General features: G+C 70.8%; 57 protein-coding genes and 1 pseudogene (1 of these 58 running past the window's edge). 23 read left to right on the top strand and 35 right to left on the bottom strand.

Translation table 11 applies throughout. From position 1 onward, the window contains the following. The 3 genes from EYQ95_RS16735 to EYQ95_RS16745 form a co-directional block, all read right to left on the bottom strand. The coding region (locus tag EYQ95_RS16735; RefSeq protein WP_132328392.1) for a GAF domain-containing protein at positions 1-1,481 on the bottom strand (1,481 nt) is incomplete at its 3' end. 84 nt (positions 1,482-1,565) lie between these two features. Then, complete coding sequence (locus EYQ95_RS16740; RefSeq protein WP_243699960.1) at positions 1,566-2,195, bottom strand: DNA-3-methyladenine glycosylase; 630 nt, start codon at positions 2,193-2,195, stop codon at positions 1,566-1,568. A 150-nt stretch (positions 2,196-2,345) separates the two neighbouring features. Next, positions 2,346-2,846 (bottom strand): hypothetical protein, encoded by a 501-nt coding sequence (locus tag EYQ95_RS16745; protein WP_132328394.1) that lies wholly within the window; start codon positions 2,844-2,846, stop codon positions 2,346-2,348. 106 nt (positions 2,847-2,952) lie between these two features. Here EYQ95_RS16745 and EYQ95_RS16750 point away from each other — a divergent pair, with 106 nt between their 5' ends. From EYQ95_RS16750 to EYQ95_RS16760, 3 genes are all read left to right on the top strand, one after another. Next, complete coding sequence (locus EYQ95_RS16750; RefSeq protein WP_132328396.1) at positions 2,953-3,690, top strand: HAD family hydrolase; 738 nt, start codon at positions 2,953-2,955, stop codon at positions 3,688-3,690. Between the two features lie 118 nt (positions 3,691-3,808). Beyond that, positions 3,809-4,225, top strand: a complete 417-nt coding sequence (locus EYQ95_RS16755; protein ID WP_132328398.1) for a hypothetical protein — start codon at positions 3,809-3,811, stop codon at positions 4,223-4,225. A gap of 181 nt (positions 4,226-4,406) precedes the next feature. Next, positions 4,407-5,111 carry a hypothetical protein gene (locus EYQ95_RS16760; RefSeq protein WP_132328400.1) on the top strand — a complete coding sequence of 235 codons (705 nt, stop codon included), beginning with the start codon at positions 4,407-4,409 and terminating at the stop codon, positions 5,109-5,111. Between the two features lie 270 nt (positions 5,112-5,381). Here EYQ95_RS16760 and rpsU read toward each other — a convergent pair whose 3' ends face one another. After that, positions 5,382-5,597 (bottom strand): 30S ribosomal protein S21, encoded by a 216-nt coding sequence (gene rpsU / locus EYQ95_RS16765; RefSeq protein WP_132328402.1) that lies wholly within the window; start codon positions 5,595-5,597, stop codon positions 5,382-5,384. A 148-nt stretch (positions 5,598-5,745) separates the two neighbouring features. On the opposite strand from rpsU, the gene tsaD reads away from it, so the two are divergent. From tsaD to folK, 3 genes are all read left to right on the top strand, one after another. Beyond that, the gene (gene tsaD / locus EYQ95_RS16770; protein ID WP_132328404.1) at positions 5,746-6,789 is read left to right on the top strand and encodes a tRNA (adenosine(37)-N6)-threonylcarbamoyltransferase complex transferase subunit TsaD; all 1,044 of its coding nucleotides are present in this window, start codon (positions 5,746-5,748) and stop codon (positions 6,787-6,789) included. A 161-nt stretch (positions 6,790-6,950) separates the two neighbouring features. After that, entirely contained in the window at positions 6,951-7,328 is a 378-nt protein-coding gene (folB, locus tag EYQ95_RS16775) for a dihydroneopterin aldolase (RefSeq protein ID WP_132328530.1), read from the top strand. After that, positions 7,325-7,816 carry a 2-amino-4-hydroxy-6-hydroxymethyldihydropteridine diphosphokinase gene (gene folK / locus EYQ95_RS16780; RefSeq protein ID WP_132328406.1) on the top strand — a complete coding sequence of 164 codons (492 nt, stop codon included), beginning with the start codon at positions 7,325-7,327 and terminating at the stop codon, positions 7,814-7,816. The genes folB and folK overlap by 4 nt, the downstream gene beginning before the upstream one ends. 7 nt (positions 7,817-7,823) lie before the next feature. Here folK and EYQ95_RS16785 read toward each other — a convergent pair whose 3' ends face one another. Beyond that, positions 7,824-8,219 (bottom strand): hypothetical protein, encoded by a 396-nt coding sequence (locus EYQ95_RS16785; protein ID WP_132328408.1) that lies wholly within the window; start codon positions 8,217-8,219, stop codon positions 7,824-7,826. 63 nt (positions 8,220-8,282) lie between these two features. Then, positions 8,283-9,035, bottom strand: coding sequence for a pteridine reductase (locus EYQ95_RS16790; RefSeq protein WP_132328410.1), 753 nt, complete (start codon positions 9,033-9,035; stop codon positions 8,283-8,285). A 60-nt stretch (positions 9,036-9,095) separates the two neighbouring features. Here EYQ95_RS16790 and EYQ95_RS16795 point away from each other — a divergent pair, with 60 nt between their 5' ends. The 14 genes and pseudogenes from EYQ95_RS16795 (at position 9,096) to rarD (ending at position 23,748) form a co-directional block, all read left to right on the top strand. Next, entirely contained in the window at positions 9,096-10,301 is a 1,206-nt protein-coding gene (locus EYQ95_RS16795; RefSeq protein WP_132328412.1) for a class I SAM-dependent methyltransferase, read from the top strand. A gap of 10 nt (positions 10,302-10,311) precedes the next feature. Beyond that, on the top strand, positions 10,312-10,713 hold the full coding sequence (locus tag EYQ95_RS16800) for a hypothetical protein (RefSeq protein ID WP_207916491.1): 402 nt from the start codon (positions 10,312-10,314) through the stop codon (positions 10,711-10,713). Between the two features lie 69 nt (positions 10,714-10,782). Then, on the top strand, positions 10,783-11,913 hold the full coding sequence (gene mltB, locus EYQ95_RS16805) for a lytic murein transglycosylase B (protein WP_370451279.1): 1,131 nt from the start codon (positions 10,783-10,785) through the stop codon (positions 11,911-11,913). After that, positions 11,910-13,112 carry a septal ring lytic transglycosylase RlpA family protein gene (locus EYQ95_RS16810; RefSeq protein ID WP_132328416.1) on the top strand — a complete coding sequence of 401 codons (1,203 nt, stop codon included), beginning with the start codon at positions 11,910-11,912 and terminating at the stop codon, positions 13,110-13,112. Before mltB ends, EYQ95_RS16810 begins: the two co-directional genes overlap by 4 nt. Positions 13,113-13,170: 58 nt before the next feature. Beyond that, entirely contained in the window at positions 13,171-14,379 is a 1,209-nt protein-coding gene (locus tag EYQ95_RS16815; protein WP_132328532.1) for a D-alanyl-D-alanine carboxypeptidase family protein, read from the top strand. A 183-nt stretch (positions 14,380-14,562) separates the two neighbouring features. Continuing rightward, entirely contained in the window at positions 14,563-15,516 is a 954-nt protein-coding gene (locus EYQ95_RS16820; RefSeq protein ID WP_132328418.1) for a CsgG/HfaB family protein, read from the top strand. A gap of 114 nt (positions 15,517-15,630) precedes the next feature. Then, the gene (locus EYQ95_RS16825; RefSeq protein WP_132328420.1) at positions 15,631-15,897 is read left to right on the top strand and encodes a hypothetical protein; all 267 of its coding nucleotides are present in this window, start codon (positions 15,631-15,633) and stop codon (positions 15,895-15,897) included. Between the two features lie 151 nt (positions 15,898-16,048). Further along, on the top strand, positions 16,049-16,327 hold the full coding sequence (locus EYQ95_RS16830; RefSeq protein ID WP_132328422.1) for a DUF493 family protein: 279 nt from the start codon (positions 16,049-16,051) through the stop codon (positions 16,325-16,327). Further along, entirely contained in the window at positions 16,315-17,022 is a 708-nt protein-coding gene (lipB, locus tag EYQ95_RS16835; protein ID WP_132328424.1) for a lipoyl(octanoyl) transferase LipB, read from the top strand. The genes EYQ95_RS16830 and lipB overlap by 13 nt, the downstream gene beginning before the upstream one ends. A gap of 297 nt (positions 17,023-17,319) precedes the next feature. Further along, positions 17,320-18,330, top strand: coding sequence for a lipoyl synthase (lipA, locus tag EYQ95_RS16840; protein ID WP_132328426.1), 1,011 nt, complete (start codon positions 17,320-17,322; stop codon positions 18,328-18,330). A gap of 231 nt (positions 18,331-18,561) precedes the next feature. Beyond that, a complete protein-coding gene (locus tag EYQ95_RS16845; protein ID WP_132328428.1) occupies positions 18,562-20,736 on the top strand; it encodes a carboxy terminal-processing peptidase in 2,175 nt (724 codons plus the stop codon). A gap of 168 nt (positions 20,737-20,904) precedes the next feature. Beyond that, entirely contained in the window at positions 20,905-21,744 is an 840-nt protein-coding gene (locus EYQ95_RS16850; protein WP_132328430.1) for a methylated-DNA--[protein]-cysteine S-methyltransferase, read from the top strand. A gap of 151 nt (positions 21,745-21,895) precedes the next feature. Further along, positions 21,896-22,780: pseudogene (gene yedA, locus EYQ95_RS16855) on the top strand (drug/metabolite exporter YedA); the annotation flags it as partial. A 62-nt stretch (positions 22,781-22,842) separates the two neighbouring features. Then, positions 22,843-23,748, top strand: a complete 906-nt coding sequence (gene rarD / locus EYQ95_RS16860) for an EamA family transporter RarD (RefSeq protein WP_132328434.1) — start codon at positions 22,843-22,845, stop codon at positions 23,746-23,748. Between the two features lie 6 nt (positions 23,749-23,754). Here the strand turns inward: rarD and EYQ95_RS16865 are convergent, their stop codons facing one another. From EYQ95_RS16865 to EYQ95_RS16990, 27 genes are all read right to left on the bottom strand, one after another. Beyond that, entirely contained in the window at positions 23,755-24,942 is a 1,188-nt protein-coding gene (locus EYQ95_RS16865) for an ABC transporter permease (protein WP_207916493.1), read from the bottom strand. Beyond that, the gene (locus EYQ95_RS26395; RefSeq protein WP_165924765.1) at positions 24,939-25,124 is read right to left on the bottom strand and encodes a hypothetical protein; all 186 of its coding nucleotides are present in this window, start codon (positions 25,122-25,124) and stop codon (positions 24,939-24,941) included. The genes EYQ95_RS16865 and EYQ95_RS26395 overlap by 4 nt, the downstream gene beginning before the upstream one ends. Beyond that, on the bottom strand, positions 25,121-25,306 hold the full coding sequence (locus EYQ95_RS16870; RefSeq protein WP_132328438.1) for a hypothetical protein: 186 nt from the start codon (positions 25,304-25,306) through the stop codon (positions 25,121-25,123). Before EYQ95_RS16870 ends, EYQ95_RS26395 begins: the two co-directional genes overlap by 4 nt. 4 nt (positions 25,307-25,310) lie before the next feature. Continuing rightward, positions 25,311-26,471: an ABC transporter permease gene (locus EYQ95_RS16875; RefSeq protein ID WP_132328440.1), complete on the bottom strand. Its 1,161-nt coding sequence runs from the start codon at positions 26,469-26,471 to the stop codon at positions 25,311-25,313. A 96-nt stretch (positions 26,472-26,567) separates the two neighbouring features. Next, positions 26,568-27,281 carry an ABC transporter ATP-binding protein gene (locus tag EYQ95_RS16880; protein ID WP_132328442.1) on the bottom strand — a complete coding sequence of 238 codons (714 nt, stop codon included), beginning with the start codon at positions 27,279-27,281 and terminating at the stop codon, positions 26,568-26,570. Position 27,282: 1 nt separating this feature from the next. Then, complete coding sequence (locus EYQ95_RS16885; RefSeq protein ID WP_132328444.1) at positions 27,283-28,533, bottom strand: efflux RND transporter periplasmic adaptor subunit; 1,251 nt, start codon at positions 28,531-28,533, stop codon at positions 27,283-27,285. Positions 28,534-28,648: 115 nt separating this feature from the next. Further along, positions 28,649-30,025, bottom strand: coding sequence for a M17 family metallopeptidase (locus EYQ95_RS16890; protein ID WP_132328446.1), 1,377 nt, complete (start codon positions 30,023-30,025; stop codon positions 28,649-28,651). Next, the gene (locus tag EYQ95_RS16895; RefSeq protein WP_132328448.1) at positions 30,022-30,738 is read right to left on the bottom strand and encodes an HAD family hydrolase; all 717 of its coding nucleotides are present in this window, start codon (positions 30,736-30,738) and stop codon (positions 30,022-30,024) included. Before EYQ95_RS16895 ends, EYQ95_RS16890 begins: the two co-directional genes overlap by 4 nt. A 34-nt stretch (positions 30,739-30,772) precedes the next feature. Beyond that, entirely contained in the window at positions 30,773-32,176 is a 1,404-nt protein-coding gene (locus EYQ95_RS16900) for an ATP-binding protein (RefSeq protein ID WP_132328534.1), read from the bottom strand. 156 nt (positions 32,177-32,332) lie between these two features. Further along, the gene (locus EYQ95_RS16905) at positions 32,333-33,016 is read right to left on the bottom strand and encodes a response regulator transcription factor (protein ID WP_132328450.1); all 684 of its coding nucleotides are present in this window, start codon (positions 33,014-33,016) and stop codon (positions 32,333-32,335) included. Between the two features lie 129 nt (positions 33,017-33,145). Then, positions 33,146-33,469, bottom strand: a complete 324-nt coding sequence (locus tag EYQ95_RS16910; RefSeq protein ID WP_132328452.1) for a hypothetical protein — start codon at positions 33,467-33,469, stop codon at positions 33,146-33,148. Between the two features lie 101 nt (positions 33,470-33,570). Beyond that, positions 33,571-34,494, bottom strand: a complete 924-nt coding sequence (locus EYQ95_RS16915; RefSeq protein ID WP_132328454.1) for an arginine deiminase-related protein — start codon at positions 34,492-34,494, stop codon at positions 33,571-33,573. Further along, on the bottom strand, positions 34,491-35,501 hold the full coding sequence (dusA, locus tag EYQ95_RS16920) for a tRNA dihydrouridine(20/20a) synthase DusA (RefSeq protein WP_132328456.1): 1,011 nt from the start codon (positions 35,499-35,501) through the stop codon (positions 34,491-34,493). The genes EYQ95_RS16915 and dusA overlap by 4 nt, the downstream gene beginning before the upstream one ends. Before the next feature lie 98 nt (positions 35,502-35,599). Next, positions 35,600-36,124, bottom strand: a complete 525-nt coding sequence (locus tag EYQ95_RS16925) for a DUF4189 domain-containing protein (RefSeq protein ID WP_132328458.1) — start codon at positions 36,122-36,124, stop codon at positions 35,600-35,602. Continuing rightward, positions 36,121-37,221 carry a type IV secretion system protein gene (locus tag EYQ95_RS16930; protein WP_132328460.1) on the bottom strand — a complete coding sequence of 367 codons (1,101 nt, stop codon included), beginning with the start codon at positions 37,219-37,221 and terminating at the stop codon, positions 36,121-36,123. The genes EYQ95_RS16925 and EYQ95_RS16930 overlap by 4 nt, the downstream gene beginning before the upstream one ends. Before the next feature lie 36 nt (positions 37,222-37,257). Next, positions 37,258-38,031: a hypothetical protein gene (locus EYQ95_RS16935; RefSeq protein ID WP_132328462.1), complete on the bottom strand. Its 774-nt coding sequence runs from the start codon at positions 38,029-38,031 to the stop codon at positions 37,258-37,260. Positions 38,032-38,066: 35 nt separating this feature from the next. Next, positions 38,067-40,529, bottom strand: coding sequence for a VirB4 family type IV secretion/conjugal transfer ATPase (locus tag EYQ95_RS16940; protein WP_132328464.1), 2,463 nt, complete (start codon positions 40,527-40,529; stop codon positions 38,067-38,069). A 51-nt stretch (positions 40,530-40,580) separates the two neighbouring features. Then, a complete protein-coding gene (locus EYQ95_RS16945) occupies positions 40,581-40,889 on the bottom strand; it encodes a type IV secretion system protein VirB3 (protein WP_132328466.1) in 309 nt (102 codons plus the stop codon). Then, the gene (locus EYQ95_RS16950; RefSeq protein WP_132328468.1) at positions 40,882-41,250 is read right to left on the bottom strand and encodes a TrbC/VirB2 family protein; all 369 of its coding nucleotides are present in this window, start codon (positions 41,248-41,250) and stop codon (positions 40,882-40,884) included. Before EYQ95_RS16950 ends, EYQ95_RS16945 begins: the two co-directional genes overlap by 8 nt. Before the next feature lie 46 nt (positions 41,251-41,296). Next, positions 41,297-42,094, bottom strand: coding sequence for a lytic transglycosylase domain-containing protein (locus tag EYQ95_RS27230; protein ID WP_207916496.1), 798 nt, complete (start codon positions 42,092-42,094; stop codon positions 41,297-41,299). A gap of 178 nt (positions 42,095-42,272) precedes the next feature. After that, the gene (gene virB11, locus EYQ95_RS16960) at positions 42,273-43,310 is read right to left on the bottom strand and encodes a P-type DNA transfer ATPase VirB11 (protein WP_132328472.1); all 1,038 of its coding nucleotides are present in this window, start codon (positions 43,308-43,310) and stop codon (positions 42,273-42,275) included. Positions 43,311-43,313: 3 nt separating this feature from the next. Beyond that, positions 43,314-44,552 carry a TrbI/VirB10 family protein gene (locus EYQ95_RS16965; RefSeq protein WP_132328474.1) on the bottom strand — a complete coding sequence of 413 codons (1,239 nt, stop codon included), beginning with the start codon at positions 44,550-44,552 and terminating at the stop codon, positions 43,314-43,316. Beyond that, positions 44,549-45,295 carry a TrbG/VirB9 family P-type conjugative transfer protein gene (locus tag EYQ95_RS16970; RefSeq protein ID WP_132328476.1) on the bottom strand — a complete coding sequence of 249 codons (747 nt, stop codon included), beginning with the start codon at positions 45,293-45,295 and terminating at the stop codon, positions 44,549-44,551. Before EYQ95_RS16970 ends, EYQ95_RS16965 begins: the two co-directional genes overlap by 4 nt. Continuing rightward, entirely contained in the window at positions 45,292-46,257 is a 966-nt protein-coding gene (locus tag EYQ95_RS16975; protein ID WP_132328478.1) for a virB8 family protein, read from the bottom strand. Before EYQ95_RS16975 ends, EYQ95_RS16970 begins: the two co-directional genes overlap by 4 nt. After that, positions 46,254-46,679 (bottom strand): toxin co-regulated pilus biosynthesis Q family protein, encoded by a 426-nt coding sequence (locus tag EYQ95_RS16980; protein WP_243699962.1) that lies wholly within the window; start codon positions 46,677-46,679, stop codon positions 46,254-46,256. The genes EYQ95_RS16975 and EYQ95_RS16980 overlap by 4 nt, the downstream gene beginning before the upstream one ends. A 303-nt stretch (positions 46,680-46,982) precedes the next feature. Further along, positions 46,983-48,650, bottom strand: a complete 1,668-nt coding sequence (locus EYQ95_RS16985; protein ID WP_132328480.1) for a type IV secretory system conjugative DNA transfer family protein — start codon at positions 48,648-48,650, stop codon at positions 46,983-46,985. After that, positions 48,650-48,862 carry a hypothetical protein gene (locus EYQ95_RS16990; RefSeq protein ID WP_132328482.1) on the bottom strand — a complete coding sequence of 71 codons (213 nt, stop codon included), beginning with the start codon at positions 48,860-48,862 and terminating at the stop codon, positions 48,650-48,652. Before EYQ95_RS16990 ends, EYQ95_RS16985 begins: the two co-directional genes overlap by 1 nt. A gap of 137 nt (positions 48,863-48,999) precedes the next feature. Between EYQ95_RS16990 and EYQ95_RS16995 the strand changes: the two genes are divergently transcribed. From EYQ95_RS16995 to dnaG, 3 genes are all read left to right on the top strand, one after another. Then, positions 49,000-49,443, top strand: coding sequence for a GatB/YqeY domain-containing protein (locus EYQ95_RS16995; protein WP_132328484.1), 444 nt, complete (start codon positions 49,000-49,002; stop codon positions 49,441-49,443). A gap of 54 nt (positions 49,444-49,497) precedes the next feature. Next, positions 49,498-50,484 carry a YihY/virulence factor BrkB family protein gene (locus EYQ95_RS17000; protein ID WP_132328486.1) on the top strand — a complete coding sequence of 329 codons (987 nt, stop codon included), beginning with the start codon at positions 49,498-49,500 and terminating at the stop codon, positions 50,482-50,484. 209 nt (positions 50,485-50,693) lie between these two features. Further along, the gene (gene dnaG / locus EYQ95_RS17005; RefSeq protein ID WP_132328488.1) at positions 50,694-52,439 is read left to right on the top strand and encodes a DNA primase; all 1,746 of its coding nucleotides are present in this window, start codon (positions 50,694-50,696) and stop codon (positions 52,437-52,439) included. Between the two features lie 257 nt (positions 52,440-52,696). Here dnaG and EYQ95_RS17010 read toward each other — a convergent pair whose 3' ends face one another. Continuing rightward, entirely contained in the window at positions 52,697-53,824 is a 1,128-nt protein-coding gene (locus tag EYQ95_RS17010) for a diguanylate cyclase (protein WP_132328490.1), read from the bottom strand. A 64-nt stretch (positions 53,825-53,888) separates the two neighbouring features. Continuing rightward, on the bottom strand, positions 53,889-54,617 hold the 3' portion of the coding sequence (locus EYQ95_RS17015) for an amidohydrolase family protein (RefSeq protein WP_132328493.1). Its footprint extends 558 nt past the window's final position; 729 of the gene's 1,287 nt are visible here — the last part of the coding sequence; its start codon lies beyond the right edge, outside the window; its stop codon occupies positions 53,889-53,891.

The following is a 54,617-nucleotide window of genomic DNA, read 5'->3' on the forward strand; positions in this document are numbered from 1 at the left end:
CCCGGCGTGTAGCTCTGCACCGCCAGAAGGCCCATCACCTTCTCGCCCAGCACCAGCGGCACGCCCAGCCAGGCCTGCGCCATCTTCCCGATCACCGCCAGCTCGCCGCGCGCGTGCAGCTCCTGCACGTGCGCGACGGTGACCGGGTCGGTCATGTCCAGCAGCAGCGGCTTGCCGTAGCGCATGGCGTATTCGGACACGCCGCGGCCGAGCGGCCGGCTTTCGGCGCGGTTCCCGTACTGGTCGCGGAAGTAGGGAAAGTGCAGCGTGGCGCCATCGTCCGAGACCAGCGCGATGTAGAAGTTCCGCGCGTCGAGGAATTCGCCGACGATGCGGTGCACCGCCGCATAGAACTCGTCGAGGTGGGTGGCGGTGTGCGAGAGCTCGGCGACGCGGTAGAGCGCCTCCTGCACGCGCACGCTGCGCTGGCGTTCCTGCATCTCGAGCATGAGCGCATGCGTGCGCTCTTCCACGCGCCGTTCGAGCTCCTCCTGCGCGAACTTGCGGTCCAGCGCGGTCAGGATGTGGCTGCCCACGTAGGTGAGCAGCGCCTGGTCGGCGGGCGTGTAGCGCGGGCGCTCGACGTAGCTCTGCACCACCAGCACGGCGCGCACGCGATCGCCGGAGATCACCGGCACGCCGAGCCAGTCGTAGCAGTCCGCGCCGATGTCGCGCATCGGCCCCGACACCTGCGCGCGCAGGTCCTCGACCGAGCCCATCAGCGGCTTGCGGTCGCGGATCACGTACCAGGTCAGCCCGCGCTCGAGCTCGGACATGGGCAGGAACGCATCGGGATCGCGGGTCAGCGCGTCCTCGGTATCGACCAGATAGACGAAGCGGATGGCATCGACGGCCTCGTCGTACAGCGCGATGTAGAAGTTCTCCGCGTACATGAAGCGGCCGACGATGGCGTGCAGCTCGCGCAGCATGTCACCGAGGTCCATGTCCGAGCTGGCCATGTCGGCGATCTGGAACAGTGCCGACTGCAGCTGCTCGGAGCGTTCGAGCTGGTGCATCGAGCGCGTGAGCCGCGTCTTCTCGAGCACGGCGCCGGCGATGGGCGCGAGCACACGGCAATGCGGGAGCAGCCGGGGCACGAGGTCGCCGTCGCCGTCGACCAGCACGCCCACGCCTTCCTCCTCCGCCACGAGGATGCAGGCCGCGACCCGGCCGCGCGCCCGGTCGACGGCCCAGCCCCGACCGTGCCGCGATCGAAGGGCGAGCGCCTCGTCCTCCCGTGCCGGCCCGGCCGGGTCCAGCGAGGCGACCGCCGCGTCCGTCCCCACGCGCCAGACCAGCGTCACGCCCCGGAAGCCCTCCTCGACGAGGTAGGCGGTGGCACGTTCGGCGAACGCCGGCAGGTCGGGCACGTCGAGAAGCACGCCCAGATGCCGGCCGAGGTGGCCGCCCGGCAGCTGCTCCCGGGCAGGCCCGTCGGCAGCGAGGGGGGCGATGTCGATTCCCGAGTCCACGGCGTGCATTACTCCCGGCCGGATGCCGAACGCTCCACAGCATGGATAACGTACCGGGACGGCGCTTTCTTCAGTTCGTCCCGATGAAGCGGTTCAGGGACGGGAAACGTAGGGGCTGCCGGGAACGTACCAGCGCCAGGGCTCATCGGCGGCGCGGGTGATGCCGATGCGCGGCCGCACCACCGGCTCGGCCGGGGCCGGCACGCCGTCGTCGACGATGCGCAGCCCCCCGTCGCCCGTGACCAGGTCGGCGCCATCGTCCGAACCGGTGATCCCGAAGGCCTGGCACAGGCGTGCGGGGCCGTTGCAGAGGTCGCGGTGGCGGCGCGCGGCCGGGCGCGCGGCGCGCATGAGGTCCACGCCGGCCAGCGGTTCCAGCGCGCGGATCAGCACCGCCACGCCTTCTCCCTCCGCACCGCAGACCGGGTTGCAACACCAGTGCATGCCGTAGGTGAAGTAGACGTACAGCCTTCCCGCGGGGCCGAACATGGTCGCGGTACGCGCGGTGGGCCCGCGGTAGCTGTGGGCGGCCGGGTCGATCGCGCCGCAGTAGGCCTCGGTTTCGACGATGCGCCCGCGCCGGCCATCCGCGGCCACCAGCACCTTGTTGAGCAGCTCGGGCGCGACGATGCGTGGATCGCGCGCGTAGAAGCTGCGCGGCAGGGGGCGGCCGCGGCGACTGCGGACCGGCTGGTCGAACAGGTTGGCCGACGGCGGATTCACGGCGCCGGGCCTGGGGTCACGGGCCGTTCCCACCGGTCCTGCCCATGCCCGTCCGCATCAAGACCTCCGGCTGCCTCGTCAGCATCGTGGCCTCCATCGTGCTGACCGTGCTGCTGAACCTGATGCTGCGCAGCTGCAGCTGAGGCCGCATCACCGCGCGACGACCGCGGCCTCCTCGAAAGGCAGCCGGGTGGCGCCGGTGGCCTGGATGGCCGGGTCGGCCACCGCATGCGTCTCGGCATTGGCGTCGACGATGAGCAGGATGCGCCCGGCGGCGATCTCCTGCTCGAACTTGTGCCGGACCGGGTCGGGCAGCGCCGAGCCGAAGATCGACGAGGCCATGCCGCCGGCCGCCGCGCCCGCGAGCGCGGCGATGCCGGCGCCGGCCAGCGTGATGCCGATGGGCGCGAAGACCATCGCCGCCAGCCCGAGCAGGAAACCGGTGGCGCCGCCGGCCGCGACTCCCTTCATGGCGCCGTGCATGAAGTCGCCGGTGGCGGACTTCTCGTCGTTGGGGATCGCGTCCAGCTCGATGTCCGAGCGCGCGACCAGGGTGAGGCACTCCTCGCCCACGCCGGCCTCGCGCGCAGCGCGCAGCGCGGCATGCGCCTGGTCGAGATCGGTGGTGCTGTAGACGTGGCGGATCTTCATGGATCGGTCCTCGATGGCGGGGCGCGCACGGGGCGCGCCGGTTGCCGCCAGCGTCGCGCCGCGGCGGTGCACGAGGCGTGAGAAGCGGCCGCGCGATACTGCACGCATGACCGACACCGCCCTCCGCATGGTCGCCTTCGACGGCGACGACACGCTCTGGCGCAGCCAGGACTTCTTCGACGAGGCACAGGCCGCGTTCGAGGCCATCCTCGCGCCCTACCTCGACCTCGCCGACGCGCGCCTGCACGAGCGCCTGTACGAGGTCGAGAGGCGCAACATCGGCATCTTCGGCTACGGCGTGAAGGGCATGGCACTGTCGATGATCGAAGCGGCGGTCGAGATGACCGACGGGCGCATCGGCGGCCGCGACGTGCATCGCATCGTGCAGCTCGCGCATTCGCTGCTGCGCCACCCGGTGGAACTGCTGCCCGGCATCCGCGAGGCGGTGGAGGCCATCGCCGCCACGCATCCCATCGTGCTCATCACCAAGGGCGACCTGTTCCACCAGGAAGCCAAGGTGCGCGACTCGGGCATGTCGCACCTGTTCCGCCGGATCGAGATCGTGAGCGAGAAGGACGTGCCCACCTACGCGCGCCTGCTCGACGAATTCGCGGTGGAACCGGCGCGCTTTGCGATGGTGGGCAATTCGCTGCGCTCGGACATCGCGCCCGTGCTCGCACTCGGTGGCTGGGGCGTGCATGTGCCCTACCACACGACCTGGCTGCACGAGCGCGAGGCCGAGCTGCCCGATCGCACGCGCCTGCGCGAGGTGCGTGATGCCGGCAGCCTGGCGGCCGCGATCGCCGGCATCGAGCGGGAATTGACGTCGGACAACGGCCGCTGAGCCGAACCTGAGCCGTTCCCCCTGCGCGAGGGCCTGGTTAAAAACCGATTCACCGCGCTGCCCGCAAGGTCGTGCCATGTCCCCGCACGGTGCGGGGCGTGACACGAGGAGAACGTCCATGGCTATCGCCCGCTGGCTCGCACCCGCCGCCCTCGCCACCGCGCTCGGCGCCGCCGCGCTGGCCCCGGTGCCCGCGAAGGCCCAGTCCGCCGACCTGGTCCGCACGATCGTCGACATCGCCGACGTGGTCTTCCGCGGTGGCCAGCCCTACTACCGTCACGGCGACTACGGCTACGACGATCGCCTGGTGGCCGGCCGCGACCGCTATGGCCGCACCGTCTACTACCGCGTGGCCGACCCGCGCTACGGCGCTCCGCCCTACGGCCGCGCGCATGGCTACTACGGGAAGGCGCCGGGCCAGCGCAAGAAGTGCAACCGCAGCGGCAAGTGCAAGGTCGAGTACTACGACGCGCGCTACGACCAGCGCCGCTACGACGACCGCTACTACGGCTACGGCCGCTGGCGCGACGACTGACCCGCGGCGTCGGCACACGCGACCCTCGAAGCCACGGCCCAGGCCGTGGCTTCTTTCATCGGGACGCCGTCGCACGCCCGGGGCGCCCGTCGAAGTTGCCGGCAGGCGCCTGCGCGCGGAATCATGCCTGCTTCACCGGTGCCGCCCGAGCATCGCCGTCCGCCCTTCCGAGGCCGCCCTCATGTACGCCCGCTTCCGTTCCGCCCTGCTCGTGCTGGCACTCGCCACGGCCCCGGCAGCCGCCCAGGACGCCACGATCGGCTTCAACCCGCGCACCGGCGATGTCTGGGTCGACACCTGGCTCGGCGACGTCAACCGCTACGGCCGCACCTACCGCGAGCCCTTCATCGACGAGCTCGTTCGCTACCACGGCGCCCCGCGTGATCTGGTGGTCGAGCTGCTGCGCCGCCCCGGCTGGACGCCGGGCGACGTCTACTTCGCCTGCAGCCTGGCCGCCGCGGTCGGCCGTCCCTGCCGCTACGTGGCCGACGAGTACGAGCGTGATCGCGGCGCGGGCTGGGGTGCGCTGGCGCAGCGCCTGGGCGTCCAGCCCGGCTCGGCCGAATTCCACCGGCTCAAGCGCGGCTTCGTGCCGACCTACGACCGCTGGGGCCGCCCGATCCGGCTCGACGCCGACCTCGAACGCGACTTCCCCGGCCGTGGTCGCGGCCGGCCGACGACCGGGCGCGAGGACGGGCCCGGCAAGGGCCCGGCGAAGGCCGCGCCCCGGCGCGACGCCGGCCCGGGGCCCGAGTCCAGGGGCGACGACGCCCGGCCGGACAAGCCCGACAAGGGCGCGCGCGGCCAGGGCGGCCACGGGAAGGACGGTGGCAAGGGGGACAAGGGCGGCGGCCCGAAGAACGGCAAGGGCGGCGGCAAGGGCTGAACCTCCCGCCGCAGGTGCACTCGCAGGCGATCACCCGGACGCAGCCCGACGGCGCCACCTGCCGCGCCGGCGCCCCGGCCCCGCGCGGCCGGCACGCCCCGTTCCGCGGCCGCCACGTGATGGCCATGCCCGGACGGGGCAGCGGGATCACGGGATGCCGGACGCCACCGCCCGGAAAGTCCGCGGACGCAGAAAAGCCGACCGCGCTGGGCGCGGCCGGCTTTCCGGGACTGCAACGAGCGCGTCGGCCGGGAAACCCGGCGCCGCGGCTCAGTACATGCGCTGGCGCTTGGTGACGTCGCGCGAGGTACGGCGCGCCTGGCGCTTCACCGCCGCGGCGGCCTTGCGCTTGCGCTCCTGCGTCGGCTTCTCGTAGAACTCGCGCTTGCGGGTCTCGGCGAGGACGCCGGCCTTCTCGCAGGTGCGCTTGAAACGGCGCAGGGCAAACTCGAAGGGCTCGTTTTCGCGGACTTTGACGCTCGGCATACGGGATCTCGGTGGATGGGGTCGCCGGCCACGGGCCAGGCGAGCCGCCTATGATATCGGTCCTGCCCGGCGCGCCGCAAGCCGCCGCTCCCACTTTCCCTGCACGCCGCCCCGCGTACCCGCCCGGCGGCCCGTCCGGACCCCTCCCGTGAACGTCCTCGGCATCGAAACCAGCTGCGACGAAACCGGCGTCGCCCTCTACGACAGCGCCGCCGGCCTGCGCGCGCACGCCGTCTACAGCCAGATCGCGCTGCACGCCGAATATGGCGGCGTCGTCCCCGAGCTCGCCAGCCGCGACCACGTGCGCAAGCTGCTGCCGCTGATCCGCCAGACCCTCGGCGAGGCCGGGCTGTCCACCCGCGACGTCGACGGCATCGCCTACACCGCCGGCCCGGGCCTGGTGGGCGCGCTGCTGGTCGGCGCGGGCGTGGCGCGGTCGCTGGCCTGGGCGCTGGACGTGCCCGCGATCGCCGTGCACCACATGGAGGGCCACCTGCTCGCCCCGCTGATGGACGATGCCGAGCAGCGCGCCGCGCTCCACGCCGGCCGGCAGCCCGAGCCCTTCGTCGCCCTGCTGGTTTCGGGCGGGCATACGCAGCTGGTCGCGGTCGACGGCATCGGCCGTTACCGCCTGCTCGGCGAGACGCTGGACGACGCCGCGGGCGAGGCCTTCGACAAGACCGCCAAGCTCATGGGGCTGCCCTATCCCGGCGGCCCGCAGCTGGCGGCGCAGGCCGAGCACGGCCGCCCCGGCGCCTTCCGCTTCTCGCGGCCGATGACCGACCGCCCGGGCCTGGAGTTCAGCTTCAGCGGCCTGAAGACGCAGGTGCTGCTGGCCTGGCGCGAGTCGGACCAGTCCGACGCCACGCGCGCGGACATCGCCCGCGGCTTCGAGGACGCGGTGGTCGACACGCTCGCGATCAAGTGCGCCCGTGCGCTCGAGGCCACCGGTTTCCGCCGGCTCGTCGTGTCCGGCGGCGTGGGCGCCAACCGCCGCCTGCGCGCACGGCTGCAGCAACTGGCTGCCGAGCGCGGCGCGGTGGTCGGCTTCCCGCCGCCGGTGCTGTGCACCGACAACGGCGCGATGATCGCCTTCGCCGGCGCGCTGCGCCTGGCGGCGGGCCAGCGCGAAGACCTCGGCGTGCACGTCACGCCGCGCTGGGACATGGCCTCGCTGCCGGCGGTGGGGTGAGGTCGGGGGATTCGGGATTCGGGATTCGGGATTCGGGATTCGGGATTCGGGATTCGGGATTCGGAGTCGAGGATCCGCCCGGGTCGCCATCATGCAAAGCTTCCGGTCCGCGCAGTTGCCGAACCCGCCGAGAAGCCGCCTTGACGAATCCCGAATCCCGAATCCCGGCCTCCGCCGGCCCCACCGACCACGTCTTCATCGAAGGCCTCGAGATCGACGCGCTCATCGGCATCTACGACTGGGAGCGCCGGGTGCGGCAGACGCTGGTCTTCGACCTGGAAATGACCTTCGACAACCGCGTGCCGGCGGCCAGCGACGACATCGCGCACACGCTCGACTACAAGGCCGTCAGCAACCGCATCCGCGACTACGTGGGCGCATCGGGCTTCGGCCTCGTGGAGACGCTGGCCGAGCGCGTGGCCGAGCTGGTGCTCGCCGAGTTCCCCGTTCAGCGCCTGCGCCTGAAACTGAGCAAGCCGGGGGCGGTGCGCGGGGCGCGCGCGGTCGGCGTGGCCATCGAACGCAGCCGCACGGCATGAGCGGGCGCGCGTACCTGAGCCTGGGCAGCAACGTCGAGCCCGAAAAGCACCTGCGCGCCGCCGTCGCCGCGCTGCGCGAGCGCTTCGGACGCGTCCTCGTCTCGCCCGTCTACCGCACGCCGGCGGTGGGCTTCGACGGACCCGACTTCCTCAACGCCGCCGCCGTCATCGCAAGCGATCTCGAACCCCAGGCGCTCAACGACTGGCTGCATGCGCTGGAGGACGCGCACGGCCGCGACCGCGGGGGCTCGCGCTTTTCCGACCGCACGCTGGACATCGACATCGTGCTGTTCGACGACCGCGTGCTCGCAGGCGCGGGAAACCTGCGCATTCCGCGCCCGGAACTGCGCCACGCCTTCGTGCTGCGCCCGCTCGCCGACATCGCGCCCGACGCGGTGGTGCCCGGAGACGGGCGCACGCTGGCCGCGCTGTGGGCCGCGCACCCGGACCATGGAACGCCGGCGGAGACGGTCGCGCTCGAGGGTTGACCCGGCCTCAGCCGCGCCGCTGCGGGCGCGAGGCCTCGAGTTCGCCGGTGAGCCAGGCCAGGGCTTCGTCGACATCACCGAAGACGTCGAACCTGAAACCCAGGCGGCTGCCGAGGATGGGACCGATCCGGCCCGGGTCCACCATCTCCGGCGGCATCACCAGCGCCAGGGCGAAGCCGGGCACGGACGCGGCCGCGGCGGCCCATTCCTTCGTGCTGTCGATCCGCATCGCCAGCGACGGCGACTGCCCGCCGCGCCAGTCGTGGAAATCGGCCAGCAGCCCGCGCGCGCCGCTGGCGCAGGCCTGGCGCACGGCCGCGGTCACCCGCTCGCGCGCCACGTGCAGCGGCAGTTCGTTCCCCGGCGCAATGCGCACCAGGCCGTCCGGGACGGCTTCGGACATGCGTTGGTTCCTCGACCCGTTGGGCCCGACTCTAGGCCGCGGACGCCGGCGCGGTCGAGCCCCTCACCCGGCGACCAGCCGCCCGCCGTCCACCGCGATCACCTGCCCCGTGCAGTAGGTGGCGTCGAACAGCAGCCAGCGCACGGCCTCGGCGACCTCGGCCGGCGTGCCCGTGCGCGACAGCGGCGTGCGCGCCAGCATGGCCTCGCGCGCGGCCTCGTTGCTCTCGTCCTCCGGCCACAGGATCGCGCCGGGCGCGACCGCGTTCACCCGCACGTGCGGCCCCAGCTCGAGTGCGAGTGCCTTCGTGCCCATCAGCAGTGCGGCCTTGGCCATGCTGTACACCGGGTGCCGCGGCAGCGGGCGCGTGGCGTAGATGTCGACCAGGTTGACGATGGCGCCGCCCGCGGCGGCCAGATGCGGCGCGGCGGCCTGCGCGAGGAAGAAGGGCGCGCGTGCATTGGAGGCGAACAGGCCGTCCCACTGCGCCGGGGTCACCGTGCCCAGCGGCGTGGGGTGGAAGGACGAGGCGTTGTTGACCAGCCCGTCCAGGCGGCCGAAGTGCCCGACGGTCCTCGCCACCATCTCCGGCAGGCGGTCGAACTCGGCCAGGTCCGCCTGCAGCGGCAGAACGCTGCCCGCGCGTGCAGCCTCGAGCCCGGCCTGCAACGCGCCGAAGTCCTCGCGCGAGCCGCGGTAGTGCAGGGCCAGGTCGCAACCGGCCGCATGAAGCCTGCGCGCGATCTGCGCACCGATGCGCCGGGCCGCTCCCGTGACCAGGACGACCGGCCGAGTCCCGTCTGCTTGCGCCTGCATGCGCGGCTCCCTTCAGTCGCCCTGCCGTATCCTGCGAAGTCTCCCACGCGCGACGCCACGATGCCGATCCACCCCGCCCAGCGCGCCGCCGCGGCGCTTCCCACGCCCGACGCGGATGCGCAGGCCCACAGCGCGCGCCTGGCGCAGGCGATCCGGAGCGAGATCGACGCCGCCGGCGGGGCGATTCCGTTCGCGCGCTTCATGGAGCTCGCCCTGTATGCACCCGGGCTTGGCTACTACAGCGCGGGCGCGACCAAGATCGGCGAGGCCGGCGATTTCGTCACCGCCCCCGAGCTCGGCCCGGTGTTCGCCGCCTGCGTGGCCGACGCCGTGGCGCCCGTGCTGCGCCAGCTCGGCCCGGAGGCGTTGATGCTCGAGCTCGGCGGCGGCACCGGTGCCTTCGCGCAGGTCGCGCTGATGCGGCTGATGGAACTGGACGCGCTGCCGTCGCGCTACCTCATCCTCGAGCCCAGCGCCGAGCTGCGCCAGCGCCAGCGCGCGCGCCTGTTCGAGCGCCTGCATCCCATGCTGTTCGAGCTGGTGGAGTGGGTGGACGGCCCGGTGCCGCACGACTGGAACGGCGTGCTGTTCGCCAACGAGGTGATCGACGCCCTGCCGACCACGCGCTTTTCCATCCGCGGCCACGAGGTGATGGAGCAGTACGTCGTGCTCGAGGACGGCCGCTTCGTCCCGCAGTGGCGCCCGGCCGACTCGATGCTCCTGCAGGCCGTGCGCTTCATCGAACGCCGCCTGGGCCGCGAGCTGCCCGACGGCTATGCCTCGGAAGTGCTGCCGCAGCTTCCGTACTGGGTCCAGGCCGTGGCCGGCGGCATGCAGCGCGGCGCGATGCTGTTCGTCGACTACGGCTATGCGCGCGGCGAGTTCTACGCCGACGACCGCAGCGACGGCACCCTGCGTGCGTACTACCGCCACCGCATGCACGACGACGTGCTCGCCTGGCCGGGCCTGCAGGACATCACCGCCTCGGTGGACTTCACCGCGCTGGGCGAGGCGGGCCTGTCGGCCGGCTTCGACCTGGCCGGTTACTGCTCGCAGGCCAGCTTCCTGCTGGGCAACGGCCTGGCCGCCGTGCTCTCGCGCATCGAGCAGATCGACGACGACACCGAGCGCCTGCGCCGCACGCAGGAGGTCAAGCGGCTCACGCTGCCCGGCGAGATGGGCGAGCGCTTCCAGGCCATGGGCTTTTCGCGCGACGTGGACTTCGGCGCGGCCTTCCTCGCCGGGGACCTGAGCTACCGGCTGTGAGCACGTCGCGTTGAACCGGCTGTTCCGCCCGTGCCGGCGGCCCGCCGCCTGGCTCGCGCTGTGGTTCGCCGGGCTGGTGCTGGTGGCGGCGGCCTCGCTGCTTCCGGCCGGCGACCTGCCGCCCGCGCCGTTTCCCGGCGTCGACAAGCTCGAGCATCTGGTCGGCCACGGCGCCCTCTCGGCCTACGCGGCGATGCTGTTCGCGCCGGCCCGCGCGCGGCTTGCGGCCGCGGGCGGGCTGCTCGCCTTCGGCATCGGCATCGAGGCCGCGCAGGAAGCGCTCACCGCCACGCGCCAGGCCGATGCCGCCGACGTGCTCGCCAATGCCGCCGGCATCGCCCTGGGCCAGCTCGTGGCCTTCACCCGGCTGTCAGGGCTGCTGGCGGCGATCGATGCACGGCTGCATGCGTGAACGCCGGCCACGGCAGCTGCGGGAAGCCGGAAATCGCGTGCTAACCTCGATTCGATGATGCCGACCCGCCTGCTCGCCCGCGTTTGCGCCTGCTCGCTCGCCCTCACGCTCGCCGCTTGCGCGGTGCCGCCTCCGGCGTCCATGCCGGGCGGCAACGCCCCCGCGCCCGGCGCCGCGCCCGGCACCGATCCGCTGCCGCCGCCGCTGCCGAAGATGCCCTTCGAGCAGGCCCGCGCGCAGTTCGTCCAGGACACCGCCCGGCGCACCGGCCTGGATCCGGCCTACATCGAGGCCACGCTGGCGAAGGCGCAGAAGCGCGAGAGCATCATCAACGCGATGGCGCGCCCGGCCGAGGCCAAGCCCTGGCGTGATTACCGCCCGATCTTCCTCACCGAAGCGCGCATCGCGGGCGGCCGCGCCTTCATGGAGAAGCACCGCGACGCGCTGGCCTCCGCCGAGGCGCGCTACGGCGTGCCGGCCGAGATCATCACCGCGATCATCGGCGTGGAAACCTCGTACGGCGCCAACAAGGGCAGCTACGCCGTGCTCGACGCGCTGTACACGCTGGCCTTCTGGTATCCACGCAGCGGCGACCCGGCGCGCGCCGATCGCGAGGACCGGCGCGAGGCCTTCTTCCGCAACGAGCTCTACAACCTGTTCGCGCTCGGCAAGGAAACCGGCTTCGACGTCACCCAGCTCCGTGGCAGCTACGCCGGCGCGATGGGTTGGGGCCAGTTCATGCCATCGAGCTATCGCGAGTTCGCGGTGGACGGCGATGGCGACGGACGGCGCGACCTGTTCGACAGCACCGACGACGTCTTCCACTCCATCGCCAACTACTTCGTGAAAAAGGGCGGCTGGACGCGCGGCGGCACCGTGGCGGTGCGCGCGCTGCGCGATCCGACCGTGCAGCCGCCCTTCGAACCCGAGGCGCTGGACCCGATCTACTCGCTGGCCGAGCTGCGCGCCAAGGGCTACACGCCGGTCGGGCCGGTGCCCGCGGGCGTCCCGGCGGTGCCGCTGCGCTTCGACGGCGCCGAAGGCCCCGAATACTGGATCGCCTTCCGGAACTTCTACGCGATCACGCGGTACAACATCTCCAAACACTATGCGATGGCGGTGTACCAGCTGGCGGAGTCGATCGCCGGCCGCGGCATCCCGCCCCGCCCCGCCGAGCCCGGAGCCAGCACGGTCCAATGAAACGCCTCGTCGTCGCGCTGCTGTGCGCGGGCCTTGCCGCCTGCGCGGGCGCTCCGCGGAAACCCGCTGCGCCGCCGGTGGCGGCCACCCCCGCTCCCGCGCCCGACCGCTGCGCCGGCGTGACGTATGCGCCGGCCCAGGAAGACCTCTCCAAGCGCGGCGATTACGTCGCCGGCGGCCTGTTCCGCCCCGGCGAGCGCGACAGCATCCCCGCCGCGCTGCCCGACGTGGACTGCATCCCCGAGCCCGAGGTGGTGGCGCTGGAGCGCTCCAGGCTCGGCAACCGCCCCGTGTACACCGTGCTCGACCGCGAGTACCGCGTGCTCGACGACACCCGCGGCTTCGTCGAGGAGGGGCTGGCCTCGTACTACGGCCAGAAATTCCACGGCCGGCGCACGTCGAACTGGGAGGTGTACGACATGTACGCCTTCACCGCGGCGCACAAGACGCTGCCGCTGCCCAGCTTCGCGCGCGTGACCAACCTCGACAACGGCCGCTCGGTGATCGTGCGCGTCAACGACCGCGGGCCCTTCCACGAAGGCCGGGTCATGGACCTGTCCTTCGCCGCGGCGGTGAAGCTGGGCATCTACCCCGCCGGTACCGGCCGCGTGCGGGTGCAGGCGGTGCACCCGGGCGAGCCGGAGGCGCGACCGACCACGGTGCTGGCGGCACGTCCGTCCACCGCGACGGGCATGGACGGGCTGGTGGCGCAGCTGCCGGCGCCGGCCACGCCTGCGGGCCATCGCTTCGGCATCGAGCCGTCCACCGCCGCCGGCAGTGCCGACCGCTTCGATGCGTGGATGCGCGATCGCGACGTGCGCGTGGCCACCGGCCGGCCGATGCCGGTGCAGCCGCCGTCGGTCACGGTCGAACCCCTGCCGGCCCCGGCCGCCCCTGCACCGGCACCGCCGCCGGCCGTGCCGGTGGCGGCTGCGACGGCCGCGCCCGCTGCGCTGCCGGGCATCGGCGCGCCGATCGTCCTGCAGGTCGCCAGCTTCTCCACGCGCGACAATGCCCATCGTGCGCTCGCCACCCTGCAGCGCGCCGGCATCGCCCAGGCGCAGGTGCAGGGTGCCGAGGTGGCCGGGCAGCCGGTCTGGCGCCTGCGCGTGGGGCCGCTGTCGGCCAGCCTCGAATCCGACCTGATCGCACGCCTGGCCGGCCTGGGCTTCGGCTCGGCCCGCCGCGTGCGCGAATGACCATCCGACCGCTCATCGCCGGCCGAGCCGGCGCCCCCGGAGTTCCAACGCAATGAAGATGTCCCTCCGCCTCGCCGGCCTCGCGTCCGTCGCGTGCCTCACCGCCACGCTCGGCCTGGCCGTCGCCCAGACCGCGCCGACGCCCGCCGCGGCCGCCACGCGCCCCGCCAGCGAGGCCCTGCCGGTCCCGCCGCCGCCCAAGCCCGTCGCCAAGGCCTGGGTGCTGATGGATTTCGCCAGCGGCAACGTGCTGGCCGGCGAGAACATCGACATGCCGGTCGAGCCGGCCAGCATCACCAAGGTGATGACCAGCTACGTCATCGCCGCCGAGCTCAAAGGCGGCAAGATCAAGCGCGACGATCAGGTCATGATGACCGAGAACGCCTGGCGCTCCGGCGGCGCCGGCACCGACGGCTCCTACTCCGGCTTCGAGGTCAACAAGCCTGCTCCGCTGGAGATGATGGAGAAGGGGATGGTGGTGCAGTCGGGCAACGACGCCGCCATCGCGCTGGCCGAGCACGTGGCCGGCAGCGAGCAGGCCTTCGCCGCGCTCATGAACCAGTACGCCAAGCGCATCGGCCTGAAGAACACGCACTGGGTGAACCCGCACGGCCTGCCGGCGGAAGGCCATGTCTCCACCGCGCGCGACCTCGCGCTGCTGGGCCGCGCGCTGATCCGCGACTTCCCCGAGGCCTACAGCTACAACAAGATCAAGGAGTTCACCGTCGGCCCGATCACCCAGAGCAACCGCAACCGCCTGCTCTGGCGCGACCCGAGCGTGGACGGCATCAAGACCGGCCACACCAATGCCGCGGGCTACTGCCTGATGGCCTCGGCCCAGCGCGGCGACCAGCGCCTGATCTCGGTGGTGATGGGCTCGACCTCCGACGACCAGCGCACCAACGACAGCCAGGCGCTGCTCAACTGGGGCTTCCGCTTCTTCGAGACCCATCAGCTCTACCCGGCCGGCAAGCAGGTCGCGGTGCAGAAGGTATGGAAGGGCGCGCAGGACCAGGTGCGCCTGGGGCTGGCGCAGCCGCTGCTGGTCACGCTGCCGCGTGGCCGCTACCAGCAGCTCAAGCCGGTGATGGACGTGCCGGCCACGCTGATCGCGCCGGTGGCCAAGGGCCAGCGCATCGGCACGGTGCGGGTGATGCTCGACGGCAAGGTGCTGGTGCAGCGTCCGCTGGTGGCACTGGAGGCGGTCGAGGAAGCGGGCTTCTTCAAGCGCCTGTGGCACGAACTGCTGATGTGGTGGAACAGCTGAGTCCGCCAGGTTCCGGCTGCCGTCGGCGCAGGACGCGCGGCGGCGACCGGGGCGTTTTCCTACACCGCATTCGGACCTGCGGCATCGCGCCCATGGCCGGGCGCCCGTAGAATCTGCCCCGCGCGATGCGCGGCGGGGCATGGATCCCATCCCCGTCATCAGGAACAGACCAGGGGATACACCATGAAGCACAGCCTTTCCGGCGCGGCCCTCGCGGCCGGCCTCGCCGCGCTGCTGGCCAGCCAACCCGCCCAGGCCCAGCGCCAGAGCGCGCAGGACCTGCGCAAGCAGAAGATGACCGAGATCCCGGTCTGCACCAAGAAGCTCGGCACGATTTCGGTGGTCGAGCCCGAGGACGCCACCAACTGGTGGACCGGCCAGCAGCTGCCTGCTCCGTCCAAGCTCATCAAGGTATTCGTCAACAAGTCCGGCTGCTTCACGCTGGTCGATCGCGGCGCGGGCATGGACGCGGCGATGCGCGAGCGCGAGCTGGCCGCCGGCGGCGAGCTCCGCGGCCGCTCGAACGTGGGCAAGGGGCAGATGAAGGCCGCCGACTACGTGATGATCCCCGACCTCATCAGTGCCAACAGCAACGCCGGAGGCAACGCCGTGATGGGTCTGCTGGGCGGCCTGGTGGGTGGTGGCGCCGGCGCCTTGATCGGCGGCGTCAACTTCAAGAAGAAGACCGCCGACGTCGTGCTGACCGTGACCGACGTGCGCTCCTCCGAACAGGTGGCCATGGCCGAAGGCTCCGCCAGGAAGACCGACATCGGCTGGGGCGGCGCGGGCGCCTTCTTCGGCGGCGCGCTGGGCGGCGCGGGCGTGGGCGGCTATGCCAACACCGAGATCGGCCAGGTCATCACCATGGCCTACCTGCAGGCCTATACCGACCTCGTCGCCCAGCTTGGCGGCCTGCCCGACAACGCCTCCGCCGCCGGTGCGCAGCAGGCCGTACGCGTCACCAAGCCCGGCCGGCTGCTGGCCAATGCCAAGGGCGCGGGCAAGGCGGTCCGCGACCTCGAGGCCGGCATGCTGCTCTATCCCACCGGCACCAGGGACGGCGTGATGTGGGAGGTCGAGGACGAGCTCGGCAACCGCGGCTGGGTCTCGTCGGCGCTGCTGGAGCTGGCGAAGTAGGCGGTCGCCCGGGCTGAATGGACCGCGGCCGGCGCGCCGTGGCTGACCATCGGCCTATGGCGCGCCGCGACGTTTCGGGACAGGCTGGCAGTTGGTCCGACAGGTTCGCCCTCGATGAAATTCCACGCCGCCCTGCTCCCGGCGCTGCTGCTCGCCGCCCCCGTTCTCGCCACCGCCTCCGAGCAGCCCGCCTCGCCGCCGGCCGCCGAAACCGCCACGGCAGCGGCGGCCGCGCCGGCGGCCGATCCGGACGAGAAGGTCTGCAAGGTCGAGCGCGAACTCGGCAGCAACAAGCTCAAGCGCGTGTGCCGCACGCGTGCGCAGATCGATGCCGAGCGGGACGCGGCCCGGGAAGCGCTCACGCGCGAGCAGCGTCGCTGACGCCACGCGCGGGCGCCCGGGCCACGCGCCAGGCGCGGTGCCGCCGTCGCCAGGCCGACCACCTCGCGCCGGGACGCATGCCGCAGCCGGCGCCGATCCGGCCCGGCGTCGAGGCATTGAGGGCGTTCGGCGCGCCCCCATAATCCGCGCCATGGACCTCCATTCCGACAACCCCGAGCACGGCTTCCAGTTTCCCGGCGAGTTCGAGCTCTGCGCCATGGGCCTGGCCACGGCCAGCCTGGAGATCCACCTGCCGCGGCACCTGGCCGAGGCGGGCATCCAGGTGCTCTACGGCGCGGTGACCTGCAAGGCCTCGTCGAACGGCAAGTACGTCTCCGTGCGCATCCCCTTCCTCGCGCCCAGCCGCGAGGAACACGATCGCGCCCACGCGCTTCTGCGCGCCCATCCGGACGTGAAGTGGACGCTGTGAGCGCGGCCTGCCCGGCCGCCGCGGCCCGCGCGCCGGTGGGGGACGTGCCGGCGGCGCGCGTGCGCGACCTCGGCCGCATGCCCTACGAGCCCGTCTGGCGGGCCATGCAGGCCTTCACCGACGCGCGCGACGAGGGCACGCCCGACGAGCTCTGGCTGGTCGAGCACGAGCCGGTGTTCACACTGGGCCAGGCCGGCCGGCCCGAGCACGTGCTCATGCCCGGCGACATCCCGGTGCTGCACGTCGACCGCGGCGGGCAGGTGACCTACCACGGCCCGGGGCAGATCGTGCTCTACCCGCTGCTGGACCTGCGTCGGCTCAAGGTGGGCGTGCGCGAGTACGTCGAGCGCCTGGAGCAGGCCGTCATCGACCTGCTGGCCGACTGGAACATCGACGCCGCCCGCCGCTGCGGCGCGCCGGGCGTCTACGTCAACGGCGCGAAGGTGATGGCGCTGGGCATCCGGGTGCGCCGCGGCTGCACCTTCCACGGGCTGGCGTTCAACGTGGCCATGGATCTCGAGCCGTTCCGCCGCATCAATCCCTGCGGCTACGAGGGCCTGCAGGTGACCGGCGTCGCCGACCTCGGCGGGCCGTCGGGACTCGACGTCGTCAAGCCGCAGTTGCTCGCCCACGTGGCGCGGCAGTTCGGCCTGACGACGATGCCGGCGCCCGCGCAGCTCCCGCAGCCCCGATAAGCGCAGCCCAGCCGCGGTCTGGCGACGACCGGGCGCCGATCCGCGCCGCTTCGGAATCCGCAGGGCAGAACGTGCCCGGTCGGCGCGGGCGCGGTGCAGCGGCGCGATCCCGGCGCAGGGCGTGCGTGCGGGCAAGGCCCCGGGTGCATTGCGCCTACCCGGGTTCCCCCACGGGCCGCGATGCGACGTTGCGCCCGCCCATCCGCGCCATTCCACCCGCGTTTTGGCGTTCGACCCCCGCGCGCGGGACAATGGCGGCCCGGCCGCGTGCCGGACCGCCCCCACCCGCCTGCCGCCATGACCGACTCGCCCCGCACCATCCCCCTCGCCGTCGTCGAAGCCGCCGCGCCCGCGCCGCTGGCCGAAGGCGTGAAGCAGCTCGGCGGCGACAAGATCGCGCGCAGCCCGGTCAAGTTCGAGGCCGCGCCGGTGCTGCGCAAGCCGTCCTGGATCCGCGTGCGCATTCCCTCGGGCAATGCGGTGGCCAACCTCAAGGCCAAGCTGCGCGAGAACCGGCTGGTCACCGTCTGCGAGGAAGCCAGCTGCCCGAACATCCACGAGTGCTTCGGGCACGGCACCGCCACCTTCATGATCCTGGGCGAGATCTGCACGCGCCGCTGCAGCTTCTGCGACGTCGCCCACGGCCGGCCCAAGCCGCCGGACCCGGCCGAGCCGCTGAACCTGGCGATGACCGTGCGCGACATGGGCCTGCGCTACGTGGTGGTCACCAGCGTCGACCGCGACGACCTGCGCGACGGTGGCGCCCAGCACTTCGTCGACTGCATCCGCGAGATCCGCACGCATTCGCCGCGCACGAAGATCGAAGTCCTGACGCCCGACTTCCGCGGCAAGGGCCGCATGGACCGCGCGCTGGAGATCCTGGCCACCCACCCGCCCGACGTGTTCAACCACAACATCGAGACGGTGCCCGACCTCTACCCGAACGTGCGCCCGGGCGCCGACTACCAGTGGTCGCTGACCCTGCTCAAGCGCTTCAAGGCCCAGCACCCGGACGTGGGCACCAAGAGCGGGATCATGCTCGGCCTGGGCGAGACCATGGAGCAGGTCGAGGCCACCCTGCGCGACCTGCGCGCGCACGACGTGGACATGATCACCGTCGGCCAGTACCTGCAGCCCACGCCGCACCATCACCCGGTGATGCGCTACTGGACCCCCGACGAGTTCAAGCGGATCGAAGACTACGGCTACGCGCTGGGCTTCACCCACGTGGCCTCGGGTCCGCTGGTGCGCTCGTCCTACCACGCCGACCGTTCGGCGGCCGAGGCCGGGCTGGTCGAGGCGGTCTGAGGCCGGCTCCGGCCGCGCCCGCGCCGCCGCTTCAGGCTCCGCGCCGCGCCCGCGCCTGAATGGCAGCGGGCCCGCCGCCGCCATGCACCTGAATGCCGCTTGCGCGCCGGCCGCCGGCGCGTTCAACTGCGGGCGTGCCGATGCAACTTTCGGCACTGGGCCGCGGTCGGATATGCGCGCCCACTGTGGCATCCCGGCCCGTCCCCTCATGCGCCCCGCGCGCCCGGTTCGATGAAACTCAAGACCTCGCTGCTCGCCCTGCTCCTCGCCGCCCCGATCGCGCTCCTGGCGCGCCCGGAGGCGTCCACCGCACTGCCGATGACGCCGACGCCGGAGCAGGCGCAGGCCGCGCAGCTGCTGCACGGCTGGCTGTCGGACAGCCGCTTCGCCTACCGTCCGCGCGCGCTCGACGACGCGCTCAGCGCCGACATCTACACGCGCTACCTGGAATCGCTCGATCCGAACAAGCAGTTCTTCACCGCGGCGGACATCGCCCGCTTCGATGCGGTGAAGACGCGGCTGGACGATGCGATCCGCAGCGGCGACCTCAGCCCCGCCTACGCCATCTTCGCGACCTACCGCGAGCGCGCCAACGCGCGCTCGGCCTATGCGCGCGGCCTGCTGAAGCAGGACATCTTCGACTTCACCGGCAACGACCGCTTCCAGTACGACCGCAAGGACGCGCCCTGGGCGGCGACCGAGGCCGAGCTGGACGCGATCTGGAAGCAGAGCGTGCGCAACGACTGGCTGCGCCTGAAGCTCGCCGGCAAGACGGCCGACGAGATCCGCAAGACGCTGGACAAGCGCTACGCCAACCTCGCCGACTCGATCGCCGAGCTCAAGGGCGAGGACGTCTTCCAGACCTTCCTCAACAGCTACGCCAACGCGATCGATCCGCACACCGACTACTTCACGCCGCGCTCGGCCGACAACTTCAACCTGTCGATGAGCAATACGCTGGAAGGCATCGGCGCGGTCCTGCAGAAGCAGGACGACGTCGTGGCCATCCGCGAAATCGTGCCCGGCGGCCCGGCGAGCAAGACCGGCAAGGTCAAGCCGGGCGACCGCATCGTCGCCGTCGGCCAGGGCGATTCGGGCGCGATGGAGGACGTGGTCGGCTGGCGCATCGACGACGTGGTCGCCAAGATCCGCGGCGCCAAGGGCACGCGCGTGCGCCTGGACATCGTGCCGGCCGAGGCGCCTCTCGACGCCAAGCCCAACCGCGTGGCGATCGTGCGCGAGCGCGTGCGCCTGGAGGACCAGGCCGCGAAGGCCGAAGTGATCGAGATCCCCGGCGCGGAAGGCACGCCGGCATCGAAGATCGGCGTGATCAAGCTGCCGACCTTCTACCAGGACTTCGAAGCGCGCCGCCGCAATGCGCGCGACTACGCCTCGGCCACGCGCGACGTCGCCCGCCTGCTCGGCGTGCTGCGCCAGCAGGGCGTGGACGGCGTGGTCATGGACCTGCGCAACAACGGCGGCGGGTCGCTGGACGAGGCCGTCGAGCTGACGGGCCTGTTCATCGACCAGGGCCCGGTGGTGCAGGTGCGCGAGTCCGGCGGCCGCGTGACGGTCAACGGCGACGACGACGACCGCATCATGTGGACCGGTCCGCTGGCGGTGCTGATCAACCGCGGCTCGGCCTCGGCCTCGGAGATCTTCGCCGGCGCGATCCAGGACTACGGCCGCGGGCTGGTCATCGGCGAGACCACCTTCGGCAAGGGCACGGTGCAGAACCTGGTCGACCTCGACCGCTGGCCGGCCAACGAGACCCCGCGCTACGGCCAGCTCAAGCTCACCATCGCGCAGTTCTTCCGCGTGAGCGGCGGCTCGACCCAGCACAAGGGCGTGGTGCCCGACATCGCCTTCCCCGCGTCGGTGGACGCCAGCGAGTTCGGCGAGAGCACCTACGACAACGCGCTGCCGTGGACGCGCATCGCCGCCGTGCCGCATACGCGCTACGGCGACTTCAGCCCGATCATGCCCACGCTGCAGAAGCGCCACGCCGCCCGCATCGCGGCCGACCAGGAATTCCGCTGGTGGAGCGAGGACGTGGCGCAGTTCCGCGCCGAGCGCGCGGAGAAGTCGATCTCGCTCAACGAGGCCGAGCGCCGCGCCGAGCGCGACCGCGAGGACGCCAAGCGCAAGCAGCGCCAGCTGGCCCGCCAGCAGCTCGGGCTCGCGCTGGATCCGCTGGCCGACGACGTCGACGACGGCCTGCAGGCCAACGAGCGCGACATCGCCAAGGACGCGCAGCGCGAGAAGCTGGCCGAGAAGCGCCCCGACCCGCTGCTGCGCGAGGCCTCGGCGATCCTGGCCGACGCGGTGCGCCTGCTCGAATCCGATCGCCAGCTCTCCGCGCGCGTGCTGCCCACCGCACGCGAGCCGGGGCATTGGGCGGACTGAGCGCCGCCGCCGCGGGTCATCGAACGGGGCGCTTCGGCGCCCCGTTGCGTTCGGGTCGTGGCTAAAGCACGGAGGCCGCACCTTCGCAACGCCGCGGCCCGGGCATGCACCGCGGCGGCGTGCAACATCCGGATATCGGACGCGCCCGGGCCCCGCTAGGCTCCCGGCATGGCCCGCACGACCCCGGACAAGCTCGATGCCGCCCGCCGCATGCTCGATGCCGGCGAACCCACGCTGGCCGAACTCGGCCGTGCCGTGGGCCTGAGCCCGGCGCACCTGCAGCGCCGCTTCGCCGCGCGCTTCGGCCTGAGCCCGGCCGACTACCTCGCCCAGCGCAAGCTCGGCCGCCTCAAGCAGGCGCTGCGCAGCGGCCTGGACGCCACCGACGCCATCGTCGAGGCCGGCTACGGCTCCCCGTCGCGGGTGTACGAGGCCGGTTCGGCGCGGCTGGGCATGACGCCCGCGCGTTACCGCCGCGGCGGCGAGGGCGAGGCGATCCGCTGGAGCCTGATCGACACCGTGCTCGGCCGTGCGCTCGTGGCCGCCACCACGCGCGGCATCTGCGCGGTCGAGCTCGGCGACGACGACGCCGCGCTGGAACAACGGCTCGTGCGCGAGTTTCCCCGTGCGCGGCTGCAGCGCGTGGATGCCGGCCGCGACGACTTCCTCGCCCCGCGCCTGCGCGCCGTGGCCGAGCGCCTGGCCGGGCTGCCGGTGGCGGTGGACCTCGACCTCGTGGGCACCGCCTTCCAGAAGCGGGTCTGGGACGCACTGATGCGGATTCCCGCAGGCCAGACGCGCAGCTACGCCGACCTCGCCGCGTCGCTCGACGCGCCGCGCGGCGCGCGGGCGGTGGCGCGCGCCTGCGCCGGCAACCGGGTGGCGGTGATCGTGCCCTGTCACCGCGTGGTGCGCGGCGACGGTTCGCTCGGCGGTTATCGCTGGGGGCTGCCGCTCAAGCAGCGGGTGCTCGAGCGCGAACGCAGCGGATGCGCGTCCGCGTCCTGAACCGGCGAAGGTCGCCGAAGGTGGCGCGACACGGCCGACGTCGCCGATCGGGGCCATCGTCGCGGCGCGGCCCGCGGTCGGTGCAGCGGCGATGCCGATGCGCGCGCGGCGAATCGCTACGCTGTCGCCTCCCGCACGCGCCGCGGCTCCCATGACTGCCCCTGCCACCGCCCCCGGGCGGCCGTCCGCGCTCGCGGTGGCCACCGCCCTCACCTCGCTCTACGTGCTGTGGGGCTCGACGTATCTTGCGATCCGCTTCGCCCTGCACGGCTATCCGCCGTTCCTGCTGGGCGCGATCCGCATGGCGCTGGCCGGCGCGCTGATGTACGGGGTGCTGCGCTGGCGCGGCGTGCCGCCGCCGACGCGCCGGCAGTGGAAGACCCTCGCCGTGCTGTCGATCTTCATGGTGCTGCTGTCGAACGGGCTGGTGAACCTGGCGGAGACGGAGGTGTCCTCGGGCCTGGCCGCGATCGCGGTCTCCTCGATGCCGCTGTTCGCGGGGCTGTTCGCGATGCTGCGCGGGCGCCATCCCACGCGCATCGAATGGGCCGGCCTGGTCGTCGGTTTCCTCGGCGTGGTCTGGCTCAATGCCGGCAGCGCGCTCACGTCCTCGCCGATGGGGCTGACCTGCCTGGTCATCGCGCCCATCGCCTGGGCCTGGGGCTCGATCTGGAGCCGCGACCAGGACCTGCCCGAGCCCTTCATGGCCGCGAGCGGGCAGATGCTCGCCGGCAGCGTGTGGATGCTGCTCGCCGCGCTGGCCACCGGCGAGCGCTTCGCCGGGGTGCCGGACGTCTCCTCGACGCTGGCGATGCTCTACCTCGTCGTCGCCGGTTCCATCTTCGGCTTCACCGCCTACATCTGGCTGCTGCACCACGTGCGGCCCGCACTGGCCACCAGCTATGCCTACGTGAACCCGCCGATCGCGGTGCTGTTCGGTGCGCTGCTCGGCGGCGAGCGCTTCAGCGCGAGCGACCTCGGCGCGATGGCGGTGATCCTGGCCGGCGTCGTGGTGATCACGCTGGCGCGCGCCCGCTCGCCGCGGCCACTGCCACCTGTGGGGGAAGCGGCGGCGGCACCCGTGCGCGAGCCCGCGCCATGAGCGCGGCCGTCGACCGCCGCGGGCTGCAGATCGCCGTCGGCTCGTTCGTGCTCTGGGGCGTGATGCCGCTGTACTGGCATCTGCTCAAGGCCGTGCCCGCCCTGCAGATCACCCTGCACCGCATCCTCTGGAGCGCGGTGCTGGTCTGCGGCTGGCTGGGTTGGACGCGCGGGCGCGGCTGGCTGGGCGCCGTGCTGGCACAGCCGCGCGCCGCGGGGCTACTGGCCGCGAGCGGGCTGCTGATCGGCTTCAACTGGGGCCTGTACATCTGGGCGGTGAATGCCGGGCACGTGGTCGAAAGCAGCCTGGGCTACTTCATCAACCCCCTGCTCAACGTGGTGCTCGGCGTGCTGGTGTTCCGCGAGCGGCTCACGCGCCTGCAGGGCGTGTCGGTCGCGCTGGCCACGCTGGGCGTGGCCTGGCTGACCTGGCGCTTCGGTTCGCCGCCCTGGATCGCGCTGGCGCTGGCCGGCTCGTTCGCGGCGTATGGCCTGATCCGCAAGCTCGTCGCCGTGGACTCGGTGGGCGGCCTCGCGGTCGAGAGCCTGTACCTGGTGCTGCCCGCGGTGCTGCTGATCGGCTGGAGCCAGGCGCGCGGCGAGAGCGACCTGGCCGGCGCCTGGTGGCCCGGGCTCGACCTGCTGCTGGTGGTCTCCGGCGTTCTGACCGCGCTGCCGCTGATCGGGTTCGCGTATGCCGTGCGACGCGTGCCGCTGAGCACCGTGGGCCTGCTGCAGTACATCGCGCCGACCCTGCAGTTCCTGATCGGCGTGCTGGTCTTCGGCGAAGCCTTCGACCGCGACCGCGCGATCGGCTTCGCCTGCATCTGGATCGCGCTGGCGCTGTTCGCCGGCGAGGGGGCGTGGCGGGCGCGGCGACGCGTGGCGCCGGTCCCGGGCTGAGGCGCGCTACGTCGCGCGCAGCGCGTCGGTCACCGGGATCCGCGCCGCCCGCAGCGCCGGCAGCAGGCCGCCGACGAAGCCGATCAGCAGCGCCCAGGCCAGCCCCTGTGCGACCAGTGCCGGCGTCACCGCGAAGTTGAAGGCGACCTGCGAGAACGAACCGGGGCTCAGCGTCGATACGCTGGTGCCGTTGAACAGCAGGTAGGCCAGCACCGCGCCGACCAGCCCGCCGACGACCGCGAGCAGCAGCGACTCGGCCATCACCGAGGCGATCACCGGCAGCCGCCCGAAGCCCAGCGCGCGCAGGGTGCCGATCTCGCGCGTGCGTGCCGACACCGCCGAGTACATGGTGTTGAGCGCGCCGAACAGCGCACCGAAGGCCATGATGGCGGTGATGACGTTGGTGAGCAGGCGGATGAGGAACGTCAGCGTCTCCGACTGCGCGGTGAAGAAGTCGATTTCGCGCTCGACGTCGACCGTGAGCTGTGGATCGTTCTTCAGTCGCGCCTCGAAGGCGGGAAAGTCGGCGGCGCTGCGCAGCTGCGCCAGCACCGAGGAATAGCCGCTGCGCCCGAACGCGCCCTGCACCGCCTCGGTGTCGGCCCAGAGCTCGGATTCGTGGCCATCGCCGTTGGAGCGGAAGATGCCGACGATGGTCCAGCCCGAGCCCTTGAAGGTGAGCTGGCGGCCCACCTCCAGGCCTTCGAACTGCTCGCGCGCGGCGGCGCCGACCAGGATCTCCTGCAGCCCCGGTCGGAAGCGCCGGCCTTCGACGATCTCCACCTCCGGGCGCAGCTCGAAGGCATTGGGCTCCACCCCACGCAGGGTGACGTTGGTGCTGCCGGATTCGCCGCGCCTGGCCACCTCGGTGATCACGATGAGCTCGCCCGAGGCCAGCGGCAGCCCGTCGCGCCCCCGGCGAATCGCCGGGTCCTGCTTGATCAGCGTGACCAGCGCGCGATCGAGGAAGCTCGAGAGCTCGGCATTGCTGCCGGCACGCAGCACGATCGCGCGATCGGCCGTGCCCGTGCTGCCCAGCGTGCGGGTAAGGCCCGCCGACATCGACAGCATCGCCACCAGCACGGCGACCACGCCGGCGATGCCGACGACGATCACCAGCGAAGCACCCCACCGCTGCGGAATGCTCTGCAGGTTCATCCAGACGATTTCGCGGGTCTGGCGCAGCGTGCTCATCGCGCCTTCCTGTCGCATTCCGCGGATCCATCCATGGAGCATCGTTCCGGCCCGCGCATCCATGCGCGGTCGCTCAGCGGCGCGCGGCGGTGCCGCGCAAGCCTGCCGCTTCGCCCCCAGCGCTGCGGAATGCTCTGCAGGTTCATCCAGACGATTTCGCGGGTCTGGCGCAGCGTGCTCATCGCGCCTTCCTGTCGCATTCCGCGGATCCATCCATGGAGCATCGTTCCGGCCCGCGCATCCATGCGCGGTCGCTCAGCGGCGCGCGGCGGTGCCGCGCAAGCGTGCCGCTTCGCCCCCACCGCTGCGGAATGCTCTGCAGGTTCATCCAGACGATTTCGCGGACCTGGCGCAGGGCGTTCATCGCCTCACCGCCCCGCCAGTGCATCGACGATCTTCAGCCGCATCGCACGCAGCGCCGGCGGCAGGCCCACGGCGCCGGCGAGCACGGTCACCGCAGCCAGCACGAACAGCCAGACGCGCCCGTCCGGCTGGATCGGCGGGAACTGTGGCGGCAGGTTGGCGGTGATCACCGATGCCAGCGCCATGCCCAGCAGCGCGCCGAGCACGCACAGCAGCAGCGACTCGGCGAGCACCAGCCACAGCACCGTCCGATCGGTGAAGCCCAGGCACTTGAGCACGGCGAGCTCGGGAATGCGCTCGCGCACCGCCTGGCTCATGGTGAAGCCGGTGAGGATCAGGATGGTGAAGAACACCGCGCCGGAAATGGCGTTCATGATGAAACCGATGTCGCCGAACTGCTTGACGAAGTTGAGCTGGAAGTCCGCCTCGTTCTGGCTCTTGGTCTCCTCGGCGGAATTGGCGAAGCGGCGGTCGATCTCCGCGGCGATGCGCGGCGAATCCAGCGGGTCGCGCACGCGCACCACGAACACGCCCGCGAGCCCGCGCGCACGCTCGCTCCGGCCTTCGTCGAACTGGCCGAAGTTGAGATACATGATCTGCGTCTGGTCCTGCCATTTGCGGTCGCGGCCGTCGAAGATGCCGACGATGCGCCACTCCCAGAGCCGGTCGCCGTCGGCCTTGGTCCAGATGAAGGAATTGAGCGGCACGATGTCGCCCACCTTCCAGCCGTACTGCTCGGCGATGTTGCGCCCGACGATCGCACCGTCCTGCGTTGAGATGAAGGCTCGCCAGGCATCGTCCGGCATCACCCATTCGGGATAGGTGTCGCGCAGGCGCTGCGGGTCGACGGCGAACTGCGGGAAACCCGCGCGCTCGTCGCGGTACTGCCCGCCGAAGAACTGCGACCAGCCCACGCGCTCGACGCCGGGGATCGATTCGATCTGCGGCAGCATGCGCAGCGGCAGCGGCTGGGTGAAGCTGGTCTTGGCCTGCACGATCAGTCGGTTGGCGCCGAGGAAATCGGCGCCGGAACTGAACAGCGAGTTCACCGCCTGCAGCAGCCCGATCAGCAGGAAGGCCGCGGTGAGCGAGGCCAGCGTCAGGAAGGTCCGCGCCTTCTTGCGAAACAGCGAGCCCCAGATCAGCGGGAAGTACTTGCGGATCATCCGTGCGGCTCCAGGCCCACGCGCACGCACGCCCATGGATGCCCGCGTTCGCGGGAATCACGGTCGCAAGTCACGGCGCCCGCGACGTGCATCGCCTCAGTGCGCTCCCGGCTCGTCGACCAGCGTGCCCTTGTCCAGGTGCACGGTGCGGCGCGCGTACCCGGCGGCCTTGGGATCGTGCGTGACCATCACGATGGTCTTGCCGAAGTCGCGGTTGAGCTCCTGCAACAGCGTGAGCACCTCGTCGGCGGTGCGACGGTCGAGGTCGCCCGTGGGCTCGTCGCAGATCAGCAGCAGCGGGTCGGAGACCAGCGCGCGCGCGATGGCCACGCGCTGCTGCTGGCCGCCGGAGAGCTCGTTGGGCTTGTGCCGGGCGCGGTCGCCCAGCCCCACGAGTTCCAGCGCGATCAGCGCGCGCCGCGCGCGCTCGGATGCGCCCATGTCGGTGAGTAGAAGCGGCAGCTCCACGTTCTTCTGCGCGGTCAGCACCGGCATCAGGTTGTAGCTCTGGAAGATGAAGCCGACGGTATTGGCGCGCCAGGCGGCGAGGTCGTCGCCGGAGAGGTCGTCGATGGCGATGCCGTCCACGCGCAGCTCGCCGTCGCTGGGCGAGTCCAGGCCGCCGATCAGGTTCAGCAGCGTGGTCTTGCCCGAGCCGGAAGGCCCCATGAGCGCAACGAAATCCCCGTGCGGGATGTCGAGGTCGATGCCGTGCAGCACCTCGATGCGCTGCTTGCCCCGCTCGTAGGCCTTGGTCAGCGCGCGGATCTCGACGAGCGGGCGATCCGCGGCGGGCGCGACGGCGGCCATCTCATTTCGCCCCGGCGCCGAGCGTCACCTTCTGCCCGTCGCGCACCGTGGTCGGATCGACGATCACCGCCTCGCCCGGCCGGATGCCCGACGGCACGCGGCGGTCGGCATCGCGCAGTTCGGCCAGCGGCACCTCGCGCGCGTCGGCACGGCCGTCGACGGCGACGAACACGGTCCCACGCGTGGCCTTCGCCGCCTGGTCGGCGGGCGTTCCCTCGGGCAGCACGATCGCGCGCGCGGGGATCCACACGCCGGTCGGCCTGGGCGCGTTGGCTCCCGCGCGTTCGAGGAAGCTCACGCGAACACCCATGTCGGGCACGATGCGCGCGTCCTTCACCCCGAGCGCGATGCGCACCTTCACCGTGGCCTTGGTGCGGTCGGCGGTGGGGATGATCGCGATGACCTCGCCCGGAATGCGCCAGTCGGGATAGGCGTTGAGAACGGCCTCCACCGGCATGCCCGGCTGCACGCGGCCGATGTAGGCCTCGTTGACGTCGACCTGGACCTCCAGCGAGTCCATGTCGACGATGGTGCCGATGCCGGTGCGGGTGAAGCCGCCGCCGGCACTGATCGGCGAGACGATCTCGCCCGGCTGCGCGGCCTTGGCGGTGACCACCCCGGCGAACGGCGCGCGCACGACGGTGTTCTCCACGCCGATGCCGGCGACGGCCAGCTGCCGGCGCGCGACCTCGGTATTGCGATCGATCACCGCGAGCTGCGCGGCGAGTGCGTCGCGCTGGGCGACGGCCTGGTCATACTGCGCACGCGATACCAGCTGCTGGCGCACCAGCGCCGACAGCCGCGCCACGTTCGCGTTCGCCTCGCGCAGCTGCGCGCGCACCTGCCCCGCCTGGCTGCGCGCGGCCGCCACCTGCGCCTGTGCCAGCTCGGCCTGCGCCCCGGCGTCGATCGGGTCGAGCCGGGCCAGCACCTGCCCGGCGGCCACGCGCTGGCCTTCCTCGATCAGCACCTCGCGCACCTTGCCGGTGACTTTCGACGAGACCGTCGCCATGCGCCGCGCGACGATGTAGCCCGAGGCGTCCAGCACCGAGGCGTTGGCCGGGTCGGCGGCATCGCGCGCGGGCGTGGTTTCCACCGGCACCGGACGCAGCGCGCCCAGCGCGACGAAGCCGCCGACGAGCAGCACGGCCGCGCCCGCGGCGATCCACGGCCAGCGCCGGCGACGCGGCGGCCTGGCGCCGGGGCGGCGCTCGATGCGGAGTTGCTTCAGGGCGTCCTGCGTGGCGCTCATGCGTGCATCCGGCCTCGTGTTCGATGCGCGCAAGCATGAGGGTGGGCGCGGGCGAACTCCAGCCCGCGCGGTGCGAAGCGACGGCGTGCGACCGACCCGCGGCCGACGGGCCGGACTAGCCCCCCGCCATCTCCCTGAGCAGCGCGTACATCGCGCGCAGGCCCTGCGCCTCGCCGCCGGCCGGCCGGCCCGGGCGGTCGGCGTCGTTCCAGGCGTACACGTCCACGTGCAGCCACCTCTGCTGCGCCGGCAGGAAGCGCTCCAGGTACAGCGCGGCGGTGATGCTGCCGCCCATGCGCGAGGGCCCGCTGTTGGCGAAGTCGGCGATGCTGCTGGTGAAATAGCGCCAGTACGGGCGCCACAGCGGCATGCGCCACAGCGGGTCGCGCAGCGTGCTGCCGTGCTCGAGCACGCGCTGGGCGAGCGCATCGTCGTTGGCGTACAGCGCCGGCAGGTCGGGGCCCAGCGCGATGCGCGCGGCGCCGGTGAGGGTGGCGAAGTCGAGCACCAGTGCCGGCGACTCCTCGGCAGCCCAGGCCAGCGCATCGGCGAGGATCAGGCGGCCTTCCGCGTCGGTATTGTCGATCTCCACGCTCGCGCCGGTGCGCGTGGCGATGACCTCGCCCGGGCGCAGCGAATCCGGGCCGATCGCGTTCTCCACCGCCGGCACCAGCAGCGTGATGCGAAGCGGCAGGCGCTGCGCCATCACCAGCTCGGCCAGCGCGATGGCATGCGCGGCGCCGCCCATGTCCTTCTTCATGTTGCGCATGCCGTCGGCGGGCTTGATGTCCAGGCCGCCGGTGTCGAAGCAGACGCCCTTGCCGACGATGGCCACGTGCGGATGGGCCGCATCGCCCCAATCGAGCCGGATCAGGCGCGGGGCACGGTGCGAGGCGCGGCCCACGGCGTGGATGGCCGGGAAGTTCTGCGCCAGGAGATCGTCGCCGCTGATCACCTGGATGCGCGCACCGAAACGCTCGGAGAGCTGGCAGGCCACGTCCTCCAGCTCGTCCGGGCCCATGTGCTGGGTGGGCGTGTTGACCAGGTCGCGCACGCGCGTGCAGGCGGCGAGCAGGTCGGCCACGTCCGCTTCGAACTGCGCGACCACCAGCCGTGCCGGCGCCCGCGCGGCCGCCTTGTAGCGGCCGAAGCGGTAGGCGCCCAGCCCCCAGCCCAGCTGCAGCGCGCGGCGTTGCGGGCCGGCCAGGTCGACGGCCGGGGCCCAGTCGCGCGGCGGCAGTGCGGCCGGGCCGTGCGCATAGGCGAAGGGATCGAGCGCGTCGCCCACGCCCAGCACCGCGCCGGCGATCAACCCGTCGCCGGCCGGCAGCACCAGCGCCGCGCCGGCGGCGCCGTCGAAGCCCTGGGCTTCCAGCCATGCGCGCGCCTGCGGTGGCTGTGCATCGCGCCAGGCGGCGAAGCCGGCGCGATCGACGATGTGCAGCGGCAGCGCGCCGTCGGCGTGCTGGATGAAACCGGGCGGTGAATTCATGCGGCGTCTGACTCGGAAAGCGCCTGCGCGTCCAGCCAGTCGGCCAGCGCGGTGAGGTCGGGGAAGTGCAGGTCGGGCACGACCTCCGTGTGCGTCCACGCGCGTCCTTCGCGATTGATCCAGCAGGTGCGCAGCCCGGCGCGCGCGGCGCCGGCCACGTCCATCTCCACGTCGTCGCCCACGTGCAGTACCTGCTGCGGCGAAACGCCCAGGCGTGCGCAGGCGGCGTGGAAGATGCCCGGATCCGGCTTGGCGGCGCCGTGCTCGCGCGCGCCCAGCTGGAAGCGGAACAGCGGCATCAGCCCGACGCGGCGCAGGCAGGCATTGCCGTTGCTGAGCGCGGCCAGCGGCACGCGGCGCGCCATGCGCTCGAGCGCGTCGACGCTGTCGGGATAGTGCTCGACGCTGCAGCGCGCGGCGAAGAAGGCCTCGAAGGCGGCTTCGGCCATCGCCGGGTCGTCGCCGGCCTGCTCGAACATGCGCTCGAGCGAGATCATCCGCTGGCGGGTGAAGTCATGCGCCAGGTGCGGATGCTCGTGCGCCACGGCATCGCGCAGCGCGCGGATCTCGGGCAGGGAGAAACGCGCCGCGGTGCGCGGGGCATGCGCCTGCAGCCAGTCGACCAGCGCGGCCTCCGCGCGCACGATCACCGGCGCGATCGGCCAGATCGTGTCGTCGAGGTCGAGGGTGATGGCGCGTACCGGAAACGTCATCCCCGCATTCTAGCCACGCGCGGGGCGGGCGCCCTCACAGCCCCGGCGGCAGGCGGATCTCGAAACGGGCGCCGCCCAGCTCCGCCGAGGCGCGCACGTCCATCGAGCCCTTGTAGGCACGCACCAGGTCGTGGACGATCGCCAACCCGATGCCATGGCCGTGCACGCGCTCGTCGCCGCGCACGCCGCGCTGCAGGATCAGCGCGACCTTCTCCGGCGGGATGCCGGGGCCATCGTCGTCCACCGCGATCAGCAGGCCCGGCCGGCGGCCGCCGTCGCAGGGCACCTGCCTGATCGTCAGCAGCACGCGCGACTTCGCCCACTTGAACGCGTTTTCCAGCAGGTTGCCCAGCAGCTCCTGCAGGTCGCCGGCCTCGCCGAAGAACTGCAGGCCCGGTTCGAGATCGAACTCGCAGAGCACGCCCTTGGCCGCGTACACCTTCTCCAGGCCGGTGACGATCTGCTCGGCATGCGGTTCGATCGCGATGGGCGCGGAGAACAGCGTATGGCCGCTCTTGGCCGCGCGCGCCAGCTGGTAGGACACGATATCGTTCATGCGCTGCACCTGCGTGCCGACCTCCTCGCGAAGCGAGGCCTCGTCGGTGGCGGGGTCCTCCAGACGCGTATGCAGCACCGCCAGCGGCGTCTTCAGGCTGTGCGCGAGGTCGGCCAGCGTGTTGCGCTGGCGGTCGAGGTTCTCGCGCTCGCTCTCGATGAAGGCGTTGATGCTCTCGGTGAGCGGCTCGAGCTCGCGCGGATGGCGCTCGCTCATGCGCGAGGCCTCGCCGCGCTGCACGCGCTTGAGCTCGGCGATCACCTGCCGCAACGGCAGCAGGCTCCAGCGCAGGATCACGCCCTGCAGCAGGAGCAGGATCAGGCCCGCACCGCCGAGGTAGCGCCACAGCGCGGCGCGGAACACGGCCACCTGCTCGGCCAGCACCGTGGTGCTTTCGTAGATGTAGATGGTGTACGGGAATTCGGCGGCGGTGCCGCGGCGGCTGGGCGACCAGATCAGGCCCATGCCGTAGCGGTAGACCTCGCCCGGCGAGCCGTCGAGCTCGCGGATCGGCAGCGGACCTTCGAAGCGGCGCACGCCGGCGTCCAGCATCCGCGCGTCGGGAAGCACCGGCCCCTGCGCGGATTCGGAATCCCAGTGCCCGTTGGGGAACACCACTTCCGCGTACAGGCCGCTGCCCGGGCGGCTCAGGCGCGCGTCGGGGGCATCGTAGGGCGCGACGAAGCTGCCGTCGCGGGCGAATTCGCCGTCACGCGCGATGGAGAGCGCGAGGTTGGAAAGCCGTTCCTCGAGATGGCTCTCGGCGGTCTTGATGAACGCACGGTCCAGCGCATAGCCCGCCAGCGCGAGGAACGCCAGCAGGCCCATGCTCGCGGCGAGCAACTGGCGGGCCTGGAGCGAGCGCGGCTGTCCGAAGTTCATCGCCCGATCATGCGTGAACGCGTTGCAGGCGACCACTGCCACAGGGCAGGTGGTCAGCCGCAATTGCACGTGGCGAAGGCGGCGTGCACGGCGCCGCATGCGAAGACGCCGCGGTTTCCCGCGGCGTCGTGGCGCGCAAGCCGTATCCGCGTCGCGTCATTCGCCGCTGCGCGGAATCGCGAAGCGGTAGCCGCGGCCGCGCACGGTCTCGATGGGCTTGAGCGAGCCGTCGGGATCGAGCTTCTTGCGCAGGCGGCCGATGAAGACTTCGAGCACGTTCGAATCGCGGTCGAAATCCTGCTGGTAGATATGCTCGGTGAGGTCGGCCTTCGAGACCAGCTCGCCGGCATGCATCATCAGGTACTCGAGCACCTTGTACTCGTAGCTGGTGAGGTCGACGTTGCTGCCATTGACGGTGACCGTCTGCGCGGCGAGGTCGAGCACCACCGGGCCGCATTCGAGCTGCGGCTTGCTCCAGCCGGCGGCGCGGCGCACCAGCGCGTTGATCCGCGCCAGCAGTTCCTCCACGTGGAAGGGCTTGACCAGGTAGTCGTCGGCGCCCTGCTTCAGGCCCTCGACCTTGTCCTGCCAGCTCGAGCGGGCGGTGAGGATGAGCACGGGGAACTTCTTGCCCTCCTCGCGCAGGGCCCGGATCAGTTCCATGCCCGACATCTTGGGCAGGCCGAGGTCGATGATGCCGACGTCGAACGGCACCTCGCGGCCCATGTACAGGCCTTCCTCGCCGTCCTGGGCGGCGTCGACGGCAAAGCCTTCGCGCCTGAGGCGCGCGGCCAGCGTCTCGCGCAGTGGCGCCTCGTCTTCGACCAGCAGGATTCGCATTGAGAGCTCCTAAGCAGCGGCCCATGGGGGGCGCGGCCGGGAGGGACCGACCGCTGTTCAGGAAGCTTAGTCGTTGCGGACGTCGTTGCGGCGTGTACACCGCACCCGGTTCAGGCGGCGGTCGCCGGCTTACTCGTCCCGCCCGCTGTCGCGCCGCGGGCGCTGGGGGTCTTCGGTGATCACCCGGACCCGACCGGTGGAATCGACCACCTTGATCCGGTTCATGTCGCGGCCGTCGAACGGCACGCGCTCGGCGCTCAGGATCTGGCCGCCCGTGGCCCGCTCCACCCGGCGCACCGACTCGGCCAGCGACTGGGCGTTCGCACGCGCCTGGTGCGCCGCAGCGGCACGCTCGCGCGCCTGGTCGCGCCCTTCCTCGCGCCCCCCGGAGGGATCGGCCGCGGCAGCGGAAGCGAACACGAGCAGCAGCAGCGGAAGCAGGCGGACGGTCATCGGGAGGCTCGGGGAAGCGCTTGGGTGGCGCGATGCGATGAAATTCTTTGAACGGGGCAGTGAATCCGGTATGAACTTTTTCTTCACGACGGGGTCGCGGTTCAGAAGATCTCGGCCACGCAGCAACGCAGGGACCCGCCACCGGCTTCGATCGCGTCGAGCGGCACGGTACGCACGACCAGGCCCGCGGCCGACAGCCCCCGGCGCGTAGCCGGCGCGAGCGAGGCCCCGGCGCGCGCGCTCATCCACACGATATCAGGCGAGAGCGAAATGGCATTGCCGGCGAACGCCCGGTGCTCGGCGCCGGACAGCAGCAGCCCGGCATCGCCGTAGAGCGCGGCGATCGCCCGCGCGTCGTCCGGGTATGCGAAGCCATCGGGGCAGACCAGGGCCGCGCGCCCGGCCAGCACGGCGAGCACCACGTTGGTGTGGTACTCGCCGGGCGCGAGGTCGAACACGAAGGTGGCACGCAGGCCGAATGCCTCGTGCATGAGCGCCGCGCCGACATCGTCGCAGCGCTCGGACACCCCTACGAAACCGATGCCGCGGGCGCGGTCGATCACCAGCGCGCCGGTGAGCTCGCAGGGGTGCGGCTGGGTCGACAGGTCGATGCAGGCGTAGCCGAGCACGTCGGCAAGGAAGCCGCGGATGTCCCGACGCGCGGCTTCGCGCTGGCGCACGGGGTGGCGCATGCGCCCCACGATGCAGCGCCCCTTGCCTTCCACACGCGCGGTGGCGAAGACGTTGTTGGGGAACACCGCATCGGGTGTGTCGGCGCTGCCCGGGAACGCCACCACCGGCACACAGGCCGACAGCGCAGCCTGCAGCGCGCGGTGCTCGGCCAGCGCCGCTTGGGCGTCGAAGCCGGCGGCGTCGGCCATGTAGCGGTTGTCCCGGGCCGACTGCTCCGCTCGATGGAAGCCCTCGGGCGCCACCAGGAAGGCGGCGCGCGCTGTGGCGGGCCCGAACTCGGGCGCGAGGCGTCCCGCGTGGTCGAGGAAGCACTCGCGGTCGCGGGTGATCACGAGGCCAGCCGCTCCGACGCCGAGCGCGTATGCGCCAGCGCCTGCTCGACCAGGCTCCAGTCCGCACCCGGCCGGTGCGCGCCCTCGCTCAGTACCTGGCGGAACGCGCGCCCGCCGGGCTGCGCATGGAACAGGCCCAGCAGGTGCCGCGTGATGTGCTTGAGCGGCACGCCCGAATCCAGCTGGCGCCGCACGTAGGGCTCGTAGTCGCGCAACAGCGCCTCGCGCGTGCGCTCCTGGCCGCCATGCACGGCCACGTCGAGGCGGTGCAGCACGTAGGGTTCGTGATAGGCCGCGCGGCCCAGCATCACCCCGTCCGCATGCCGCAGGTGCTCCTGCGCCGACGCCACGTCGGCGATGCCGCCGTTCACGATCACCTGCAGCTCCGGGCGCTCCTGCTTGAGCCGCCAGGCCCAGTCGTACTTCAGCGGCGGCACCTCGCGGTTCTCCTTCGGCGACAGGCCCTTGAGCCAGGCGTTGCGGCAATGGACCACGAACACCCCGCAACCGGCCCGCGCCACCGTGTCGACGAAGCCCTGGAACAGCGCGAAGTCGTCATCGTCGTCGACGCCCAGCCGGCACTTCACCGTCACCGGGACCCCGGGCCGCCCGCTGCCCCGCACGCCCTCGATCATGGCCGCCACGCAGTCGGCCACCAGCGCCGGCTCGCGCATCAGGCAGGCGCCGAAGCGCCCGGCCTGCACGCGGTCGGACGGACAACCGCAGTTGAGGTTGACCTCGTCGAAACCCCGGTCCGCGGCGATGCCGGATGCCTGCGCCAGCGTCGCCGGCTCGCTGCCCCCCAGCTGCAGCGCCACCGGGTGCTCGCTGGGGTCCATCGCCAGCAGCTTCGCACGATCGCCCAGCACCACCGCGTTGGCATGGACCATCTCCGTGTACAGCCGTGCATGGGGCGCAAGGACGCGATGGAAGGCCCGACAGTGGGTGTCGGTCCAGTCCATCATGGGGGCCACGGAGATGCTTTCGGAGGTGCCCAGCCAACTCATACCACTAGGATAGGTCCAAATCCGACCCACGGGCCGCCATTCCTACGACGCAGCCACCTGCAACGGAAGCCCCCCCCAAAATCCGACGCGCGTGAGTGTCAGTCGCCAACAAGGCGCGCCGGCGAGCAAGCGCTATAGGCGATTCGACATTCTTTTCGATTCACCATCCTGCACTGCTGAATGGCGAGGTTGTCCGCGCGATCAGGCAAAGCGCTCACGCCGATTCCAAGCCGTCCGACACCCGGCTGCCCATCCTCATAGACGCCTGCGACGCCAACACAACTGTTGCGGTAGACCTCGAGAATCTCGCAGTTCGCACCGCCCTGCTGACGACAAGCCACAAAGGCTTCATCCGAAGCAGCTTCCCGTGAAGGCTTGCCGACGGCCACCCCTACTGCCCCTGCCCGCAGGTCGCCGACCAGTGCCCCCCAAGAGTCGATCCAGCGACCTGCCCGCTCTTGCGGCTCGGCGCCATTGGACGCACCCGGGATCGGATGACACGCCTGCCAGCCATTCCCCCGAGCTGGATACATTCCCGGAGGACAACCCCCTTCAGCGAGCCCATCCCTCGACGTCAGAACAAGAACGGCGACGATCACCGCTCGAAGCTGTACGAATCTCATGGCACGCGCTCGCCTGACGCGATGCCGCGCTGCCCCGCCACCGACGACATCGGAGTTGCCGACGCAAACCCTGGTAGCGGTGTCGTATAACCGGGTGAGTACATGCGTTCCATCCGGGGGTCCGAGGTAGCCATGCTCGGTGCCACACGATAGCCAGCCTGCGCCGAAGCGGCGGACGGAGGCGGCTGCCCACCCATTTGGCTATAGGAACTGAAGTGGCCCATGGTCCCTTGGAAGAACATCGCCGCCATCGGTGGCGTGCTTACGATCAGTACCGTCAGGATCAAACCCATACCGCCCTGCTGCATGGACTGACTGGAAATGCCTTCCGTGAAGTTGCTACCCACCAAAGCGCCTGCGAGAGCCGATGTCCAGAACGCGGCCGCGACGCGGGCAACCATCTCCAGCGCGATTGATACCATCGCGCTCAAGACGGCCATAGAAAACATGGTGCCGATTCCGTAGTAGAGCCAGCGACTGAAGAGCGCCTTCGTCTGCTCGAACAGCAGGGACAGGATGAAGAGGGGCGCCAAACCGACGAACAGGGCCAAAGCGACCTCGTAGAGCAGCAACATCGTGCCGCCCACTAGCGCGGGGCCTGCAGTTCCCAGCCCCGTGAACCACATTGCTCTGGTCTTGGCGCTGTCGATGGTTTCGTCACCCGCGACATCCAGTGCATCGATGCTTGTCAGTGCGACCTGCATCCAGGCGAGATTGCGGTCAATCAACTCCCCAGGGGAGCCAACCTTTCCGGTCACCTGCTCATGGATCTCGCGCGGCACGGTATCACGGAGGAACTCATTGAGATCCGTACCCAGCATTGCCATGCTCGTAGCGACCGTAAGGATCAACGTCGACCGCAGCGAACTCATGACCAGCAGCATCATCGACTCGCGAGAGCGCCCCGTAACGATTCGATATCCCTGGATCGTTATCCATATCACCATCATCCCCAGGGCAAAGCCGCCAACCAACTGCATGAAGCGCGCAAGCATTTCGATGCCGAATTTCTCGATCTCATCGTGCAAATACTGGAGGATGAGTCGAAAGAAGACGAAGTCGCCCAGCGACTGAACCTGTCCACCCAGCCAGTTCATGACGTCACCCTAACGCGGCGTGGCAAGCCGCCGCTCTCACTTGCCAACCTCCAACGCTGCCTTGAGCGCGCTCGTCTTGACGATCGTTCCGACAGCATTACGCTCTCCTTTCAGTGCGATCTGTGCGATCTGACGCTGCGTTTCCTTGAGGGTCCCGATGTACTGGTCATACGAATTCATTCGTGCCGACCAGCTTTGCATTTGTGACTCGAGATCTGCCAGCGTCTTGACCGCCGCGTTCGTCGAGGCATCGACAGTGCCGTTGCTGTTGTCTGTGCGCCGCATCTCCTCGACCTGTTTTACCTGCGCTTCCATCGCCGGAACTGTCAACCTCAGGAATCTGACTGTCTCGTTGTACTTGATGTTCTGAAGCCGCTGGATCTGTGCACAGATGCCGCGCTGCTGTGCAACATAGTCACCATCTCGCTTGGGTGCGATCGCATACAGCGCACCACTCAGGGAGAACGAGCCTCCGCAGCGATCCGCTACCAGATAGTTGGGGTCCACTTCCCTGAGCTCTTGATTCGCGGGCAAGCCGAAACTCTTGATGAGACCGTGCATGCGCACCAGCTGCTGCTGATAATGCTGGTATGTTTGATACCAGCGTTGCGCCTGCATGCCATATTCGGTGTGAGCCTGCAGCTGTTGCAGGTATGTATTGATCTGTGTCAGAAGAGTATTGAATTGCGTCGGTCCGATTTCGACCGTGGTGAGCTGCGCCCTTGCGGGAACAGTGGCCGCCAAGGCGGCCCCGAGGACTATCGCAGCTGTGCCGCGTCGGACGTTCGCCCGGGCAGTTCGATCTTCCATGTCAGCTCTCCGAGCAGAGTGGTTATTGAGGCTTCTCACGCCGCAGCCTGCGAAGTTCGATTCCCGTGCATCGATGCCACAGACTTTCCGGCCCCCTTCCGCCGCTCAAAGAACGCATCGAGCCACTGGTCCGGGGTCAGCGCGTCGACACGACAGCCGAGCTCCCTCGCTCTCTCGTCGAGGAGTTCGTGCAGGACCTCGATGTTGTCGGTGGACGCCGAGATGACGGCCAGGGCGTCGTCCATTCCCCGCAGGTTGAGCTGGCAGACGCTGGAGGCATGGCCCTGCTTGACCAGGAAGCAGCGGGAGCGCTCGTCCAGGCGGACGACGACCTCGTACTCGGCTTCGGTCAGCTTGAGGCCCTCGATGTAGTCCTCGCGGCTGGCGTTGGGGTTGGGAAGGAGGATCATCGTCGCGGTCTGCTCGATCAGCGCTGCCGCGATGTCGCTGGCCAACGCGTCTTCGGGGCTCTGCGTGGCGAAGATGCCCAAGCCGTTCTGCTTGCGGATGGTCTTCTGCTTGTTCTTGGCGAACTCCTTCAGGCCGCCTTGGCCGTCGAGGATCTTCCAGAACTCGTCCATCACGTAGATCAGGGGACGCCCGTCGATCAGCGACTCCAGCCGGTGCAGCAGGTAGTTGATGACCGGCACGCGCACTTCCGGGTTGTCGATGATGTCGGTGTAGTCGAAGCCGATGATCGGGGCCTTCTCGAGGTCGATGGTGTCCTCGGGGTTGTCGAACACCCAGCCGAGCGAGTTGCCGGCGGTCCACTTGCGCAGCCGGGCGAACAGGCCGTCGTCGCCCATGTTGGGCAGGCTCTTCTGGAAGTTCGTCATGCTGCGAAGGCGCATGGGCGTGTCGAGCATGCCCTCGACGGCGCGGAAGATGTCCTCGTCCTCGCGCGCCGTGTAGGAGGCCTTGCCGGCCAGGACCTTGATCAGGTCCGCGAGGAACTGGATGTTCGCCTCGGTCCTCTCGCACTGGAACGGGTTGAAGCCGGTGGGCCGGCCGTTCTCGAGGGCCAGGTAATTGCCGCCGCAGGCGCGGACGAAGATCTCGGCGCCGCGGTCCTTGTCGAAGAAGAAGATCGTCGGAGCGGGCTCGATCTTCTGGACCTGGCTCAGCAGGAAGTTGATCAGCGCGGTCTTGCCGGTACCCGACTTGCCGATGACCATCGTGTTGCCGATGGCCTTCTCCCCGCGCGAGTTCTCGCCGGGATGGGTGGCGTGGAAGTTGAAGTAATAGGGCTGGCCGTTGGTCGTCTGCAGCGTGGTGACGCACGGGCCCCACGGATTGTTGTCGCGCTTGCCACTGGCGAAGTTGTGTAGCGGCGCGAGCCCCAGGAAGTTCAGCGAACTCACGTTCGCCAGGCGCGTGCGGTACTTCCAGTTGGCGGGAAGCTGGGAGTAGAAGGAGGCGACGACCGCGAGGTCCTCCTTGGTCGACACGAACCCGGCGTTCGAGAGCTCGGCGCGCGTGGTCGCGATGTGGCGCGCCAGCTGCTCCTGGCTACCTGCATACAGGGCCATCGTGAAGTGGTACTCGCCGAGCACGAAGTTGCCCGAGGCGAGCTGGTCCATCGCATGGTCGAGCTCGACGATCTGGCTGACGGCCTTGTCGCCCGAGGACACCATCATGCCCTTGGTCCGCTCCAGCACCTTCAGCGCATCATGGCGCCCCATCGGACTGAAGGAGTGCGTGATGACGTACTCGATGTCGAGGTACTTCAGGCGGTTGAGAATGCCCGGATAGGTGGAGTCGGTGTACTCCTTGATGTTCAGCAGCGCCCCGTAATGGTTCTCGCCGTGCGGGGTGTTGATGACGAAGTCGCCCGTGCGGCTGGAGAACAGGTGGCGGCTGACGGGCAGGTAGGTCGCCACTGGCGCATCCAGGACCGGCACGGGCTCGTCGATGCGGTTGATGAGGTAGGCGAAGAACTCGAGCGTCTCGGAGAACGCGATGCCGTTGCTGCCCTCGTACATGCCCATCCGATAGGGCGCGTAGTCCTTGAGGACGGCCTCGAGGTTGCCCGCGAGCTCGTCCAGCTTGGCGATCGCCTCGTCCTGCTCGGCCTGCAGGCGCGCCGTGTCCGCCGACTTCTCCACCAGGCGCTTACCGCTGACCACCGGACGGTAGATCATCGTCAGGTACAGCTCGTTCTGCATCAGCTTCTGCGAGGAGAGCGACGAGAAGTAGGCGTCGGACAGCTCCTGGTTGAAGCGCTGTCGGAAGCGGCTGGAATCCCTGATCTGCCGCCGGCGGCGCACGTCGTGCACCCAGAACGCGAGGTTGGCGAAATCCGGCGCCCGCAGCGTCTGCAGCATGCGGTTGAAAGTGTTGTGCCGGTGCTCGATCTCCCACTCCTCGCGGCCCACGAACGGCAGGCCTTCCAGGTGCCAGACCATGAGGTAGTCGCCGCCCGTGGTCTTGACCACGTGCGGGGAGACGTGCGTGGACAGCGGGATGAACTCGCTGATGGAAGGATCGGGCGTGAACATGGCGGTGGGTCCGGCCGCCGCCTGCGGGGCGGCGGCCTCGGGGTGCGGAGGTCAGCGACCGGACTTGCGTGGATCGCGGTAGCTGTTCGGGGAGAACACCCACATGCCGCCGTGGTGCTCGACGTTCCGTATCCGCGTGCGGACCTGCCAGCGCAGGCCCAGCAGGCGGAAGATCATCTCGTCCCGCCGCGCCATCTGCCGCATCACGAAGATGACGGGCGGGATCAGCAGCAGGCAGAACATGTCGACGTAGAAGGCGAGCAGCAGGCAGGAACCGGCCCCGATGAAGAACGGCATGTAGGGCACGCCGAGGAACATCGCGGGCCGGGTGCAGCCCCGGAACAGCACGTTCTTATGCATACATGGGCAGCAGCTGCACGACCACGGAGATCGGGTTGGTCTCGTCGCCGTCGCCAATCAGCATGTTCGCGATCTGCGCCGCGGCGCCGATCATGAAGCCGCCGATGAGGACCGGCGCCACGTCGGAGATGCGCTTGTGGGCGAACGCGATCTGGTAGCCGGCGAAGATCACGGCGATGGTCACCACCGCGACCGAAGCGATGTTGAGAAGGCTGTTGATGTTGCGGAAGAAGTCCCGCACGTCGTTGTCGGTGCCTTCCAGGCCCGACTGGGCGAAGGCAAGGCCCGGCAGCGCAACGAGCGCGAGCAGGGCCAGCGCGGCGAGCAGGGAACGGGGGGTGCGGGTGCGGGACGGCGTCATGGTGGATCTCCTGGGTGATGCGCGAGGCCGCGCGTGACGGGTGGACTCAGAACACGAAGGCTGCGTCGGCGGGTGGCCCGGGCTCGACGGGCGGCGGACTGCCGGGTACGGGAGCGGATGTCGCCGCGGGTGCCGTTCCTGCGGCAACCAGCCGTGGCGGCCCGCCTTGTGCGTCGAGCACGGCCACCGCGGCGTTCGACGCAGGCTCCGATGCATGTGGCGCGGCGGGCGGCGGCACGGGGGCGACCGGCACGATGCGCGCGGCGATCCGTCGCGCCGACGCGGACGCGGACGCAGGGGCGGACGCGCCAGCGGGACGCGCGGTACGCGCCGCGACGCGCGAGCGCGCGACCGCATTGCGCGACGGGTGCCCGACCACGTCGATCGCGAGGGACTCGTCCGCCGCAGGCTGGGCGCCGGGCGCGCGCCGCATGGACGCGAAAACCTTCTGGACGTAGCCGTGCCGGTAGCCGGTGACGAAGTTGCCCGAGTAGTAGCAACTGAACGCCCGGCCCCAGTCGCCCCCGGAGCGCCCATGGCACTCGGCCAGGATGCGCGAGCCGGCCTGCAGGTTGGGGCAGGCCTGGAAAGCCTGCTCGTAGCTCGCAAGGCCCTGTTTGGCGAGGTTGTAGCGATTGACCTGCGCCAGGCCCAGCGAGAAGTTGTAGCCGCGCCGCTCGAGCATGCGCGCCGTGGCGACCGCCTCGGCGAGGTTGCGGGGCTGCCGCACGAGCCGGCCCCCGACGACACCGATGGCGTAGGGGTTGAACGAGGACTCGACCTGCACGACGTGCTGCATGACCTCGCGCGGTACCGCGAGGTCCGGACAGGCCATCAGTTCGATGCCGAACATGCGCTCACGCTCCCTGTGCTCCCGTCGGCCGCTCGCCGGCGGCCCGCCCCTTCCCTGAGACCCACGCCGCGCGTGCTGGCGCGGCCCAGGTCATTTACCCACGCGCCCGGAATCGCTGTCAATCGCGGCTGAGCGGCGCTCCGCATCGCCGATGGCGCCTGCACGACGGTCATGCGGCCACCTGCCTGCGGGGGTCGAAATCGATGCCGGTGATGCGGCGCTCGCCGGCATGCGCCCGGATGTGCACGACGATGTCGATGGTCAACATCAGCAGACGCTTGATGACGGAGAACTCCAGCCCCGAGCCTTCCGCGGACGCCTTGACCATCAACGCCAGCTGGTCCCAGGTCTGTGCCGTGCTGCCTGCGTGGCAGCTGGTGATCGAACCGGGGTGGCCCGAGGCGCAGTTGCGGATGAAATAGAAGGACTCGTCGCCACGCAGCTCGGCCAGGATGATGCGGTCGGGCTTCATGCGCAGGCAGGCCTCCATGCAGGTCTTGGCAGTGACGTTGCTGGTGCTCTGCCCGCCTTTGGAATAGAGCAGGTGGACGACGTTGGGCTGGCCGAGGAACAGCTCGCGCGCATCCTCGATGGTGATCAGGCGTTCGTCCCGGGGGATGTGGTCCACCAGCGATTTCATGAAGGTGGTCTTGCCGCTGCCGGTCGCGCCCGAGACGACGATGTTCTTGCGGTATTCGACCGCGCGCCGGAAGAAGCCGGCGAAGTCGCCGCAGGCCTTGAGGTGGAGCAGCTCCGCGTCATGCTCGGAGACCTCGGCGGGCGCAGCCATGAGCTGGGAGAAGAAGCCGTCCTGTTCGTACTGCTCGAGGCTGCGGGCCTGCCGCGACGGCAGCCGGATGGTGATGGAGACCTTGCCGGCGTCGCAGGCCGGCGGGATCACGAACTGCGCGCGCTGGCCGGTGGGGAATGTCAGCGAGACGACCGGGTCCGCATCGGTGATGCGCTGGCCGGTGTTGCTTTCGTTCACGACCGCGGTGCAGAACTGCCGGGCGCGCTCGAAGGTGAGCGTGGGCACCTCCACCCGCTGCCAGCCGCCGCGCGTCTCCAGGTAGAGCTCGCCGGGCCGGTTCACGCAGATCTCGGTGACGTCGGGCGAGCGCAGATATGGCGCGATGCCGAGCACCTCGTACTGGTAGTCGAGGAACTCGCTGGAGACCTGCGCGAGCGGTGGCGTGTCGAAACTCATGGCTCAGCGGCGGGCGACGACGCTGGAGAAGTCGATGTCGCGTGCGACGTAGACGTTCACCACGACGCCCTGGTTGACAGTCAGCGTCGCGCGACGGCGGGCGCCAGCGCTGATGGCCTGCTGCGCCACGCGCTCGAGCGACTGCGCGGTCTTGCTCTCGAACGGCGCTTCGACCACGAGATTGTCGGTGGCGTACGTCGTGCCGGGCCCGTGCTTGGCCGCGGCGTATTCGAAGCCGTCCGCGATGAGGCTGATCAGCAGCGCGCTGGCGATGCGGCTGGGCCAGTGAGCGTCGTAGTGGCCGGGGTGGCCGGCGCTGCCCATGCCGTCCACACCGGGGTTGGCCATGCTGACGTCGATGCCGTTCGGCGTGGTGATGCGATCCCACACCACGGCCACGCGCGGGCCGTCCGGCCCTTCCTCATAGCGCCCCAGCACCTTCGAGCCCTTTGGCAGCAGCAGGCTGCGACCGTTGATCGAGTACACGGGCTCGGTGACGATGCAGGAGGTGTAGCCCGGCACGTCGGTCACGATGCGCGTCTCGAGCACGCAGCGGATGTAGGTGCCGCGCACGAGCAGCGCGTCGGGGTTGGCGATGTAGCGCGCACCGTCGCGCGCGGTGGCCTTGACCGGCTCGGCCTTGGCCGCGGCGGGATTGGCGGCCTGCATGCTCGCGAGCATGGCCTGGGCGTAAGCCTCCTGCGGCGATGCCGGCCTGCCGGAGGCCGTGTCCTCGCCCATGCGGCGCTCCAGCAGCGACAGCGGGCGGGGCTCGGCCGATGCGGGCATGCCGTAGCCCGGCGGCGGCGGCGGGGGCGGGGGCGGCGCGGCCGCGTACGCCGGCATCGGCTCGGGCTCGGGGAGCGGCGGCAGCGGGGCAAGATCGGCGGCGTACGCGGCGTCCGCACCATAAGGCGGCGTCGACGCCAGCGGGACCGGTTCTGCGGCTGCCGCCTGTGGCAGCTCGGGGATCTTCACGACCTCGCTCGGCGGCTTGATCGCCTTGTCCGCGTCCTTGTCGGTGGCGCGCGCGAACATCCACAGGGCCATCAGCACCAGCATGCCGACGATGCCGGCCAGGAACAGCAGCGCCTTGCGGTTGATGCGCTGTGCCTCGGCCTGCCGCAGCATCGGACCGGTGTCTTCCAGCTGCGGAGCCTCGGCGCCGTAGCCTTCGCGCTGAACTGACGCAGCGGAGGGCTCGTGGCCGGGGAGATAGGGATTGGGCGCGTTCGGGTTCATCGGGCGGGGTTCCGGCGCAGGCCGACCACGTGCCTGCCGTGGCGGATGACGAGGTAGCGGTAGGTGCCATGGACGACGATGGTTCCGTCCTCGACGGTGGTGTTCACCACGAAGTCCTCGCCGTTCTGCGTATCGCGCCCGAACACGGCAGGGAAGCTGCCGCTGGGGAAGGCGGCCATGTCGCTGAGGCGGATGTAGGTGAACTGGCCATCGTCGTGCACGTTGACCGGCACCAGTGCGCGCAGCTTCGTGCGCGTGGCGTAGTCGTAGTCGAAGTGGTAGGCACGGCCCGCCTCGAGTCGGGTGCTCAGCGCGGGCGCCTTCTCGGCGACGTTCTCGGCGCGGAAGCGCGTGTCCTTCGGGTAGACGAACGAGACCTTGTACTGCACGCCGGCGTTCTTGGCCTGGTCGAGGGCGCGCCAGTCGGTGGCGACCACGCGCAGCTCGAAGATGTACGAATGCGTCTCCGTGCGCACGACGAGGTTGGTGTCGACGTCGACGTTCTTGGGCTTGACGTAGAACACGTTGTCGCGCCGCGTGAGCTCCCAGCCATTGGAGAAGCCGGTGCTGTAGTCGATGACGTTCTCGTCGGGGCTGAGCTCGATCTGCGTGGTGATGCCCAAGCCGGTGCGGATGGGGTAGATGCGGTCAGGCACGTACTCGTACTGCTGCACGGCCTGCGCCTGCGCGCAAGAGGCATAGGCGCCGAGCGCGAGGGCGGCGGCAAGCAGCAGCGCCTTCATCGCGCACCTCCCTGCACCGAACCGGTGGCGGGCGCGGGCTGCGCCTGCACGGGTGCCACAGCCTGGGCGGGAAGCGCCGCCTGCGGCATGGGCGACGATGCCAGCCCCGTCGGCATCGGTGCGTGCATCGCAGCCGGCAGCGCCTCGGCGGGGCCCCCGGCCACGCCCTGCGGGACCGCCGTCATCGGCGTGCCGGCGGGCGCCGGCGTGGCCACGACCGCCGGCGGCGGCGTGCTGGCGAAGTCGGTATCGACGCGATAGCTGGTCACATGGAAGCCCAGCGGATTCTCGATCCGGTGCTTCTCGTCCATCTTGAGGTTCTTGTTGTAGGTGAACTCGAGGGTGGCGATGCGGTTGTCCAGGAACTCGGTGTAGCCGTTGGACTTGTCGTAGAGGCTGCGCTGGAAGCGCGCGGTGGCGCCCTTCGGCCGTTGCGTCGCGCTGCCGCCGATCATCTGGATGCTGTTGATCTGCACGCGGATCGCCTTGGCCTTCCCGTAGACGTTGAACGGGCTTTCGGGGTTCTGCGAGGAATTGAGCGTCGTGTACTCGGTGGCCACCTGGGGAGCGGACATCGTGTGGACGGTGGTCCAGTCGCGCAGCTTGAGGAGGGCGAGGTCGTAGGACTCGCGCGCAAGCACGTAGTGCGCGACGTTGCTGCGATGGAGCGCGTCCCACTGGGTGACACTCAGATCGTCCAGCCCGCCCGTCAGGCGCGCGACCGTGGCGGTGCCGCTGTAGGCGTCGGCCATCACCAGGTAGGGCACCTTTTCCTTGAGCGGAAGCATCACGAGGTAGCCCGCGCCCAGCAGCACGGACAGCGCGACGGCGCTCCCGGCCACCCACCAGGCGCGTCGCTCGCTGCGGCGCGCGAGGTCGGCCAGGCTGACCTCGTAGTTCACGGCGCGTCCGACCGCGAGCTCGACGCGCCCGCCCGCATCCTTCGCGTCCCGGCGCTTCACGGCGCGGCCTCCGGCGCGGTGGCGCGCACGACGATGCGCTCGCCCTCCACCGCCACCGCGACGCGCTGGGCCGCGTAGATCCCGTTGAGGCGTGCCACCGCGGCATCGAGGTCGTCGGTGCGCAGCTCGGCGACGGGTGCGTGCAGCGTGAAGTCCGACGCGTGCTGGTAGGCGAGCGTCATGTGCCGGTCGCGTGCCCAGCGCTCGAGCATGCCCTTGAGCGTGCGGTCCATGGGCGTTGCGTAGAAGGTGTACGCCGGACGCAGCGGGATCTCCTGGGCCTGCGCGGGATAGCGGTTGACGGGCGTCCAGCGCCCCCCGATGCCGGGCGCGGGACGCGCCGCGCAAGCGCCGAGCAGGACGAGGAACGACAGGAGGAACGCGGCCGGGAGGCCACGCAGCGATGCCTTGCGAACGTTCACGGAGCACCCACGGAAAATGCTGGACACGGCAGGCCGCGGCGCGGATGCGCAGGCGACATGCGGCGGATCGGGACACAGTCCCGCAGTGAGATCGATGCGTGTGGCGCGGCGGCGCGTTCGGTGCGTGTGACCCGGCGTCCTGCCGCGAATGGCTGTCCTTGCTCCCCCTTCCCTGTCCGACGTTGTTCGTCAGCGACCCGCGTGGCGGGCCCGCTCATCCCCGAGCATTGCGAGCCCGACGGGCTCGCGGCGTACGTTAGCCATGCATGCGCGCGACGTCAACATGGCGCCGCCGCAGGTGCACTAGACCGGAAGGCGTGGCACCTGGACCTTCGGAAGAAGCCGCTGCGTGAAGTAGGAATCCTTGTAATAGCGGATCTTCTCGGCCATGACCGGATGGGGGATGCCCTCGTACATGACGATCTGCCGGTCGGGGCCCATGGCCTTGAGCTCCTGCGGCAGCATGAGGGCGCGGCGCTCGAGCACCTCGTTGCGGGTGACGTCGCGGCCACGCGTCACGCTCTGGCGACGCACCGTGGTGTAGCCCAGCATCTCGGAATAGTCGTTGGCGTCCTGCTGCTCGCGCGGTGCGTAGACGATCTGCAGCGCGTGGTTGGTGATGAGGGTGCGCGAAAGCTCCTTGCCGTAGGTCGCGTCGAGCTGCGCCATGCTCTGCACGATGGGCAGCAGGCGCAGGTTGTAGCCGGCCATGTAGGCCACCGCGCTGGCGATGATGTCGACGCGGCCGATGGAGGTGAACTCGTCCATCAGCAGCAGGCACTGGTGCCGGAGCGACGGGTCGTTCTGCGGCAACTCGCGTGTGTTGAGGCCGATGAGCTGGCTGAAGAAGAGGTTCACGATCAGCCGGCTCTCGGCCAGCTTGTTGGGCTGGATGCCGATATAGATGCTCATGCGCTTTCTGCGCACGTCGGTGAGCAGGAAGTCGTCGGCGCTGGTGGCGGCGTCGAGGACGGGATTGATCCAGGCGTTCAGCGGCTCCTTGAAGGTACCGATGATCGAGGCGAAGGTCTCGTCGGCCTGGCTCAGCAGCGTGGCGAAGGCCATGCGCGCGGGCCCGCCCAGGAACGACTGCTGCGACAGCGTGCGCAGCCAGGCGCGCAGGTCGCTGCCGTCGCCCGAGGACAAGCGGTAGATCGCGCCGAGCGTGGGCGCCTGCGCGCCCGGGAAGCCGGCGGCCTGTTCGTGGTCGTGCTTGTCGAAAAGATACAGCGCGAAGGCGAGGAAGGCGTTGCGCGCCTGGCTCACCCAGAATTTCTGCTCGTCGACCGTGTCGGGGTAGAGCATGGCCGCGATGGCCTGCAGGTCGGAGATGCGGAAGGCCGGGTCGGAAGAGACGTAGTTCAGCGGGTTCCAGCGATGCGTGCGACGGTCTTCGGCGAACGGATTGAAGAGGTACACCTCGTGGCCCTGGGCGGCTCGCCAGCCGGAGGTCAGGTCGAAGTTCTCCTGCTTGATGTCGAGCACCACCACCGAATCGCCGTACTCGAGCAGGTTCGGGATGACCACGCCCACGCCCTTGCCCGAGCGCGTGGGCGCGGCCAGGATCGCGAACTGCTGGCCCGGCAGGCGCAGCAGCCTGCCGTTGAACCGGCCCACGACCAGCGCGCTGGGGCCGCCGTCGAACAGCCCGTGGCGGGCGAGGTCGGAGGCCTTCGCGAAGCGCGCATCGCCATGCAGGGCGCGCCGCGGTGTTCGCAGCGCGACGGCCAGCAGGCCGACGCAGGCCAGCGCCGGCAGGCCGAAGCCGAGGGCGCCCGCGGCCTTGATCCTGCCGGCGTAGGGACGCACCTGCGGCAGGTCCAGCGTGCGCAGGTAGTCCAGATAGACCGCCCAGCCGGCGGCGGCGCCGTCGACGCCCAGCAGCATGGTGGTGAAGCGGCCGGCCAGGTACAGCCCGGCCGTGGCGGCCAGCGCCAGCACGATGAGCGCGAACAGCAGGCGGGCGTGCATCAGCGCAGCCCCCGCGGGCGCATCGCACGCACGGGCGTGCCGGGCCGCTGCGCCTCGCGGCGGTCGACCCAGTCGCGCGCGGCCTCGAAGCTGATGTCCTCGTGCAGCCAGCTGCCGGCGGCGTCGACCACTACCCAGGGGCGCGGGCGGTCGTCCTCACGCAGGTCGAGGACCCGGTAAGGGCCACGGGAATACAGGCTGATGTCGTGCATGGCGGCCTCCTTTCCGCGCTTCGCGCCCGTCCCGGGCGCCGCGGCACTAGCGTAGCGGCCGGCGGCGGCGGCGTCACGCATGCCGCGGGCGTGCGACGCCGCTACCCTATGCGCCCCACGCATCGCGGAGCCCCCCCATGAGCCTCAAGCAACGCCTCACCGACGACATGAAGGCCGCCATGAAGGGCGGCGACAAGGGCACGCTGGCGGTGATCCGCCTGGTCAATGCCGCGATCAAGCAGAAGGAAGTGGACGAGCGCGTGGAGCTGGACGACGCGGGGGTGGTGGCCGTGCTCGACAAGATGGTGAAGCAGCGCCGCGACTCGGTCGCGCAGTACGAATCGGCCGGGCGCGAGGACCTGGCCCAGGCCGAGCGCGACGAGATCGTGGTGATCGAGCGCTACCTGCCGCAGAAGATGGGCGAGGCCGAGATCGCCGCCGCCATCGAGGCCGCGGTCGCCGAAACCGGCGCGAGCTCCGCGGCCGACATGGGCAGGCTGATGGGCGTGCTCAAGCCGCGCCTGGCCGGCCAGGCCGACATGGGCCTGGTGTCGAAGCTGGTGAAGCAGCGCCTGGGCTGAGCCACCCGGCCGCGATCGCGGCGCGATGACGGGGGCGCGTGGCATGGTCCGCGCATGGCCCTGCCGACGCCGACCGATCCCACGCGCCCGGCCACCCCGCCCCCGGTGGCCGACCAGCTCGATCCGACCGCCCCCGCCTCGATCACGCAGGCCGACGGCGCACCGCCGCCGGCGCCGGTGCGCTCGCGCGTGCGTCGCGCAGGCATCGGCTCGCTGCCGATGGCGCTGCTGCGGCGCTTCATCGACGCCCAGGTGGTGACGCACGCGGCGGCACTGGCCTTCTACGCGGTGCTGTCGCTGGCGCCCTTGATGCTGCTGGCGCTGTGGACCACCGCCTCCAGCGATGCCGCCCAGGCCGCATTGGTCGGGCAGATCGGCCTGCTCGCCGGCCCGGAGGCGCAGACGGTGGCGCGCACCGTGCTCGAGCATGCGCAGGCCATGCCCGACACCGGCTCGCTGGCGGGCTGGTGGAGCATCGCGCTGCTGGTGGTGGGCGCCAGCGCCGTGTTCGCGCAGCTGCAGGAGGCGCTCAACGCGGTCTTCCGCACCGACGCCACCGCGCTCGCCGGCGTCTGGAACTGGCTGCGCAAGCGCCTGCTCTCCTTCGGCCTGCTGCTGGCGCTGGGCTTTCTCCTGCTGATCTCGCTCACGGTCTCCACGCTGCTGGAGCTCACCGTGGGGCGCTTCGTGCAGGGCGAGTCGGTGGCCACGCTGGCCGGCCTGGTCGTCTACACCCTGGCCTTCGCGCTGATGTACCGCTACCTGCCCGACCGCCGCGTACGCTGGCCGCTGGCCTTCGGCGGCGGCGCGCTCACCGCGGTGCTGTTCCTGGCCGGCCGCGCCTTCATCGCCTGGTACCTGGCGCGGGCGACCACCGCCTCGGCCTACGGCGCGATGGGCGCGCTGGTGCTGGCGATGCTCTGGGTCTACTACGCGGCGGTGATCCTCTACGCCGGCGCGGTGGTGACGGCGACCATCGACGAACGCCTGGGCGTGCTGCCGCCGGCCGGCCCGGCCGACGGGGCCCCGGCGACGGGCTGACGGGCGCGGCGCATCGCCTGCGACCGGCTCCCGGCATGCTGGCCCGACCTGGCCCGTGAGCGCGTCCGCTGCCGCCGCGCCAGCAGCCCGGGCCGCGGCCCCGCCGCCGCGCGGGCTAGACTGGGCGGGGACGCATCTCGTCCGCGACGCATCCTTCGCGCCGCCATGCACCGGCCCTGCCCGGACGCGGCGTACGCCACCGCCTGACCATGGCCCGCATCCCCGACGCCTTCATCGACGACCTCCTCGCCCGCTCCGACATCGTCGAAGTGGTCGGCTCGCGCGTCCCGCTCAAGCGCCAGGGCAAGGAGTTCTCGGCGCGCTGCCCCTTCCACGACGAGCGCTCGCCCAGCTTCACCGTCTCGCCGACCAAGCAGTTCTACCACTGCTTCGGCTGCGGGGCGCACGGCACGGCGATCAGCTTCCTCATGAACTACGACCGCCTGGAGTTCCTCGACGCGGTGGAGGAGCTGGCCAAGCGCGTGGGCATGGAAGTGCCACGCGAGACGAAGCAGCGCGTGGCCGATCCGCAGCTGCAGGAGCTGTACGGCGCGATGGAGGCGGCGAGCCAGTTCTTCCGCCAGCAGCTGCGTGCCTCGCCCAAGGCGCGTGCGTACTTCGACGCGCGCGGCGTGAGCGAGGCCGTCCGCGAGCAGTTCCAGCTCGGCTACGCGCCCGACGGCTTCGAAGCGCTGAAGAACGCGCTGGGCACGGACGCGCACAGGCTCGCGCTGCTCGAGCGCGGCGGGCTGTTCTCCAAGAACGATGCCGGGCGTGTGTACGACAAGTTCCGCGACCGCGTGATGTTCCCCATCTTCGACCGCCGCGGCCGGCCCATCGCATTCGGCGGGCGCGTCATCGACAAGGACGACGGCCCCAAGTACCTCAACTCGCCGGAGACGCGGCTGTTCCACAAGGGCCGCGAGCTCTACGGCCTGTGGCAGGTGCGCGGCGCGAACCAGCGCATCGAGCGGCTGATCGTGGTCGAGGGCTACATGGACGTGATCGCGCTGTTCCAGAACGGCGTGACGCAGGCCGTGGCCACGCTGGGCACGGCGACCACGTCCGACCATGCCGAGCTGCTGTTCCGCAATGCGCCCGACGTGTACTTCTGCTTCGACGGCGACCGCGCCGGCCGCGCGGCGGCATGGAAGGCGGTGGAGTCGGTGCTGCCACGCATGAAGGACGGACGCCAGGCCTTCTTCCTGTTCCTGCCCGAAGGCGAGGACCCGGACTCGATCGTGCGAAGCGAAGGCCGGGACGGTTTCGAAGCGCGCCTGCAGTCGGCCACGCCGCTGTCGCAGTTCCTGTTCGATTCGCTGTCCGACGGCGTGAACCTGTCCACGCTGGAGGGCAAGGGACGGCTGGCCGAGCGCGCCAAGCCGCTCCTGGCGCAGATTCCCGACGGCGCCTTCGCCGACCTGATGCGCCAGCGGCTCACCGAGCTCACCGGCGTGGGCGCGCGCAGCGCGCAGCCGGAAACGCACGTGCCCGCGCAGCGCGCCCGCGCCGCCATGCGTGGCGCGGCGCCGCCACCCAGGCAGAGCCTGGTGCGCAGCGCGATCCTGCGCATCCTGCACGTGCCGGCGCTCGCGCTGGAGATACCGGCCGACCCGCCCTTCGCCGAACTGCGCCAGCCCGGTATCCCGCTGCTGATCGAGCTGGTGCGGCTGGTGCATGCGCGCCCGGACATCGGCGCTGCCGCGCTGGTCGAGCACTTCGCCGGGCGCGAGGAGCACGAGCCGCTGCAGAAGCTGATGGTGCAGACCCTGCCGGGCATCGACGCGAACTGGCGCGCGGAGCTTCTGGACAACGTCGCCCTGCTCAACCGCGCGACCATCGAACAGCGCATCGAGGAGCTGCAGGCGCGCCAGCGCGAGAAGGGGCTGGACGAGGCGGAGAAGGAGAGCCTGCGCGCGCTGCTCCGGCAGCGTGCGGGCATCGGCCTGCCATAGCGCGCGACGTCGCCACGGCGCTCGTGCCCGCCGTGGCCGGGATCGGCGGACGCGGCCTGCGCGTCCGAACGCAGGCTCCGGCCCGCCACGTCGCGGCGCCCGGACGGCACCGCTTTACCGCGCAGGGAGGGGCCGCGAGGGGACGTCGACGTGTACCGTCGCCCGGAAACGGCTCGCCTTGAAACGGTTCGGACGACGGCCATGGCAAGGCGACGGAACCGGCCGCGGCCCGCACGCCGGCGCGCGGCCTGCCGCCGCTAGGCGACAGCGACGCGATTGCGTCCCGCAGTCTTGGCGGCGTACAGCGCCGCGTCGGCACGCGCCAGCAGTTCGGCGGCCGACTCACCGGGAAGGTACTCGGCCACGCCCGCGGAGAACGTGGCGGAAAGCTCCCCGGCCGCGGTCGCGAACCCATGCGCCTCGACGCCCGTGCGGATGCGCTCGACACACAGGCTGGCGCCATCGAGGCGGGTGTGCGGCATCAGCAGGAGGAACTCCTCGCCGCCGTAGCGACCGAAGGCATCGTCCATGTCCTGCCGCGCCAGCAGGTCGAGCGTGCGTGCCTGCGCGCGCACGAAGTCGCAGAAGCCGCGCAGGACCTCGTCGCCCACGTGGTGGCCGTAGGCGTCGTTGAAGCGCTTGAAGTGGTCGATGTCGATGATCGCCACCGAGAACGGCAGTCCGAAGCGCTCGGCCCGTGCGCGCTCGGCGTCCAGCGCATGCAGGAGGAAACGGCGATTGCGCACGCCGGTGAGTTCGTCGCGCTCGGAGAGCTCCTGCACGCGCGCCAGCGCCGCCTGCAGGTCGCGCTTGCGTTCGGCGAGCTTGGCCCGCAGCCGGGCGAAGTAGCCGCCGAGGAACGAGAGCCAGACCAGGATCATCACCAGCGCCACCATCCGCAGCACCTCGGCGCGGAACGCGGGCGTGTCGAGCGGGCGGTCGTGGAACTCCAGCAGCACCAGCAGGGCATAGGCCCCCGCCGCCACCAGCGCCAGCCGCAGGAACTGCAGCGTGCTCAGGCCGAACAGGCCGAAGAAGAACATCGCCACGAACAGCATCAGCATGACGCTGCGGGCCTCCCCGCGCATCGCATGCAGGGTGACGACCGCCAGCGCGATGGCGACCACGATCTGCGGGACCAGCAGCGCCGGGTCGGCGAAGCGCCGGCTGAAGCCGCTGCGGATGGCCACGAAGAAGACGCCGTTGATCAGCAGCGCGATGGCCAGCAGCGCGACGAGGCCGTACCAGCCACCGTCCACCCAGCCCCAGTGGACCGCCAGCGCACCCGGGGCCAGGAACATGAGGTAGCTCGCCTGCCCCATGAGCTGGCGCGACAGCCGCAGACGGGTGATGGGGTCGCGAGACAGCAGGCGGTCGAAGGCCATGCGTGCACCCTAACGCTGCTTGCGCGCGTCCGCGATGGCCGGCGGGGCGGGCGGAAGCGCCGGTTCAGCGAGCGTCCTTGACCACGTCGCCGCCCTTCATCACGAAGGGCACGGCTTCCAGCAGGCGCACGTCGGCGGTGGGATCGCCGCTGACCGCGACGAGGTCGGCCAGGCGGCCGGCTTCCAGCACGCCCACGTCGTCGCGGCCGAGGGCCTGCGCGGCGTTGAGCGTCGCGCTCTGGATCGCCTGCACCGGGCTCATGCCGTAGCGCACCATCACCGCGAACTGGCGGCCGTTGTCGCCGTGCGGATGCACGCCCGCATCGGTGCCGTAGACCATGCGCACGCCCGCGGCATGCGCGCGGCGGAAGTTCTCGCGCTGGATCTCGGCGATCTCGCGGTCCTTGCGCAGATTGTCCTCGAGCACGCCGTTCCTGCGGCCCTCGGCCTGCGTGTACTCGGTGTTGTAGATGTCCATCGACAGCCAGGCGCCGTGCTGCTTCGCCAGCCGGATGCCCTCCTCGTCGATGAGCGAGGCGTGCTCGATGGTGTCGACGCCGGCGCGGATCGCATCGCGGATGCCCGCCGCGCCGTGCGCGTGCGCGGCCACCTTCAGGCCCAGCATGTGCGCGTCGTCGGCCACGGCCTTCATCTCGGCGTAGCTCATCTGCTGCTGGCCCGGCTCGGTATTGCGCGAGAACACGCCGCCGGTGGCGCAGATCTTGATGACCTGCGCGCCGTACTTGCGCAGCGTGCGCACCGCGCGTCGCGCCTCGTCCGGGCCATCGGCATT

The sequence above is a fragment of the Lysobacter sp. N42 genome (assembly GCF_004344885.1).

What these genes read in the sequence shown, in the direction of transcription:
- EYQ95_RS16745 (WP_132328394.1), bottom strand. Translation starts at nt 2,846, where the DNA reads ATGAAGATCCGCCACGTCTACAGCACCACCGATCTCGACCAGGCGCAT.
- EYQ95_RS16750 (WP_132328396.1), top strand. Translation starts at nt 2,953, where the DNA reads ATGACCGACACCGCCCTCCGCATGGTCGCCTTCGACGGCGACGACACG.
- EYQ95_RS16755 (WP_132328398.1), top strand. Translation starts at nt 3,809, where the DNA reads ATGGCTATCGCCCGCTGGCTCGCACCCGCCGCCCTCGCCACCGCGCTC.
- EYQ95_RS16760 (WP_132328400.1), top strand. Translation starts at nt 4,407, where the DNA reads ATGTACGCCCGCTTCCGTTCCGCCCTGCTCGTGCTGGCACTCGCCACG.
- rpsU (WP_132328402.1), bottom strand. Translation starts at nt 5,597, where the DNA reads ATGCCGAGCGTCAAAGTCCGCGAAAACGAGCCCTTCGAGTTTGCCCTG.
- folK (WP_132328406.1), top strand. Translation starts at nt 7,325, where the DNA reads ATGAGCGGGCGCGCGTACCTGAGCCTGGGCAGCAACGTCGAGCCCGAA.
- EYQ95_RS16785 (WP_132328408.1), bottom strand. Translation starts at nt 8,219, where the DNA reads ATGTCCGAAGCCGTCCCGGACGGCCTGGTGCGCATTGCGCCGGGGAAC.
- EYQ95_RS16790 (WP_132328410.1), bottom strand. Translation starts at nt 9,035, where the DNA reads ATGCAGGCGCAAGCAGACGGGACTCGGCCGGTCGTCCTGGTCACGGGA.
- EYQ95_RS16795 (WP_132328412.1), top strand. Translation starts at nt 9,096, where the DNA reads ATGCCGATCCACCCCGCCCAGCGCGCCGCCGCGGCGCTTCCCACGCCC.
- EYQ95_RS16810 (WP_132328416.1), top strand. Translation starts at nt 11,910, where the DNA reads ATGAAACGCCTCGTCGTCGCGCTGCTGTGCGCGGGCCTTGCCGCCTGC.
- EYQ95_RS16815 (WP_132328532.1), top strand. Translation starts at nt 13,171, where the DNA reads ATGTCCCTCCGCCTCGCCGGCCTCGCGTCCGTCGCGTGCCTCACCGCC.
- EYQ95_RS16820 (WP_132328418.1), top strand. Translation starts at nt 14,563, where the DNA reads ATGAAGCACAGCCTTTCCGGCGCGGCCCTCGCGGCCGGCCTCGCCGCG.
- EYQ95_RS16825 (WP_132328420.1), top strand. Translation starts at nt 15,631, where the DNA reads ATGAAATTCCACGCCGCCCTGCTCCCGGCGCTGCTGCTCGCCGCCCCC.
- EYQ95_RS16830 (WP_132328422.1), top strand. Translation starts at nt 16,049, where the DNA reads ATGGACCTCCATTCCGACAACCCCGAGCACGGCTTCCAGTTTCCCGGC.
- lipA (WP_132328426.1), top strand. Translation starts at nt 17,320, where the DNA reads ATGACCGACTCGCCCCGCACCATCCCCCTCGCCGTCGTCGAAGCCGCC.
- EYQ95_RS16845 (WP_132328428.1), top strand. Translation starts at nt 18,562, where the DNA reads ATGAAACTCAAGACCTCGCTGCTCGCCCTGCTCCTCGCCGCCCCGATC.
- EYQ95_RS16850 (WP_132328430.1), top strand. Translation starts at nt 20,905, where the DNA reads ATGGCCCGCACGACCCCGGACAAGCTCGATGCCGCCCGCCGCATGCTC.
- rarD (WP_132328434.1), top strand. Translation starts at nt 22,843, where the DNA reads ATGAGCGCGGCCGTCGACCGCCGCGGGCTGCAGATCGCCGTCGGCTCG.
- EYQ95_RS16865 (WP_207916493.1), bottom strand. Translation starts at nt 24,942, where the DNA reads ATGAGCACGCTGCGCCAGACCCGCGAAATCGTCTGGATGAACCTGCAG.
- EYQ95_RS26395 (WP_165924765.1), bottom strand. Translation starts at nt 25,124, where the DNA reads ATGAGCACGCTGCGCCAGACCCGCGAAATCGTCTGGATGAACCTGCAG.
- EYQ95_RS16870 (WP_132328438.1), bottom strand. Translation starts at nt 25,306, where the DNA reads ATGAACGCCCTGCGCCAGGTCCGCGAAATCGTCTGGATGAACCTGCAG.
- EYQ95_RS16875 (WP_132328440.1), bottom strand. Translation starts at nt 26,471, where the DNA reads ATGATCCGCAAGTACTTCCCGCTGATCTGGGGCTCGCTGTTTCGCAAG.
- EYQ95_RS16880 (WP_132328442.1), bottom strand. Translation starts at nt 27,281, where the DNA reads ATGGCCGCCGTCGCGCCCGCCGCGGATCGCCCGCTCGTCGAGATCCGC.
- EYQ95_RS16885 (WP_132328444.1), bottom strand. Translation starts at nt 28,533, where the DNA reads ATGAGCGCCACGCAGGACGCCCTGAAGCAACTCCGCATCGAGCGCCGC.
- EYQ95_RS16890 (WP_132328446.1), bottom strand. Translation starts at nt 30,025, where the DNA reads ATGAATTCACCGCCCGGTTTCATCCAGCACGCCGACGGCGCGCTGCCG.
- EYQ95_RS16895 (WP_132328448.1), bottom strand. Translation starts at nt 30,738, where the DNA reads ATGACGTTTCCGGTACGCGCCATCACCCTCGACCTCGACGACACGATC.
- EYQ95_RS16900 (WP_132328534.1), bottom strand. Translation starts at nt 32,176, where the DNA reads ATGAACTTCGGACAGCCGCGCTCGCTCCAGGCCCGCCAGTTGCTCGCC.
- EYQ95_RS16905 (WP_132328450.1), bottom strand. Translation starts at nt 33,016, where the DNA reads ATGCGAATCCTGCTGGTCGAAGACGAGGCGCCACTGCGCGAGACGCTG.
- EYQ95_RS16910 (WP_132328452.1), bottom strand. Translation starts at nt 33,469, where the DNA reads ATGACCGTCCGCCTGCTTCCGCTGCTGCTGCTCGTGTTCGCTTCCGCT.
- dusA (WP_132328456.1), bottom strand. Translation starts at nt 35,501, where the DNA reads ATGAGTTGGCTGGGCACCTCCGAAAGCATCTCCGTGGCCCCCATGATG.
- EYQ95_RS16925 (WP_132328458.1), bottom strand. Translation starts at nt 36,124, where the DNA reads ATGAGATTCGTACAGCTTCGAGCGGTGATCGTCGCCGTTCTTGTTCTG.
- EYQ95_RS16930 (WP_132328460.1), bottom strand. Translation starts at nt 37,221, where the DNA reads ATGAACTGGCTGGGTGGACAGGTTCAGTCGCTGGGCGACTTCGTCTTC.
- EYQ95_RS16935 (WP_132328462.1), bottom strand. Translation starts at nt 38,031, where the DNA reads ATGGAAGATCGAACTGCCCGGGCGAACGTCCGACGCGGCACAGCTGCG.
- EYQ95_RS16940 (WP_132328464.1), bottom strand. Translation starts at nt 40,529, where the DNA reads ATGTTCACGCCCGATCCTTCCATCAGCGAGTTCATCCCGCTGTCCACG.
- EYQ95_RS16945 (WP_132328466.1), bottom strand. Translation starts at nt 40,889, where the DNA reads ATGCATAAGAACGTGCTGTTCCGGGGCTGCACCCGGCCCGCGATGTTC.
- EYQ95_RS16950 (WP_132328468.1), bottom strand. Translation starts at nt 41,250, where the DNA reads ATGACGCCGTCCCGCACCCGCACCCCCCGTTCCCTGCTCGCCGCGCTG.
- virB11 (WP_132328472.1), bottom strand. Translation starts at nt 43,310, where the DNA reads ATGAGTTTCGACACGCCACCGCTCGCGCAGGTCTCCAGCGAGTTCCTC.
- EYQ95_RS16965 (WP_132328474.1), bottom strand. Translation starts at nt 44,552, where the DNA reads ATGAACCCGAACGCGCCCAATCCCTATCTCCCCGGCCACGAGCCCTCC.
- EYQ95_RS16970 (WP_132328476.1), bottom strand. Translation starts at nt 45,295, where the DNA reads ATGAAGGCGCTGCTGCTTGCCGCCGCCCTCGCGCTCGGCGCCTATGCC.
- EYQ95_RS16985 (WP_132328480.1), bottom strand. Translation starts at nt 48,650, where the DNA reads ATGCACGCCCGCCTGCTGTTCGCGCTCATCGTGCTGGCGCTGGCCGCC.
- EYQ95_RS16990 (WP_132328482.1), bottom strand. Translation starts at nt 48,862, where the DNA reads ATGCACGACATCAGCCTGTATTCCCGTGGCCCTTACCGGGTCCTCGAC.
- EYQ95_RS16995 (WP_132328484.1), top strand. Translation starts at nt 49,000, where the DNA reads ATGAGCCTCAAGCAACGCCTCACCGACGACATGAAGGCCGCCATGAAG.
- EYQ95_RS17000 (WP_132328486.1), top strand. Translation starts at nt 49,498, where the DNA reads ATGGCCCTGCCGACGCCGACCGATCCCACGCGCCCGGCCACCCCGCCC.
- dnaG (WP_132328488.1), top strand. Translation starts at nt 50,694, where the DNA reads ATGGCCCGCATCCCCGACGCCTTCATCGACGACCTCCTCGCCCGCTCC.
- EYQ95_RS17010 (WP_132328490.1), bottom strand. Translation starts at nt 53,824, where the DNA reads ATGGCCTTCGACCGCCTGCTGTCTCGCGACCCCATCACCCGTCTGCGG.